We start from the raw sequence: 57,671 nt of genomic DNA on the forward strand, positions 1-57,671 counted from the left end.
CGCCGCATGCATCGCCGTCGCTTCCTCGATCTGCTCCAGCGCCGTCTGGTAAGTATTAAAACTCTGACTGCTCTCGATCCCCTTCGAACGCTCCGCCACATCCCGGATCACATTACAAGGCAGTAACGAATTACTTGTGCGCTTAGCTATAAAAGGTCATGTTGAATGGCTTTATGAAGAATATCATAATCTGGGTAATAATCAGCCTTAAGTTCATAGCGTTAAATTCTAGAGAATGTAGTTGAAATGTATCAGTCATATATAGTTCTACGCTAGCCACTTATATTGCTAGAAAGAATATCTTTGAGGCGTGTAGATATTTTCTAGCTCGTTTAAACAAAGTACAAAAATCTAAACTCAACCATATCACTAATTATGGCCGCAACTAAAAAAGATATTGCTTCAATTGAAAAAGCATTTGAAACTCTAAGAAACGAAATGGAAATTTACCCGTCTGACCTAGACGAGGGAGATGAAACAGTCACTATTATATTTCCTAGAGACGAAATTGAGATTGATTTAGAAGATCTGCTCAAATATGTTCCGGAAATCAATAACCTTGAAACAACCCCGCAAAAGGTTTATTCTCCAACCATTACACAAATACCAGTTACGGCTCACGATTATTCATTGGAAATTGTTGTCGCTGAGCATCGCTTGGAATTAAAAAAGGAAGGTTTATACCGTATTCGGCTTATCGACAATCCACTGCTCATTGGAATAGCATCTGTAAAACTTGATTTCTATGATAAATATTGGCCTCCCTGTTCTCAGTATCATGCGGTTGAAATTGTATATGCTGACTCGCAGAAAAGGTTATCGGAAAAGGAAGAAATGAGTTTAGTTAAATCGTATTTGTATGAATTCTCAAATATATGCGGAATTGCCATTGAATTTCATCAAATAACCGAACCACTTTTTGATTATGATTACGAAGAAACACCGGCAAAAGATCACGTAGTAAACAACCTTCCAGAATATACGGAGGGTATGGATTTATTTAGGAAAGCATTAGGTTCTGCAGATGACGAAATAAAATTCTTGTACTATTATAAAATCATAGAATTTTATTCACCCATAGCTGCTAAACGGGTTGCTTACGAAAATGTAACGCGCAAACTTGACGGTATTCGAATGCGCGATGTATCGAACAATGATATAAAAAGTATTTTCTCTATTGCCGATAAATTTCGTGCAGCGCAAACTGATAAAGAACTTGCGCAAAACTTGCTCACCGAAGCGATTGATATTGTTGATGCGTTCGCGGATTTTCCAGAATTTCTTAAGAAAAAAACCACAAAACAGCACGGATTCAAGCGAGAAGATTTCACGTATGATATAAAGCTTGATATTCAGCAAGCAGTAACAAATACATTAGGTACAGTTTTGTACAGTACAAGAAATTCAATCGTTCATGCAAAGTCAAATTATGTGAGCGATCAGAATGAATGTCCTCAAACTGAACTTGCTAATTTTAACAATTTCTTAAAAACGATAACTTACAACATTATCGCATGGTACAATAGGCTACCTAAGCATCTTAAAGTTGAGGATTAGAATTTGAGAAGGTTTTTTACAAGAATTTATTATCTGGTTTTACTTTGGTGTGATTGGCGTGCTGCCTATGCCAATCACATCGATACCGCCACGTCTTTATCCCCATCCTCTTCTTCATCAATGGCATCCTCTCCAACGTCCGGCAGCTCATTCGCGATCAGATTCCGTATATCCGCTTTGATCTTCAGATAATTCTCCTTAATATCCTCCACTGACACCTCCCTTATCTGCGGTAGATCCCGGTAAGCCGCCGTTTCTTTAGCGATCGCCGCATGATCATTCTGCAGCTCCGCATGAAAGATCTTCTGCGGAATGCGTTGATCCGGATTATCCGCCACAAAACCCACGAACTCACCGGATGATAACGATGCGATCCGCGAGGCCGGAATCGCATACTCCAGTTGCGTCGACTTCGTGATCGATGTATCACTGGCATTAATACTCTTACTTTCTCGCTCCTGCATAATTTTACCAAAAGTCTCCGATAACTTCTTCGCCGCGTCACCCGTCTGCTGCCCGCAGATCAGGTTACCACCAATACTCGTGATCACGGCCGCCTTCTCCGCCCCGTAATTATCCTTTAATTGCTCTACTGACTGGATCCCCAGTACCACCGACATCAGATTGCTCCGGCCTGTACTGATCGCCGGGATCGTATCCACGGCCAGCGTCGGGTACTCATCAAAAATAAACACCGACTTCAGCTTATTCTTCTGGTTACAGACCTTCAGCGCTCGGGTTGCAAACAACGAAGCTACCGGGCCGAAGGACTGTATTTTCAGCGGATTATTACCCAGGCAAACGATTTTAGGTGCCTGTGGATCATTAATATCCAAGGTAAAATCATTTCCGCTTAACACGTAGTACAATTGCGGTGAGGACAAACGCGCCATCGCGATCTTCGTACTGCCGATCTGTCCTTCCAACTGTGGCGCCGCTTTGCGCAGTAAGGCCGACACAAAAGGATTGATCAGCATTTTGATCTCCTCCTCTTCCTGCAATACCGCGAACAAACTATCATAATCCACCTGCATCAACTCCAGCGCATGCGGCAGCGTACAATACTTACCATCTTTATACTTGCGCAGGTACCAGATAATCGCCGTCAAAAAATTGATCGCACTTTCCACAAAGAAATCCCCCTGCTTCTTTGCCCAGTCCCGGTTCAGCCCCAGCATGATCGTCCGCGAGGCTTCCGTCGCATCGGTAATATCCGTCATACCTGCCGGTTCCAAAGGGTTACAGCGATAGCTTTTGCTTGCATCCTCAAAATTGATCACATAAAATTTTGGTTTAAGCTTATAGTTGTCCCGGTATTGCAGCAACTTGTTATAGGCGATCTTCGTCAGGTCATCAAACTTAAAATCATAGATAAACAGGCTAGAACCCTTCCGGATCGCCTGATCGATCATCGGCCGGATCACGAAATAGGTTTTGCCCGCACCTGCCGAACCGATCAGCAGGATACTGCGGTGCGGATTGACAAAATTCACCCAGGAATCACGCGTCGCTCCCTTCAAACGGTATTTCGCTTTCAGATTAAAAGAATATTCATTTTCCAGTAAGCGCTCCTCCTGCGGAAAGGTTTCCTGCTCGGTATTGAAAATATCGGCATGCAGCGCGTTTTTGATCAGACGGCTGAGATAGGTCCCCCCGGTCAGGATCAGCAGATAACCAGTAGCGGTCAGACTCATGTAAATGACAGCGATCAGCTCCCTGTCTGCTTGCAGGTAAAAGGCCAGTACGGCGATAAAATAGACCAGCAGACCGGTCAGCACATAGGCAACGATCGTCTTCTTCTGGATCTTCTCATCCTTTCTGCCTTTTACGCCGACTAGAGAAATGACCAGGGATAACAAAGCAGCCAATTTTGGCCGGATCATATCCACGAAAAGCCCCGTTTTAGCGATATTGCGAATGATCCGATCAGTGATATCCGCCGTCCAGTGCCAATGCTTAAAAGCCTGGTAGCAGCTTAAATAAAAATGAATGGCCAGTATAAAAACACTGATCAGGCGTGTCAGATCGACGATCTTGCGCAGGCCCTGTATATCTTCTCCCGTTTGCATGAGTTCCTATAAGTTTATCGATTGTTCCTGTTCCCCCTTTTTCTTTCGTCGTTTACGGGATACCGTTGGCGCGATATCGGGCTCCTGCTGATCCAGTAAGGCATGAACGATCTGACCGGGTACCGGCACTTTCAGGAAATGTTGCGTACCTGCCTTCAGCGTAAACCCTTCCCTTTGATTCCATTCGCGACCTGATTCGATCTTCCGGTCTTTCCCGGCCAGCCTTTCCAATACCGCCTTCGCACTGTATTCCTTACCCAGATCAGAGCCGTTAAATACACTCCGGTTCAGGTGATCCACATAGGTCAGCCCATAGATCAGCCCGTCCTTATTCTCCCGGAATACCAGGTGTATGTTTTGCTTTTTCAGCTCGCTGATCAATGTTTGTTTAGTGATCTGAGTATAGCGCCTGAACACCCGGTCGATCTGAGCGCTGAGCCTGGCTTTAAGCGGCTTCCGGTAGCCTTTATTTCGTTCAAACTTCTTTTCCAGCCTTTTGAGCGTGGGCATATCATAGAGTTTGCTGGCCTTGATCGGCACGCCAACCGGCTTCCCCTGCTCATCGATCATGCAATACAATAAGCCGCCGTTCCGGTAAGTATTGGATTCCTCGTGCCCCCGGTCGGCCGTGACACCAAACTGATTCAATACCGCATTGAGCTCGGGCAGGCTCGTTACATTATATTTCTGCAAAGCCAGCGTAACGATCTGCGTGATCGCTCTTTTGGTTTCTTCTTTGCCATAGCTCGTCCTGGTTACGGCACCGGGCTGAAGTGCTGCCAGCTCCTGCTGTTCCTGCTGGTCATTCCCCCTGCCCCGTGCGCGTATCAAACCATACCGGAGTTCGATCTGTTCGCGGGCAGGCTCAGATCTTTCGCGTCCCAGGTTATGCAAACTAATTCGCTTACCATCTGACTGAATATTCGTAGCGACGATGTGCACATGCGGATGGGCCGCATCCAGGTGCCGGTAGACCAGGAAAGGCTGCTCAGCAAAGCCGATCTGCGTCACATAGTCCAAAACGATACTGTTCAATACGGCGGGCAGGATCTTTTCGTTGGTCTCAAAGTTGAGCGAGATATGAACGCAGTTCGTCACCACACGCTCATTCAGCGCGGCCTGCTGCTTCAATACCTGTAGTTTCTGCTCATAAGTAAGACTTTCCTGTGCAACCGGATAGTTCTCTGCCATCAGGAACTGAGCTTTACCCTGAACTACTTTCTGCTCGTTATAGTTCAGTGCCCCTTTAATACTTTTTCCACTGTTGATCCTTGCAACCATTTTACCCCCAACTCATTCATGCGATCTCTGATCTCCTCCATTTTTCCATCCAGCTCTTCCCTGATCAGCTGCAAAGCCTCACGCACCGCCATCAGGCCCGGCGTCGCGGTAAAACTATTCAGCTTCTTTGTCAGCTGATTCAAGTTATTACCGACCGCGTTCAGTTCCTTCCGCAACCTGACAAGCTCTAGCAGGCCCTCATCCAGACTGGCGTTCCGGTTGAAATACGTCAACGGCGCTTCCAGCAGCCGTTTACGAGCAAAAGTGCTGAGCTCCCGGCTGCTGGTTCGCTGCTGATCTGCATTGATCTGCTTCATTTCGTCCGGGGTCAACCGGATATGCAGCCATTCAGTACGCCTCACCTTATCTGGCGGTTTAACTGGATTTTCCATCTGTACATCAGTGTTTTACAAAAGCCGACTTCGGAGGCTTTTGTCCATCCCTCAGCGACTCAGGAGCGCAGGGTGAAATTCGTTTGTATCACAAACGTACATTTCACTCCGCCAAAAAAACAGGCGGCACAATCCTGCCCGATCATTACAAACGATCAGTAACCAGCCAGCCTGCAATAAGGATTAAATTAATATTGCTTCCTTTAAGATCACGCCGCGCTGACCGCGAGGTTCTACGGTCACCCGCAATTGGGAACCGAAGGGAACAAAGCGCAGATCCAGCTTACCGGCCATATAATCTTCCGCTTCGTTCCGGTAAACCGGCAGCACTATTTTCAGACCGTTTTCCGTGATCGTGCAATAACAATTGATACCGGCCTGCTTTTTTGACCAGATCATAAAATCAAGGGTAACCGGGTAAATACCGAAAGGAATCTCATCGCGCATATAGGTGTACTCCCTGGGTTCATGGGCTGCGGCGATCGCATCGTAAAAACTGAGAACGTTGACTTGCATAGCATATAGATTAGGTCAGCAAAGCACCGGATATCCTCTTTTGCAAATAGGCAACTTGCCTAAAGTTTTTCACTAAGACATCGAATTTTAGGCAAGTAGCCTAACGGTCATTTTCTAAACGCCCATTATTGTAGCATGAGCGATCCGGATCAAAATGCAGTAAAAAAACCACTAACCTTTGACAACCTGCCTGAGGCCATCAGCCAGCTGCTCGAACGGGTCGCCCGCATTGAGGATCTGTTAAACCGCGAAAGACAACCCGTCCAGCCCGAAAATGAGATCTTAAACATCACTGACGCCGCAGCTTTTCTGCGGCTAACCAAATCCACCATTTACAGCAAAGTATGCCGCGGGGAATTACCCGCTTACAAGACCGGCCGACGTTTGTATTTTGACAAAGCCGAACTCACGGAATGGATCAAAAGCGCTCGTAAAAATACAAACGAGGACACACGCAGAGCGGCTAGAAACTATCTGAACAAAAACAGCCTGATGCCGGTCAATACCAGGCGGGCCTATCGTCGCTAGTTCTTTAACCGGAGTGTGATCCGCTTGGTGGCTGCTTTCTTGGATTTATCCACCACTTTCGCATAGCGCTGGGTTGTTTTAACATGACGGTGCCCGAGCATTTTGGACACCGTGTAGATATCCGTACCCGCTTCCAATTGTAACGTAGCATAGGTGTGCCGGAAACTGTGAAAAGTGATGTTCTTGTCGATGCCCGCTTTCACCAACCATTTGGCCAGATACCAGCGCACCTGTGAATAGGTTAGCCCGTCAAACACTTTTTCCTGTGGGTTTTGCCTTTTTCCCAGTAATTCATAAGCCTGATCGGATATCGGCAGCACCTCGGCATTATTGGTCTTCTCCTGTTTAAACTGCAGATAATAGTTATCGGCTGTGCCTCTTGCCTGGCTCCAAAGCAGCGCACTGACGTCCGAAAAACGCAGGCCCGTCAACCCGGAAAATAAGGCGGCTCTTTTGAACAAATCCGATGGCGCTTCGGTCTCCGCCAGTTTCTGGAACTCTTCAATGGTCAGGAATTCCCGGTTGGTTTCTTCTTCTTTGATCGGTAGCACCAGTTCGTAAAGATCTGTCTTGATCAATTTACGCCGATAGGCTTTTTTCAGCACGCTACGAAACTTGGCAAAATAGGCCATCGCCGTATTGTGGATGATCTTTTTGCCACGCTGGTTGATAGAGGGTCCGCTCAATAAATATTCCTTGTAGTCTTCACAGAACCATTCGGTCAGATCCGAATACCTCAGGTTATGCGAGGCAAAACTAATGAGGTAACGTAAAGACATATACCAGTTATCGAAATTGGAGCCGTTTTTCTTGATCGCCGACTCGCGGTAGAATTCTATAAAACTTCCATTCTTCTGCTCATCGGTCAGGAAACCGTATTCTTCATTCTGCACATCGATCTGACGGGTTGCCCGGATATGCTCTACCAGTTTTTTGGTTTCGCGATTATGGAGACGATCAGCATCCGTTTTCGGATTATCAAAAATATAGAGTTTAAGATATTCCCTTCGCTGTGCTTTTCCGGTACGCGGGTTGATCAGCGGCGGATAATGATCCAGGTAATAAGATGACCGGCCACCGGTAATTTGCTTGATTCTTAAAGTTACTTTTGGCATAATTTACGATTTTAAGATTTACGGGATTAAGGATTTAACAACTGGTCTATAATAACCTTGGGGACATACACGTACCAGCCGTCCTGTACCTTTCTAATGCTATTACGCTTGATAAGATGATATAAAGCACCTTCTGAGATATTAAATTTGCTTTGGATCTCTGCCATGTGATAATGGTCTTCGATCTTGAATGGCTTTTCTGTATCAATCGAAATAGGTCGGTTTTCAGGCAATGCAAAAAGCTTATCGATCTCTGACCGCGGGATGAGTGTCTTTTTGATCTTGATATTCACAGCCTTAATTTGACCGGCCGCAATAAGATTGTAGATGGTCTGCTTGCAGCTGTGTAATAAAAGCGCCGCATCTTTCACAGTCAAAAACTCCCGCGCACTGACTGCTTTCAACGGGCCTTCTTTTACGATCTTAACCTGCTGGTCACTTTGTTGTATTTTCTGATTACGAAGCCCCGCTTTGTAGGCTTTTCGGGAGCAGTCGAGGCCGCAGTATTTGGTGACGGTCGTTTTAGCCAGAAATTCTTTTCCGCAATGCTGGCAGATTCTTTTGACTTGAATATTTGAACTCATTTTTAATTGATTTCACCTTTGCTGGAGAGATTACCGGTTCTTTCACCACAGATGTTTTAGCAGACAAAAAGTTGACTAAATGCGGTCTTTTTTCAAATACACGTTTTCCCGCACGTAAGGTGATTTTGTATAATAGTGTTAAAAAGTGTTTAATTTTGTCCAGTTATTTCTCCTCGACTTTGACGCGAGGAACAAATACATGCTTGGGGAGCAACTTGAGGAACAAGGAACATCAAAATCGATGCAATTCCAGAGAAACCGGCACAAACAAAAAACCGCATACTAACTGTAGTTAAGCGGTTTATTTTGATTAAAAAGGATTTGAGTTTGTTTAATTTTGACGGCCTACTTGCCGATACAGAACTTATTAAAAATGTTTTCCAGTAAATCATCTGTTGTAACAGCTCCGGTTATTTCACCGAGGTAATGTAACGCTTGTTTGATGTCCATTGACAGGAAGTCAGAGGTCGTATCATCAATGCCGTTAAGCACACGCATTAACGCTTCTTCGGTTTTCTGCAAGGCTTCAAGATGGCGTATGTTTGTGACAAGAGTCTCGTTTCCGCTTAATTGATCTTTTACAGCAGCGTGATATATCATCATTTTAAGCTTGTCTATATGCTGCTTTTCTTTGGCCGAGATAATTATAGCCTTTTCGGTATGCGGCAGTGCCAAAAGTTGTGCTTCATTTAACAAATCTGCTTTATTGGCAATAACAAGCATAGTAATACCCGGTGTTTGCAGGCGCTGTAAGTCGGCATTCAGTTCTTCAATAGTTATTTCTGCAGCATCAAAGACGTATAACAGCAAGGCCGACTGGCTGATCTTTTCCATTGTACGCTGCACGCCTATCTGTTCAATGGTATCAGTAGCCTCGCGTATACCGGCAGTGTCTATCAGCCTGAAGTTTATACCTTGTATATTTAGTACTTCTTCTATAGTATCGCGTGTTGTTCCTGGGATATGGCTTACTATTGCCCGTTCTTCGTTAAGTAAAGCATTAAGCAAAGTAGATTTTCCGGCATTAGGCCGGCCGGCTATAACCGTATTAACACCGTTTTTAATAGCATTGCCCAATTCAAACGATTGTATAAGGCTGCTGATTATACGCGTAATAGTATGAATAAGCTGCTTTAGCTGGTCACGATTGGCAAATTCAACGTCTTCTTCGGCAAAATCAAGCTCCAATTCTATCAGTGAGGCAAACTGTACAAGTTGTTCGCGCAGTTGCGACAGCTGATTACTGAAGCCGCCACGTAATTGTTGCAATGCTACCTGCTGTGATGCTTTTGAATTTGAGGCTATCAGATCGGCAACAGCCTCGGCTTGCGACAGGTCTAACTGGCCATTTAAGAATGCTCTTAATGTAAACTCGCCGGCTTTAGCGGCACGCCCTCCCCTTTTTATGAGCAATTTGATAATCGACTCGATGATGTAATTAGACCCGTGGCAGGAAATCTCCACAACATTCTCGCGGGTATAAGATTTCGGACCTATGAACAACGAGACGACCACCTCATCCAGTATCAGCTCGCCATCCATAATGCTACCGTAATGCAGCGTATGAGTTGGTTGTTTTGTAAGATCTTTTCCTTTGAAAACGCTGTTCGCAATAATTATTGCGTCAGGGCCCGAGAGGCGAATAACGCCAATTGCTCCAGCGCCTGATGGTGTGGCCAATGCCACTATAGTATCTTCTGTTTGTATCATTGAGTCTGAATCAGAATTTCCAAAATTTGTTTAGTCAAACAGAATTCTGTACTTATTGCAAAAGTCGCATTTTACGATGAACCATCAACCATGAACTAAAAGTTTTACCTTCGTACAACTATGGTCACTTTTTTTGAAGCTTCGCTTAATAAAATTTCTGTTCATCATGTGGGCAATCAGTCGCAGGGGGAAATGTATGCCTTGTCTGAAGCACCTTTGCAACTTAAAGACGATGTTATTCCTTCTCTTTTGATGCAATATTTCCTGAAACCCTTTGAAAAAGCTAACGAGGTTTATCACCTGATGCATAGCAGCGACGATTTAGCCTTAAACGAGATTCACCATTTTGTTACTGACGTTTTTGAGGACAATAGCAAGTTTCATGAAGTATCGGAACAGATCGCTAAGCATCTTTACAGTGTAAGCACCCACCCTAACATTAAAGGCGGTGAGCTTTATACAGTTTATTTTAACCAGGTACAGATAGAGGGTGAACTGCTTGATGCCATAGGCATATTCAAATCAGAAAATAAGGAAACCTATCTAAAGGTTTATCCAAACGAAGGCGGCTTTGCGGTAGATTACGAGCAAGAGGCTATCAATATTAACAAACTGGACAAAGGTGTATTGATATTTAATGTCGAAAAGGAAAATGGCTACAAAGTAGTTGTTGTTGATAAAGCTACCGGCGGGCAGGATGCTGCCGTATACTGGAAGGATGATTTTCTGCAGCTCAAGATCAGGAACGACAGCTTTAACCAAACCAGTAACGCGCTGGGCGTTTATAAAAACTTTATTACTAATAAGCTGGACGAAGAATTTGAAATGACCAAGGCGGATAAGATCGACCTGCTTAACCGCTCGATGAAGTACTTCAAAGAGAAAGAAACCTTTGATATGGATGAGTTTGCCGAAGAAGTGATCAGTAACCCGGAAGCTATCACTTCATTTAAAAACTTTAAAGAGCAGTATGAGGATGAGTTTGATACAAAAATTGCCGATACTTTTGAAATATCAGACAACGCCGTTAAAAAGCAGGCCCGGGTGTACAAGAGTGTTTTAAAGCTTGATAAAAATTTTCACATTTATATACATGGTAATAAAGACCTGATAGAAAAAGGTTTTGATGATGGTAAAGCAATGAATTTTTATAAGGTATATTTTAAAGAAGAAGCTTAGATACTCATAGTTATGTCAAAATCATTTGGTAAAACAATTCGACTGTTTTTAATCGAAGGCACTGTTAATGGCTTAATATCTGCAGAATTATCAAACTGGACGGGAAAAGCTTTTAAGATTCCAAGAATTAAAGTTAAAGAGTATGCCTTAAGAGACGAATTTAAGAATCCTGGAGTTTATATTCTTTTTGGCAAAAATGAAAAAAATGAGAATGCAGCTTACATTGGTGAGGGTGAACCAGTAATTGATAGAATCAAAGAACATCTTGTAAAAAAAGATTTCTGGAACGAGGTTATAATTTTTGTGAGTAAGGATAAATACTTAAATAAAGCGAGCATTAAATACCTTGAAAACAAAATGCATAGTTTAGGCAACACTGCCAACCGGTTTTACATTTTCAACAATAATATACCTACCCTATCAGGAGTATCAGAGGCAGAACAAGCTGAATTGGAAGAATTTTTAGCTAATATCAAACTTCTAACATCAACTTTGGGTCACAACATATTCGAAAATATACAAGACACACTCGAAACAACTAAAAGCACTGAAACCAGCTTCCTGTGTAAAAATAACGCTGGAGCGTTAGCCTATGGCAGTCCATCTACTGAAGGATTCACCGTTTTTGAAAACAGTGTTTTTATTAAGGATGGCCAACCTTCATTATCAGAAAGTATAAGAAACGAAAAAGCTAAAATGTTAATAGATGGTATTTTGATAGACAATGGAGATACGCTGATCTTGACAAAGCCCTACACTTTCAACTCCTCTTCACGAGCGGCTTCTATGATTTTAGGTAGATCAGCAACAGGACCAGGCGAATGGTCTACGTTAGAAGGAATCACTTTAAAAAAATTTGAGTCACAGCTTTAGCATTCTTCGTTATACGCCAACTTCATAAATGTAAACACCTCATCATTGATATCTTCCAAATTCAGCATCCTGAAATGATGATTGAACTGTTGCTGCCCCGGCACCTGCGGTATTTTTTGAAAACATAAATTATCGTAGTACGACTGTTTAAACGGAAAGATTGCATGAATAAAGCTTTTGCCTAACTGAGTAATATATGCAATACGCTTATGGCCGTTATCAATAGCTATCATGGTTTTAAGCGGTACAACTTCTATGTGACCAATGGTTTCAAAACTGTTTATAAAATGGTTAAACAAGGCAAGTGTGTGCTCGCTTTTACAATTGGTGAATGCAGACAGTTGGTATTCTTCTGATGACATGTTTTACTAAGATACACAGCCATACCGAATTTATTTCGATATCTCTCTTACAAATTTACAAACTGTTGCTTTGGGAGACTAAACAAGTTCAGTTGACAATTGCTTAGATGAGCTCCATTATAACTCAGGCAGTATTCCTTCTATCCCCCAGCGTTCTTCAATACCAAGGCCAAACAGTGCAAAATCATATTTAATCGGATCAAGCGGGCTAAGCTCACGCAGGTTTTGGGTAAGTTCAAGGGCAGTTTGCCAGTCGGTTTGCTTGCGGGTAATGAGTTTAAGCTTACGGGCTACACGATCTACATGCAGATCGCAGGGGCAAATCAGGTCGGCTGGTTTTAGCTTGTTCCAAATGCCAAAATCAACGCCGTTATCATCCTTGCGTACCATCCAGCGTAAAAACATATTTAAACGTTTACAGGTAGATTTTTGCGATGGCGATGATACATGTTTCTTAGTACGGTGCGGATAATCGGGCAGAGAAAAAAAATAGCAACGGAAATGGTTAAGGGCGTCTTCAACCACCACTGAACCCTGATCGTCTTGCTTCTCTGGATCCAGATTCCACTTAAGGTGGTTAGCGGGTATAAATGCATCCTCCAGGCTGTCAAACTTATGATAATGCTGCCTAAAAAAAGATATAAAGTACAGCGTATCTATATCGTTAAACGTGCGATGCTTAAATGTAAGCAGCTTTCTAAGATCAGGCTCCTGGTGATTGATGATGAAATCATAAGGCGCTCCGTCCATCAATGCAATCAGTTCTTTACATTTTTTAATGATGGTAACCCGTTGCCCCCAGGCTAAAGTAGCCGCCCAAAAACCCATGATCTCAATATCCTGCTTTTTACTGAACAAGTGCGGTATGCTGATCGGGTCGTTCGCAATAAACTCAGGCCGGTTATATTGCGCTACTTTTTCGTCCAAAAAGGATTTGAGGTTGAAATTCATTTTAGTATCAAGTATCAGATAGTTAGCACCAAGCAATTAAATGCTATCTTAATACTTGATACTAACTACTCAATACTACTACGCCAGTGCTTGTTTTAAATCGTCCAATAAATCTTCAATATCCTCCACTCCTACGCTCAAACGCAGCAAGTTATCCACCACACCGGCTTTTTCACGGGCTTCTTTCGGTATAGAGCCATGCGTCATGCTTACCGGGTGATTGATTAGCGATTCCACACCGCCAAGCGACTCTGCCAATGAAAAAACTTTAAAGGACGAGGCTATCCGATAGGTTTCCTGCAGGTCAGCGTCTTTTAAAACAATTGATATCATACCACCAAAATCACGCATTTGTTTTTTTGCTACTTCGTGATTAGGCGAATCAGGGAAGCCGGGCCAGTAAATTTTTTCAACTCTCGGATGATCCTTTAAAAATTCCGCTACCTGGCGGCCATTTTCGCAATGCGCTTTCATGCGCAGATGCAGGGTTTTTATTCCACGCAGCACCAAAAAGCTGTCCATTGGCCCGGGCGTTGCACCACAGGCATTGTAAATAAACCACAGCTGTTTATACAATTCCTCATCGTTCAGCATCAGAGCGCCCATCACTACATCGCTGTGTCCGCCAATGTATTTGGTTACAGAGTGCATTACAATGTCGGCGCCAAAATCTATAGGGTTCTGAAGGTACGGAGATGCAAAAGTATTATCAACAACAAACAACAAATTGCTGCCTTTTGCAATTTTCCCTACTGCCTCAATATCTACTACCTGCATCGTTGGGTTAGTTGGAGTTTCTATCCAAACCAGGCGGGTATTGTCATTGATATATTCTTTGATGATTTCCGGGTTGCTCAAATCAAGAAAATGAAACTTGATGCCATAGTTAGCGTATATCTTGGTAAAGATACGGTACGAGCCGCCATACAGGTCATTACCTGTAATCACCTCATCACCAGGTTTAAGCAGTTTCATTACAGCGTCAGTAGCACCCATACCGCTCGAGAAAGCCAAACCGTACTTAGCATTTTCCAGGGCTGCCAAACAATCCTCAAGCGCTTTACGTGTAGGGTTAGTTCCACGTGAATACTCATACCCCTTGTTATCGCCCGGCGATTTTTGCCAGTAAGTAGATGTTTGATATATCGGCGTCATAATGGCGCCTGTAGTTGGGTCGGGCTCCTGCCCTGCGTGTATTGCTTTAGTTGCGAATTTCATATTTGCGCTTTAGCACAGTCCATAGTCGATAGTCAATGGACCATTGAAAAAATAATCACCTCCATAGCTATGGACTATCGACCATCAACTATGAACTACACTATCAATATGCCCTTGCAAATAATACCCTCTGATTAGATGGTTTACCTGTTAGGATACATTTGCCTTTTTCCTGTTTGTTATTTAAAGGTATACAACGTATTGTCGCCTTGGTTTCGTCTTTTATTTTTTGCTCTGTTTCGGCAGTGCCATCCCAGTGGGCCGACAGGAAACCCGGCTTTTCATCCAACAAGCGTTTAAACTCTTCGTAATCGTTTACTTCGGTTGTATTTGCTTCACGAAATTCGGCTGCTTTGTTATAAATATTTGCCTGGATCTCTTCTAACAAAGCTTCAATTCTACTGGCTAAACCTTCCTGTGCAACCGTTTCTTTTGATTTAGTATCACGTCGGGCCAGTTCAACTGTGCCGTTTTGCATATCGCGGCTGCCAATGGCAACACGCAAAGGCACGCCTTTCAGCTCATATTCAGCAAATTTAGCTCCCGGCCTGTGCGTATCGCGGTTATCAAACTTAATGGATATACCTTTAGCTTGCAGCTCTTTCTTCAGGGTGTTTACAAAACCAGTGATATTGGCTAATTCTTCGTCATGTTTATAAATCGGAACAACTACAACCTGTATAGGGGCCAGTTTTGGGGGTAATACCAAACCAGCATCATCAGAATGCGACATGATCAGCGCGCCTATCAAGCGGGTGGACACCCCCCATGAAGTTGCCCAGACATAATCCTGCACGTTTTCTTTGGTGGTGAATTTCACATCAAAAGCCTTGGCAAAGTTTTGCCCTAAAAAGTGCGATGTACCTGCCTGTAAGGCTTTACCATCCTGCATCAAAGCTTCTATGCAATAAGTATCCAGCGCGCCGGCAAAACGCTCGTTAGGCGTTTTTCTGCCGCGTACTACTGGTAAGGCCATAAAATTTTCAGCAAAATCTGCGTAAACTTCCAGCATCTGTTCGGTTTCTGCTATGGCTTCTTCAGCAGTAGCATGCGCGGTATGCCCTTCCTGCCACAGGAATTCGCTGGTGCGCAAAAAAAGGCGTGTTCGCATTTCCCAGCGCATCACGTTAGCCCATTGGTTAACCAGGATAGGCAGATCACGGTAGCTTTGTATCCAGCCGCGGTAAGTGTTCCATATAATAGTTTCTGAGGTAGGGCGTATAATTAGCTCTTCCTCTAATTTTGCCTCATCGTCTACAATAATATTACCGTCCCCATCGTTTTTTAGGCGGTAATGTGTAACAACAGCACATTCCTTAGCGAAGCCCTCTACGTGGCTGGCTTCTTTTGAGAAGAAAGATTTCGGTATCAGTAAAGGAAAATAGGCATTCACATGGCCTGTATCCTTAAACATTTTATCGAGCGTTGCCTGTATTTTTTCCCATATAGAATAGCCATATGGCTTAATAATCATACATCCTCTCACGGGCGAATACTCGGCCATGTCAGATTTTATTATTAAGTCATTAAACCATTGCGAATAATCTTCGTCTTTACTGATGACACCTTTGCTCATAATTGATATTTGGAATAGTATTTGCCCTAATTTTTAACATTTAGCAGGTGCCAAATTTATAAATTTATACGTTTATTTGAACTCACTTTATACTATACAAAAAAATGAAAAGGAACCTTGTTCTCGGAATAATATTTTTCGGCGCCGCAGCGCTGAGTTCCTGCTCCGTTAATAAAACCGCATCTACCTCCCGTAATAGTGATGATATGTACTACACAAAAGCCACTGCGACAGAGGCTCCTGAGTATGTTGCATACAATCAGGAAGCAAATACAGATGATCAGTATGATGACGAAGACGATTACTTCTATTACGACGATTATGCATCCCGTATAAACCGTTTCAGCTATTACTCTCCTTTCAGCTATTATGATACCGGCTATTGGGGCTATGGTTATCCATACTATGGCAGTGGCTGGAATTTAGGCGTAGGACTTGGTTATGGCGGTTATGGCGGCCTTGGATGGAATGTTGGTTTAAGTTATGGCTGGGGCTCGCCTTGGGGTTATGGCTGGGGTTCACCCTGGGCTTATTCGCCTTGGGGTTATGGTTACTACTCTCCGTACTCTTACTGGGGTACCGGCTGGGGTGGCGGTTACTGGGGCATATATTCAGCCTACAACCGTGGCACTGCAAGGCCATACAGGGGCAACGGCACTAATGGCAGTACTTATGGTAACCGTGCACGGTCTGCTTATGGCAATGCCGGCAACAGCGGCATAGGCTATATTCCTAACCGCGGACGTAATGTGAATGGCAACACATCAACAGGCCGCCCTTCATACGGCGACCCGCGTGCAACAAGGGGAGTGCGTAGCGAAAGGCCGGTTTACCGCCCGGATGTACAGCGCAGTTCACCACAACCAAGCAGCTATGGCGGTGGCGGTGGCGGCGGTGGTTCTGTAGGCGGCGGTGGCGGCGGCAGACCAGTAAGGCATTAATCCTAAAATCTATCTACAACAAATGAAAATTAAATATATACTAAGTGTAATTGCTATAGTAGCATTTACTAAAAATAGCTTTGCTCAGTACTCGCAGGATGCGATACGTTTTTCTACCGGAAGTTTTGGTTCCACCTCGCGCATTAAGGCTGTTGGTAATGCAGGTACTGCACTTGGCGGAGATCTGAGCAATATTACCGGTAACCCAGCTGGTTTAGGCTTTTTTACCCGTTCTGAAGTAAGTATTACTCCTGAATTTGATGGCGCCAAAACAAAGGCGACCTACTTTGGCCAGGCTACCACCGACACCAAAAACTCCGGTAACCTTAACCATGCCGCCCTGGTAATATACAACCAGCTTGCTAAAGCACGCGGGGCCGATAAAACTAAAGGCTGGCTAAGCGTTAACTACGGTGTTGCCTTTGCACGTACTAACAACTTCTATAGTAATATAAATTATAAGGGTGTAAATAACTCCAACTCTGTTAATGATTACTTTGCCGACCAGGCTAACCAATTTGGCTTACAACAAGGCTCGCTTGGCGATATGGCCTATCAGCAGCATCTTATAGACCAGTATGATGCGGGCACCACCCCACCATCAACTGTTTTTGCAAGCAACGCGTTTCCCGGTGTGAATCAGGAGTCTGTTATTGAGCGTTCGGGCGGGCTATCATCTGTCGACTTTTCCTTGGGCGCCAACTACAGCAACAAATTTTACCTGGGTTTAGCATTAAGCTTCACCGACTTACGTTATAACTCTTACAGCACATTTTATGAAGATGGCAGCCTTTCAACTGCTGATGGTGCTGATCCGGTTGATTTCAGTTCGGCATATTCTCAAAATCAAATTACCCGTGGTACAGGTTTTGGAGCCCGTTTAGGTGCTATCTATAAACCGGTTGAAGCATTACGTTTGGGTGTAACCGTTAGCTCACCAACATTTTATAATATTGACGATACCTATAATGAAGGGATTTCTTCAAGAATAAACAGTGGTAGTACCGCCCGTGACAATTCAGGCGATTACAACCTCAATTATAACATGCGTACCCCATGGAAACTTGCAGGTGGTGCAGCTGTATTTATTAAAAACATAGGCTTTATTACCGGCGATGTTGAGTACATTGATTACAGCACAGCACATCTAAGCAGTAACCAGGATTATAATGCCGATTATATCGACAATCCGGATATTAAATCATTATATCGTTCAACCGTTAACGCACACATAGGTGCGGAAATAAAGGCTACAAATTTTTTCTCGTTGAGAGGTGGTTATGGCATAATGGGTAACCCAATGAAGGATAACGATAATGACATAAAAACCGTTAGCGGTGGTGTAGGCTTACGCTTTGGCAGTTATTATGTTGACGCTACCTATACCCATTCAACCAATAATTTAAATGTATTCCCTTACGACTTAGGAACTGCAAGCCCTTCTGCTGCATTAAGAAACAGCAATAATAATGCTTATCTTACTTTAGGATACAGATTCTAATTTGCAGTTGAAGTTAGCAAAACTAAAAGGGGATGAGTTAACTCATCCCCTTTTAGTTTTAAAGTACTATTTTAATTAACTACGCTCTATTGACTACTCACTAACCTTAGTCCTCATTTACAAATGAGCGCAGCATCCAGGTATTCTTTTCTTTAAACTGCATAAAGCGGTTAACCATATCATTGGTACCATCATCACCGGCCTCTGCGGTAATATCTAAGATCTCACGCTCCATCTCAATCAGGGCAGCCATATCCTCAATCAAAGCTTTAACCATATCGGTATCTTTCATTCCGATGGTATTCACTTCCTTTAGTTTTGATGTTGATATATAATCCTGAAAAGTACTATAAGGGGGTTTACCAAGTGTAAGTATACGTTCGGCAAGTTCATCAATGGTTGTGAGTGCTTCGGTATATAATTCTTCAAATTTAACGTGAAGCGTAAAAAAGCTTTTGCCCTTTACATTCCAGTGGCATCCACGTAATTTTTGGTAATGTATGTGATAATTGGCCAGCAGATCATTAAGATGATCAACTACCGGTTTCACTTTAACCTCTTCTAAACTTATTTTTTCAGCTTCCATTTTGTGTGTTTTTAGGTGATAACAGCCCCTCGTGGGCATTGTTTATCAAAGGTAGCAGGTTTTAATTTAAATAAACATATTTGTACACATAATGACAATGTTCCAACCGTATATTTCACAGTTATTTGAAGGCACCATTTGGCGCCTGCTTATTGACGACAGCAAAGACATACTGGCAATAGAAATACGTAATGAAAAGGACAAGCAGGTAAGCTTTGCTTCAATCGATCTATCCCAGGGCGAAGTGTATTTTACAGCCTTTGCCCTACCCGAACGCTGGCTTGCAGGCATTGAGGCGGTACATGATGGGATACTATTGCTGCATTACTATAAACATGAATCGGGACCGGAGCATAAGGCTATTGTTGCCGTTGATGCAAAGACAGGAACGGAGCTATGGAGCAACTATAGCATCGCCTTCGATCATCTGACTGTAAACGGGCCTGCCGTATATTACACGGCTATACAACCTAAAAAGCTATATATTTTAGATGCAACCACAGGCAAAATTATCCGTCTTTTTAATGACACTATTGATAAACCTTTGGATGTGCAGATAGTCATACCTGATATATACAAGCCTGCCGAAATGCTACCGGGCATTTTACCCGAAGAACCATTTGGAAATATGGTACATTACCTGGACCATAATATATATAGAATTGTATCTTTGCACACTCTTAAAAACGGACTACTGCAGCAGCAACTTTACATTTTAAAAGAAACTATCGTTGTATACCATGATTTATTGAACAGCGACATACAAAAATTGCAGCCCGAGGCGTTTGTTATACATAATAACACACTGGTTTACATACAAAACAAGACCATCCTTAAGGCCTTGAAAATATAAATAACTGTATTTAAATACATTATGAGATTAAAGAAACTGTTACTATCAGCTATGTTGTTCACCTTCTCTACCCCTTTGTTTGCAATTGCAATGCCGGCAGACTCTGTGGGGATAGAGAACAACAATGGCAAAAAAGTAATTTTGCACAAACTGGACCCAAAAGATAACTACTATTCATTAGGCCGTAAATACGGTGTTAGCCCCAAGGTAATACAGCAATTTAATAACAATGCCAGTATGCGTATTGGCAATATTATTAAGGTACCCACTGAGCGTTCTTTTGTAGAAACGGTTAAACCTGTGCCAACACCAGCGCAAAAAGCACCGCAAACACAGGTAAACGCTCCTGCATCCACTACAGTTACCACTACACCTCAGCAACAGGCTGCTAACAAACCTAAAGGCGCCGATACAACTCCGGCACAAACAACTCCAGCTTCCGCAACAACCCAGGAATACAAAGTATCCGCTCATGAAACTTTATATGCCATAGCCAAACGTTTCAATACAACTGTGGATGCCATTACGAGCTTAAATAAATTAACATCTACCAATTTAGTGCCGGGCCAGGTGTTACAAGTACCAAACGGTGTTACTGCGCCTCCACCACCCGCTCCCGCACCTCTTGCAAACAGAGAGGCGGATACTGTTAAACGCGATTCAACTTATGTGGCACCTGATAGCCTGAACCGCAATTTAACAAGCCCGCGTTACGGTTTATTCGAGAAAAATGAGAAAGGAGTTGCCACCTGGATTGATGATGCAAGCCTTGACCCCAATAAAAAGCTGATCTTACATCGTACTGCCCCTATAGGCACTGTTATGCGAATAACTAACCCTATGAATGGTAAAACAACCTTTGCTAAAGTTGTAGGCAGGTTTACAGATACAGAATCGACCAGAGATGCTATTATAGTTATGACTAAAAACGTTGCCGATGCGTTAGGAGCCCTTGACAAACGTTTTCATGTTAACATCAGCTACGGCACCCCTAATGAATAAACCATACGTTATTGGTATTGCCGGCGGAAGCGGCTCTGGCAAGACCTTCTTTTTAAAATGTTTCTTAGAGCATTTTACTGCAGATGAAGTTAGCCTGGTGTCTCAGGATGATTATTATCATCCAGTTGGCCACACCATGACCAAAGAGGAGAATAAGCTATACAACTTTGATCTGCCCTCAACCATTGATCATGAGCATTTTGAAAGTGACATATTTAAACTACTGAATAACGAATCGTTTCAAAAATTAGAATATACTTTTAATAACACGGATGCCAAGCCAAAACTACTTGAAATAAAGCCTGCTCCGATTATCATTGTTGAAGGCCTTTTTATCCTTCACTTTGAAAAGATCGCAGAAGTTTTGGATATGACCATTTTTATTGATGCCGACGAAGAAATAGCCTTACAGCGCCGCCTCAAACGTGATTTGTATGAGCGTGGCTATTCGCATGAAGATGTACACTATAAATGGGTTAATCATGTTGTGCCGGCTTATAAAGAGTATCTGCTGCCTCACAGAGATAACTGCGACATGATTGTGCTGAACAACACACAAAATGCAGCTGACATTATTAAAATAACCGATGAAATTTCGCAGGAGTTGCGTGAGACTGTATTAGGAGATGTTTCTTAATCGCAATTGAGCAATAGCTCGTAATATTTGCGCATCAGTACAGTATCGTAGTTGACAAGAGAGTTATAAGCTTCAGTCACCAGCTCATTAAGTATGGACGAGCCCAGTTGCCCAGCCCCGTTGGGGATAGAGTCATAATAAGCAATAAGTTCTTTAACCCTTATAATTTCATATAATAACTTTTGGATCAAATCGGTTTGTGTCCCGTTCTGTATCCCCTTTGTATCATTGAGAAAATCTAAAGGGCCATTTGGAGTAGACATCATTTTCAATTAGGGACCGGCTTTTATTTCTAAGACATAGTTTCTCTAATTGTCCGAACAACTAATACTTAAGTTTTGTTTCGGCTTTTTTTATCTTTTTTAATTTAAAAAGCAAAACCCTCATTCAGAGGGCTTTGCAATATAAAACATCTTAAATTAATTATTCTCAGTTGGCTTTTTAGCTTCTGGTTTAGGCAGCAGTGCTTTGCGCGATAATTTAAGTTTTCCTTGCTTATCAATATCCAGCAATTTCACACGTACTTCGTCACCTACCTGAAAAATACCATCCATACTTTCAAAACGTTTATGGTCTATTTCAGAGATATGTAACAAACCGTCTTTACCCGGCATAATCTCAACAAATGCACCAAAAGGCATAATAGATTTAACCTTACCTTCATATATCTCACCTACTTCAGGTTTTGAAGCTATAGCACGTATGCGGCCAAGGGCAGCATCAATAGAAGCTTTGTTATCAGCGAATATTTGTACTATACCGACGTTATTAACCTCTTCTATAGAGATAGTTGCACCTGTTTCGCGCTGCATTTCCTGAATGATCTTACCACCCGGGCCAATAACTGCGCCAATAAACTCTTTATCTATTTTAATGGTAACAATGCGCGGAGCATGAGGTTTATAATCGGCACGTGGCTCTTTAATGGTTTTAGCCATTTCGCCAAGTATGTGTAAACGGCCATCTTTAGCCTGGTTTAAGGCTTCAGCCAATACTTCGTACGATAGTCCGTTTATTTTAAGGTCCATCTGTACGGCAACAATACCTTTTGCAGTACCGGTCACTTTAAAATCCATATCACCTAAGTGATCTTCATCACCCAATATATCTGATAAAATGGCATGTTTTGTCCCCATTTCGTTGGTGATCAAACCCATGGCGATACCAGATACCGGGGCAGTAATTTTAACGCCCGCATCCATCAAAGCTAAAGTACCCGCACAAACTGTGGCCATAGACGAAGAACCGTTTGACTCCAGGATATCAGATACCACACGGATAGTATACGGATTTTCATCTGCGCTTGGTAATACGCGTTTTAACGAACGCATAGCCAGGTTACCATGGCCTATCTCGCGGCGGCCTGCACCACGGTTAGGGCGTACCTCACCGGTTGAAAAACCCGGGAAGTTATAATGCAGTAAGAATTTTTGGTAACCATTAATAAAGGCACCATCAATCATTTGCTCGTCATCCTTGGCACCCAATGTAACAGTGGTTAAAGATTGGGTTTCGCCACGGGTGAAGATTGCCGAACCGTGCGCAGATGGCAGGTAACCTACTTCGCTCCAGATAGGGCGGATTTGAGTGGTAGAGCGTCCATCAAGGCGTTTACCCTCATCTAACACGAGGTTACGGATAGCATCATACTCAACATCGTGATAGTATTTTTTGGCTAACGATTTTGTGATATCATCTATCTCGCCCAAGGTTTCTATGTAAGCATCACGTACTGCTTTAAATTTAGCGGCACGTTCTTCTTTTGCAGAAGCAGATGAGGCGATATCGTAAACTTGCTGATAAGTAGCCGCATAAATAGCTTTACTAAGCTCTTCGTTGCTGTGCTCGTGATTATAAACACGCTTTTCGGTTTTGCCGGTTTCTATAGTAAGCTCTTTTTGGGCAAGGCACTGAATTTTGATAGCTGTATGAGCAAATTTGATAGCTTCAACCAGTTCTTCTTCCTGGATCTCGGCACTTTCGCCCTCAACCATGTTGATGTCGTGCTCATTACCGGCTACGATAAATTCAAGCGTTGCGTTCTCTAACTCGCTAAGACGCGGGTTAATCACCAGCTCGCCGTTTATTTTAGCTACACGCACTTCAGATATTGGCCCGTTGAACGGAATATCAGATACAGCAAGGGCAGCAGAAGCTGCTAAGCCGGCAAGCGCATCAGGCATGATATCTTTATCGGCACTGATCAGGCTGATCATAACTTGTGTATCAGCATGATAATCTTCAGGGAACATAGGGCGTAACGCACGGTCAACCAAACGCGAGATCAAAACCTCATAGTCTGAAAGGCGTGCCTCACGGCGTAAAAATCCACCCGGAATGCGCCCGGTGGCAGCGTATTTTTCCTGATAATCTACTGAAAGGGGCAAAAAATCAACTCCCTCTTTCGCTTCTGGCGATGACACTACGGTAGCCAGCAACATGGTATCACCCATTTTTACTACTACAGAGCCATCTGCTTGTTTGGCCAGTTTACCGGTCTCAATCTCAATGGTGCGGCCATCACCTAAATCGATAACCTTTTTAATTACGTTTAAACTCATCTTGTTTTTGTTGTGGTATGCTTTTCATCTTCGGGAACATACCGGTTTTTTTATGTGTGTATGTAAATTTGTTTCAAAAGTAAAAAAGCCATCCAAACAAGGCGGACGGCTTTTTATTTTTTTCCAAGAAAAGTTATTTAATGATATCCCTTAGCTGTAACGCTTTGATGATAGCACGATATCTTTCAATGTCTTTGTTGTAAAGGTATGCCAATAAAGCACGACGTTTCCCTACCAGTTTCTGCAGTGATAACTGAGTTGAAAAATCTTTTTTGTTGTTTTTCAAGTGACCAGTTAAATGTGCGATGCGGGTAGTAAACAATGCTACCTGTCCTTCGGCCGAACCTGTGTCGGTTGCGCCTTTACCATGTTTTGCAAAAATCTCTGCCTTTGCTTCTTTACTTAAATACATTACCTGAATAATATTAAAGCGTGTATAATTAATTAATTGTGGTGCAAAGGTAATTCTTTTATTGCTTAGTTGCAAGTTTAGTAAAGGCTGCTTCAAATACTAAATGCTAAATGCTAAACTCTAAATCCTAAAAAATACTAAACTCTAAAATGCTAAACTCTAAATCCTAAAAATAGTAAACTCTAAATAATAAAACTCTGAATCTTAAAAATGCTAAACTCTAAATTCTAAAAAGCTAAGCTTTAAATTCAACTTAATGTAAGTATCAACTTTTAAAGTTAAGGTATTCACTATTCCACTTTCTCCTCACTATTTCCCTTCCATCCAGCTTTTATAAATAGCGGCTTGTAACGCATCTGGATTAGGGAGGCGGGTAATTTTAAAGCTTTTTTCGCGCTTTTGGGCAAGAGTAAGGATTACATCCTGCTTTACGCCGTCTTTTTCAATACCTAACACCACACTGTCACCCGGCTTCCTGGTTTGAGTTATCTCGCCAAAGGTTTCCCTTGTAGCAGGTTTACCCCCGATAGTAAGTAGTTTACTCCTCCTGCGTATACCTTTGTTAAAAGCAGGTGATTGATAATCAACGGCTGCAATAGTTAGTGTATCGTTTATTAGCCTTGTAGTAATACCAAGCCAAGCGCCGGGTAAAGTTTGGGTAACTGTGTCTACCGCCAAGCCGCCGTAAGCAAAATATTTTGGATAATCGGGCGGTTTAACGGTAGCTGCATACTCAAAAAGCTCCGGCATTTTTGTTCCGGCTATCTTTTCGCATTCATTACGAAATTCCTGCTCCGTAAAACCGCGTTTTTGCTGCTTGTAGTATTTATAATAAAGCAAACGCATTACATCATCAATCGTTTTTTTATTTTTAGTAGCATGCCTGATGTTAAAATCAAGCATCAAACCCAAGATAGGGCCTTTATCGTAATAAGATATGGTTTTGTTGAAATCATCGTTCACGCGCCCGTTAGGCCCGTCGCCCCAGGTATTATAGCTTGCCTGTGTAGCCGATTGATACAAATGCCCAGGCTGATTTTCATAGTTACGCAAATTTCCCTGAAAATCAGCCAGCATATCATCCTCCGTCATTAAGCCTGCATGGCGCACAATCAGGTATTCATAATAAACAGTAAACCCTTCGCTTACCCATAGCATGTTCGTGTGGTTCTCTTTTGAGTAATCAAACGGGCCAAGCTCTATCGGCCTTATGCGCTTAACATTATAATGGTGAAAATACTCGTGTGCTATAAAGTTATACAGCTTTTTACGGGCTTCCGGCGAGTTAAAACCTTCGCCGCCACTAAAGCTAAGCGAAGTAGAGTTAAGGTGCTCGATACCGCCACCACCCTGGCCTATCGACAAAAAAGTATAGTGCGTATAAGGCACCTCACCTATTATGTCACTCCCTGTTTTTACTATCTTATGCAGATCGTTCATAAAGGCCTGCCTGTCAAACTCAGGCAAATGATAACCAATAAAATTGTGGGGCTTGTTGTCTACCGTAAACGGCGGAAGGCTCTCTAACTCCCCCATCAAAAATGGGCTATCGTATAGCACATCAAAATCGTCTGCTTTAAACGTATGGTATTTGCCGGCAATGGTATCAAGGCCGGTAGCAACCAGGTTGCTCCATTTACTGTAAGGCTTCATTTGTATGGTTACCGGGTTGCGTAGTTCCTTATCCAGATACATAAATAATCCGCCAGGTGTAATATAACCCTTGGTTTCATCTAAGTAAATGTTACCTACAAAATTTACTACGGCTTTAACATCGTAGCTTATTTTAACCGGGCCTTTAGTTGTATTATAAACCCGCCATGTGTTTTTATCAGGCTTATCAAACTTAAGGGCTGTACCCTCAGCATTGGTTACTGTAAAATTTTGCACGGCACCTGCGTAATCAATTATCTGGTAATAACCGGGCGTCCAAACGCACATTTTATAATCCAACACTTCGCCTGGGCTGGTACTGCTTAATTCTACGTGATAAAGGTGATCAGCTGCCTTTTCCATGCTGACAGCGTATTGCATGTTGACAGGCTTTTGTTGTGCGAAAAGTAAACCATTAAATAACAGGCACCCAATAAGAACAATTTTGTAGCGTATATCCATTTAAATCAAGGGTTTTACGAATATATATAAAAACACTATACTTTTTTTCGTAGCAGCGTAACAGATTTGATGTAGCGGTTGTTAATGATACATTTGCAAAATCCAATTAAAACCCTTTATGTATGACCGTTTATAGCACCTTTGAAACCGAACACCGTGTACGCCCGGATGATATTGACATGTTTCAGCATGTGCATAACAGCAAATACTTTGACTATGTGCTGGCCGCACGTTATGAGCAAATGGACCGCTTTTACGGCATGAGCATGGAAAAGTTTATGCAACGCGGTTTTGGCTGGGTAGTACGTACCGCGCATGTTGATTATAAGCGAGCCCTTACTATGGGTGAGTATTTTACTGTACGCACCGGCATCGAAAAAATTAATGACAAAGGTTGCCGTGTTGCCTTTACCTTAACCAGCAAGGCCACCGGAAAAGTTTGCTGCGACGGCTATTTTGATTATGTAATGATTGATATGCAAACCGGGCGCGGTGTAAAAATACCGGAAGATGTTATTGAGCATTATGGGATATAGTGAAGTTTAGAGCCATGGAAAACCATTATCACACATTTAATCCAGATAATCATTTACAACCTGAGTTTGATAAAATTACGTTTAACAAGCTCAAGGGTTGGGAATTAGGCTGGGAATTATTGTCGGCAATTGACATATTAGAACCTGGGCAAGACGAAACAGAACTTACCAAGCGATTTTCGCCAGGTCAAAAATGCCTTTACTTCTTTTGGTATTTAGATGCTCAGGTAACAAACGGAGGTTTTATACAATTTTATGCTAATGGATACCATAAGTATTTAGCGGCTATATTAAGTGGCATTGACTTAATAAATGACCAAAAACTTGCAAGCTTATTAAAAAAGGCCGATGCAGAATATTTGCAAAATCAAAGATTATTCAGCAATTGTGACATTAGTGAAATTTACAAGAAACTACCTGCTTATTACAGGCTGGATCAGCTGTATAATGAGCTACATGACAACACAATGGATTTGATTGAGCAATATGCAAAGCAAAATCCCGAACAATTTGTGCGTTTAATATAAACTATTTTTAAAAATCAACAGAATATCTTGTAGAAATACGCAGGTATGGGTAGCGCTTATTTACAGGGTCATGCACATCATACTTGCCCCTCAAAAAGAAATAACCAGGCTCTGCAGCCAATGACAAACTTTTGTTAAATGCATAGCGTACCTCGCTGGTTACAGTATGTAAAAAATAATGCGACTTATTACCATTGACCGTATAAAGCCATCCGCCGCGATAATTAATGCTTGCAAAAAATTTATTTATGACGTCCAGACTTGCTCCCCCGTTGATGCTGAACCCGGAGGTATAATCGTAATTGCGCCCGTTAGACATGTAAGTATTGGGCACAGCAGCCAATAATACCGGGCCCGCCCCTACGTTTGTATTTACCGTTATTTTTTTGCTGATATCAAACGCAGAGAATAAATTGGCCTTTACACTTTGCGCGCCGTAGAAGAAGGCCTCATTACTGATGTAATCATAATTGGCGGATAATATTACCAAATGTTGCAGCGACTTACTTGATTTGATTTCCCAGCCTGCGAGTGAACCATATACGCTTAGTAAGTTAACAAGCGAACTATCATCCTGCCCTACTTCAACATTAATAAAAATATTACTAAAGGGCGTACGATAATCTTTATAGCGGTTACCATACATTAGTTTGGCCCTGCCAAACCAGCCGGTTTTACCATCACCGTTGCCATTACCTGTTATACTACTAAATCGACGCGCACCCAAATCAAATTCTGCCGATACCTGCGAAGAATCCCTGTCGCGCGGATTGCCGTATACCTTGCCCCAACGGCCATCAAGTAAACGGTTAAGGCCATTCATCGGGTTGGCTAAAAATGCAGCTATTTCCTCCATCTGCCGGCCAAAGCCCCTATGCCGGTTATTTACAATTTTATTAGACAGACGATAACTCATCTCCCCTAACACTATCCCTCCAAAGCTGGTATTTATAAAGTCGTTAGGTGATGGCCTTTCGTTTTCTCCAAAAGTTTCCCAAAAGTAGCTGCCCGCAACAGCAGCCGGTACAGATTGCCAGAAATTATACCCATTGCTGCGGAAAGAACTAAAATAGAGACTGCCCTGGTAGGGATGGCCGAATTGATTAGTACGAAATATATCTTTATCCCACGACCAACTACCAGGGTTTAAATTACGTGCGATGGTTGATCCTGTTACCCTTGCATAAGGCGCGTCTGCAATGAACCTGTTGTAACTAAAAGGGATAACCTGAGCCAGCCCCCACTCGGCCGCTGCCCGGCCAAAGCGCTTTGTTTTAGGCGGTACCGGTCCAAAAAAAGGTGTGCGTTGCCTTATAACCGGCGGCACTGTATCTACAATTAACTTTTTTGCATCTTGTGCGGTTTGTGCAAAGGCATCTGCTGTAAAATAAATAATGCCACCTAATAACAGAACAATTGATCGGCTTAGTATTGATTTCAATATATGTAAAGTTAGGTTAAATCACCAAAAACAAAACGTATCCTTATTGTTAAGGCTTCAAATCACTATAATCACATTTGCTTAAAATAGTTTTACTAAAATTGTCATTTTTCAGCCTTTGCCATCTTTAAACTGCTGATCAGCGTTTTGCCTTTCAATAGCTGTATAAATTGATCAAAACTCAGTATAAGCATATCCAGACTGCCCTTTAGGTAGTGCAACAGCATTAGTCAATATTTAATTAAATAATTTTATTTCTAATAAAATCTAATCGGTATTTAAGGTTAACCAAAGTTTTTTATTTTTGAGAGGGCAAGTTATAACTGCGCATTTAAATCACTCATATACCACTTGGAGCCAACTGAAGACACTTTTCGCGATATTGTTAATTTATCGCCTTTCCCGGTTTATTTATGTTCAGGCGAGGATATGATTATTACCGTGGCCAATGATGCTACCTTAAAAGCATGGGGCCGAGACAGATCAGTAATTGGTAAAACCTTTTCTGAAGCTTTACCCGAACTGCACGACCAGCCTTTTTTAGGTTACCTGCAGGGTGTTTATCATACGGGCATTCCTTACCACAGCGATATTGCAAGGGTAGATATTATGATAAATGGAGGGTTAGAAACCTTTTACTATAAATTCACCTACCTGCCTATGCGAAATGGGGCGGGCAAAATTTACGGGGTAGCAGCTTTTAATACCGAGGTTACCGACCTTGAACGCGCCAAACAGGAACTCGAAGAAAGCCGTATGGCCTTATATAACCTGGTTCGCCAAGCCCCTGTAGGTATATGTATTATACGTTCCGCCGATCTGATAGTGGACGTTGTGAATGAATCATACCTTGAGCTTGTTGGGAAAAATCGCAAAGAAGTAGAAGGCCGTAATATATGGGATGCTGTGCCCGAAGCCAAAGAATGGTATGCGCCAATAATGGATAGCGTTATTACCACCGGTATCCCTTATGTGGCAAAAGAGGCGGAGCTGATATTGGTACGCAACGGCTTACCGGAAGTTGTTTTTGTTGATTTTGTATATGAGCCTGTACGACATTTTGACGGCCTGATCAATGCGGTTATGGTTATAGCCATAGATGTTACCGACAAAGTGGTTGTACGCCGTAATATAGAAGATATTGAAGAGCGTAACAGGCTTGCCATAGAGGCAGCCGAAATTGGAACGTTTGATTATAATATACTTACCCAGCAAACTGTAACATCAGACCGATTCAATCATATTTTTGGGTTTGATGTACCTGTGCCCCACCGGATGCTGCTGGATGCTATACATACAGATGACAAAAACATACGGGATAACGCACACGAAGAAGCCTTTAAAAGCGGTAAGCTATATTATGAGGCGCGCATAATTCATCCCGACGATTCTTTACACTGGATACGTGTGCAGGCAAAAGTGTATTTCGATCAGGAAAACAAGCCTGTACGTATGCTGGGGACTGTACTGGATATTACTGAGTTTAAACGACTGCAGCAACAAAAGGACGATTTTATCAGCGTTGCCAGTCATGAGTTAAAAACGCCAATGACATCCCTTAAAGCCTCTATCCAGATATTGGATAAGTTGATCAAAACAAATGGCAATCCGCAAACAGTATCCGTGTTTGTAGAAAAATCAAACTCCAGTTTAAATAAGATGCAGCATCTTGTAGAAAGCCTGCTTAATGTTTCCCGGATCAGCAGCGGCCATCTCGATCTGGTAAAATCGTCGTTTAATGTTGCTGATATGATAAACGAAAGCTGTGATTATGTGCGTTTAGCAGGCGATCATGAGATCATTATAAATGGAGATAAGAATGTTACAGTTAATGCCGATAAGCAAAAAATTGAGCAGGTTGTAGTTAACTTTGTGAATAATGCTGTTAAATACGCGCAGCATTCAAAACAAATCATAATAGATATTGCCAAGCGCAGCAAAACACTCAAAATATCAGTACAGGATTTTGGTGAAGGTATACCTTATGATAAGATCCCACATTTGTTTGAACGTTATTACCGAGTAGATTCTACCGGTTTACAATACTCGGGCCTGGGTTTGGGCTTATATATCAGTGCCGAGATTGTAGAACGACACAGCGGAAAAATAGGTGTAAACAGCGAGGCCGGCCGTGGAAGCACATTTTGGTTTACCTTACCCCTGGATTAAATAAAACACCTTTTTATGTTTTCGTAATGACAAACGATTTGCAGCATGTGACTAATTTTGAGCTGTAATTTGCAATATGTTAAGAAACACTTTGTCACTCCTGTTAATATTGTTAAGCCTCCATAGCACATTTGCACAAAACCAATGGGCATTAAAATCCAACACTGATGGCATTAAGATTTATACGGCTACTGTGGCCGATTCTAAATTTAAAGCGCTAAAGGTTGAGTGTGATTATGATGCCAGCCTATCGCAAATTGTGGCTGTTTTGCTTGATGTAAATACCTGTACCGAATGGGTTTATCATACCAAATCTGTCAAATTGCTTAAACAACCATCTCCTGCAGAAGTTTACTATTACTCTGAAGTGAGCCTGCCCTGGCCAGCATCTAACCGTGACTTTATAGCACATCTTACGGCACATCAGGATGCGGAAACCAAGATTGTAACTGTTGATGGCCCGGCAGTAAATGGCCTTATGCCACCCAAAAATGGTATTGTACGTGTTACCGAATCAACCGGCAAGTGGATCATCACCCCTGTTACCAAAAATCAGGTTAAAGTGGTTTATACATTGCATGTAAACCCGGCAGGCAGCCTGCCTGCATGGTTGGTAAACATGTTTGCATCAGAGGGCCCTACACAAAGTTTTAAGGGCTTAAGAGCGCAGCTTAAAAAGCCAAAGTATGCGAATGCAACCCTGCCGTTTATAGTCAATTACTGATTTGTAGTATATTCAAGCTTTCCCGCTATCATTTTTTCTTTTTCTGTCATTACCCGGGTTTATTCAGAAATTATTTGTTATTGGCTGATAAACTGCTTTATCTGTCGTTTTGAGGAAATATGCGTATAGTTTTCACATACCTGCCGGCATAGTAACTATTAAATGGAGTTATAACTACACCTTTTCCTTTGCCTGATGTAGAATGTATAAAAGATACAGTATCACCAGGCTTGGATACAACTATACCCATGTGGCCTACTTCCCTGTCGGTACTATCGGTACCGGTAAATAATATCAGGTCGCCGGGTTTTGCATTACTGATCTTCACTTCATGATCAACATGCACAAAATCAAATGAGCGGCGCGGTACTTTTATACCAAAGTGGTTAAAAACATAAGTGATAAAGCCGGAACAATCAAACCCCTCGGCAGGGTCGGTAGATGCGTACTTATAAGGAGTGCCTTTAAGTGTATTTGCAAACGTCACAAGTTGTTCAGGGCAAAGATTACCTATGGGCACTTTGGTAAAATACCCTGCGCTATCGGGTATGGCTGATGGTAAGGTATCGCGCTTTCCGCCGATTACGGTATCGCCTGTTTGGGTAATCACATAATCGGGCCTGCGCGGTTCGCCGCAACTGGCACATAACCCTAATACAAATAATAACAGGTATTTATATCGCATAAATATAGATACAATACCAAAGCGATTTTAGTTTGACCGTGTGCCTTAAACAAAAAAAGGCGGGCAACTTTTCAATTACCCGCCTTAGTATAAAACAATAAACACTTATAAAGTAGCCATATCAATCACAAAGCGGTAGCGCACATCTCCTTTAAGCATCCGCTCATAAGCATTTGTGATATCTTTGATATCTATAAGTTCGATGTCAGACACGATATTATGCTCTGCGCAGAAATCAAGCATCTCCTGAGTTTCAGGTATACCCCCGATGCCTGATCCGGCAAGGCTTTTACGGCCATCCAGCAAACTAAAGGCAGCTACCTGAGCTGGCTCGGGCGGAACGCCAACACAGATCATGGTACCGTTAGTTTTTAACAGCGACAGGTACATATTAAAATCATGCGGTGCTGAAACGGTATCTAAAATAAAATCGAAGGTACCTTTAGCGGCTTTAACTTGCTCGGGGTCTTTAGTTACTACAAAATGGTGTGCGCCCAGTTTCCTGGCGTCTTCTTCCTTATTTGGCGATGTGCTTAATACCGTTACATCGGCACCAAAGGCAACACCAAATTTTACTGCCATGTGCCCAAGGCCGCCAAGGCCTAATACTGCAAGTTTATGCCCTGTACCAACTTTCCAGTGCTTTAACGGCGAATAAGTAGTGATACCAGCACACAGCAAAGGTGCTGTAGCGGCAAGATCCAATTTATCAGAAATATGCAGTACAAACTCCTCGCGCACTACAATAGTGTTTGAGTAGCCTCCGTAAGTAGGCCTCGAGCCATCACGCTCCATGCTGTTATAGGTTTGGGTATTGCCTTCAAGGCAATATTGCTCAAGACCCTGTTTACAGTTTTCGCAAACCTGGCAAGAGTCAACCATGCAACCTGTAGCAGCCAGATCGCCTACTTTAAATTTTTTAACGTGGTCGCCCACTTTTACCACACGGCCTACAATTTCATGGCCGGGTACCATCGGGAAAATGCCTTCAAACCAATCATTTTTGATCTGGTGAAGATCTGAGTGGCACACGCCACAGTATAAAATATCAAATTGCACATCATGAGGACCAACCTCCCGACGGTCGAAGTCCCACGGTGCCAGATCAGTCTGAGCGTCTTGCGCTGCATATCCTTTAGCCTGAATCATAAAGTTAGTTTTTTAAAGGTAAGTTTTCGTAATGCTATATTAATACAAACGGACTGCAAAAATGTAATCTTCATGCAATAATGAGTAATTGGTTATTATTATGTGTATTTTTAAAAGTAAGAAGTGCCAATTAATATCACTTAAGGCATTGAAAACTGGCTTAAGCTTTGTAGGGTTTTGTTTATGAAAATATCATTTGACGTAACCCAAGAGCAACTACAGCAATTATTAAATGTTACAAAAGATCAGCCCAACCTATCTGAAATTCATACCCACATTTTGGATGCTATAGCCAATGCAGACGACGAGCAACGCGATGAGGTTTCAAAAGAGGGAGACAATGCAATTATTGACCGGTTTGAATAGATGAGCTTTTAAGTAGATTGCTTTAATACATTGAAAGCTCAATGACAATCTCTTCTACCGGGCAAGCTTGTAAGGCACTGCGGCATAAACTTTTTAATTGTCAGTTATTTAAAAGTGCTTAAACCGTTTACTATAAGCATATAAATGCAAAAACAGCCTCCGTTAAAGAGGCTGTTTTGCGGCATTAAAGTGATAAGGTTTAGAATATACAATTCTTAGTTTAAAGTACCGGTAAAGGTAAAGTCGGGATGTTCCACACTTTTAAACTGGCCTAAAATCTGGCCGTTTGCCGAATTGATGTAGTAATCAAGCGTAAAATGATCAACATCAAGGCGTTGTTGTGTAAGCGGGGCCATATTATCTTTAATGAGTGATGCATTGCCAGACAAATTAGCGGCAGTAAATTTGTACACTCCATCTGTTGTCTTACTATAACTGTAAGGGAAATCAGCCAAAAATTTGTTTTGCCCCTGGTAGATATCAAGTGTTATAGTCATTTTGCTGCTAAAGGTATCGAAGACACATTGCATCCTATCCATACGCAAGCCGTAACGCCCAGCTAACATGGCAGCGGCCGCTTGTGCGCGCCTTGTTACAAAATCGCTACCCCAGCCAGCATAATTTGTTGCATCAGGCACAATGATATTGTTGTAACTTACACCAATAAGCAGGTGCAGGGGTAATATGGGTGTTGGTGATGATTGTATAACAACCTTTTTACCGTCCACCTCGGCATAAAACTCCTTTTTGGTGCTATCCCAAGTCAGGTTATAAATCTTTTTACCCTCATATTCAACCGGTTGCTGTAAGGTAATACCTGTAAGTGTAAAGGCAAATGCCGATGAACTTTGAGATATTACGCCATCTTTTAACCAGTTAAGTGTAAACACTTTGGTACCAATATTAATAGAAGTCTGTATTTTGGTATCATCACCCAGTTGTACAAACAAGTTAGTATTGGCATCAGTATAATCCAAAACATCATGAATAAGGACGTTAAGAACCTTGTTATTATAAGCTTCCTCCTGTTGTGCGGTAGCTTTTATCAATATCAGTTTACTATCAAGCAAATTGCCATGTAAAGTAATTGTATCACCTTTTATTTCCTCGAAGCTAAATTCAAAGTCAGAATATAAACCCCAACCGGCTACACCACCATTAACTTCAGGAGTAGGATCTGCAAGTATGTGCATATAGTTGTAGGTATCAAACAATAACGATGGCGCCAGTACAGATTTTAAACGGTAACTGCTCTCAAATCCATTCTGTGTTGATTCATCACTGATATCTGCCAGCATGGTAACCCGGTTTTTATCATTAAATTTTAAAAAAAACGAGAAACCGCCACCGCCCTGGGGATACAGATAGCCTATCCAACCATTTTTGCTCCCGGTAAGCGCAGTTTCATACTCCTTTAGTTTAGCCTCGGTGCGCTCCTCAGGACGCTCTCCCGGCGCAGGGTCCACCTGTCCCTTTCTGCAACTGGTAAACAAAGCCAGCGAAAGGGATATATATATTAAAAGTTTTTTCATGTTATTATTGTTAATTTAATGTACCGATCATGTATGAGCTGGCATCGTCAACCTTGTAAAATGCTCCAAATGCTCCTTTCGCCCCTTTTGAGCCTGGCACCAAGTTGGGCGCCCAGTCAAACCGGAACTGGTTGTTCTTAATGTAATTATCAACCGCCGTCATGGCATTTTTAATAAAAGCCATATTAGCATAAGTAACGTCTGTTGGTTGTACAGATAATGGTTCAAGTTTAACAAGGCCGGTTGTATTAGGATCAAAATCCATAAAGTAATCAGTATCCCCGTAATAAGTAGTAGAACCATCACCGCTGGTAAAATAATACCGCAGCGTCATGATATGATTTGCCTTAAAGGTCATGTCATATTTGGTAAGTACGAAACCCATATTTCCAAGCGCTGTTTTTGCGGTATTCCAGTTTGCTAAAAACTCGGCTGATTGTGGTGTCTCAGTCAGCGGGCTTGAAGCAAATGTGGTGTAGGTGTTACCCGGCCCTATAGAATTAGCCAAAATTACAGGGGCAGTGTTTTCAACGGCATCTGTAACGGCTTGCTGTAAAGCATAAAAATCAATACCCCAGGCGGTTTTAAAATACTCAACCACCAACTGCTCCTTTTTGCGGAGCTTGGTACGCGGATCTAAAGGCAAAGCGTTTACTATATTATTGTACTCATAACTGCCCATCATCAGCATATTTGCAACCATTTCTGCAAAATCTTCAATAGGGTTACTGCGCGAGTACTGAGTGATAAAGCCCAGCGCGCGGGCATCGTCAAGCGATGGTATGTTCCAGTTTGCAGTGTAATCAGCTTTAGTTACCAAACTAAATGCCGGATCGAAAGCCACCTTTTGGTTAAGGATGTGGGTAAACTCATGCTGTATTACCTGTATCATCTGCTTAACGTTCTGTGTATTGCTTTTATCAAAATTATTGATAACGTACAATACAATTTTACGGCCTCCCTCAGCGGTACCCAAAGTAATTGTCCCATCACCATTGAATTCAGGGCTACCCACCAGCACAAATTGTTTAGGCGCGTTTATTTTCATGAAGTCTTTCCCGCCTACACTTTCATAAGTGCTTATCCATACATCTTTTACGGTTTGCATGGCAGGGATTACCTGGCTTTCTAAAGGCGGTGTCATGTCTTTTGAAAGATTAAGTTCAAAGGCATCCCACCTGTATTTTACTTCAATGTTGTAGGGTACTACAAAGTTTTCGTCAATCCACCGGTCAAGGTCAGTCTTGGCAGACTGATTCCTGTCAATGGCATCAAGATTGGCATGTAAGGTGCCCTCTTTTTTGCAAGAGCTTGCAGCCGTTATTAGCATGATCAGCAAGCTTACTATGTATATCTTTTTCATTTTCTTTAATTATGAATGCTTATTATCTTGGGTTTAAAGGAACGCCTGATAGTTCTACTTCCTGTGGTAACTGGAATAAACGGCGTGGATCCTCCGGCTCAAGCGTTACATAGGTATCGGTATTGTTAACCGCCTTTATATTATGCACTACCGGTAATTTAAGCCTGATGATGTCCAACCAGCGCAAGCCTTCCTGTATAAATTCCGACTTTTTAAAATCAAGCGCTGTCTGAATAATACCTGCTTTCAGATCATCTGTATTATAAAACAGTTTTATTTTTTCAGGAGTGATGCTTTGGGTAGTGGCGTTATAATTACGTATGCGTGTGCTGGCAAAAGTATTAAGGTCTGCAATGGCTTCGGTATTTTTACCAAGATTTGCATATGCTTCAGCACGGTTTAGCAGTAACTCATCACCTGTAAACTGTGGCATAATAGTGTACGGAATACCAATATTTGCATTAGGGCTTGAGCGGATAAAAAGCTCTTTAAACTTAAGATAAGTATAGTTAGGGACACCGTATGAATACATTTTACGCCCGCTGAAGTTAGTGCCGGTAACGTTGGTTTCTCCCTGCTCATTATTTAAATTAAGGCCCATACCATATCTGTAGGATGAATTATTACGTGCCCAAACAGATGGGGCTTCTGTTAAAAGTAAATTTGAATTTTCGGAAGCCTGGGTAAACAAAATCTGCATTTCGTTTGCAGAGGCATCATAGTATTTGGTAGACCATGGGCGGATGTTAGCAGCAAAGCTATTACCTGGAAATGCAGCTGTAGCGTATTGTACCACCTTATCATACTCGCGCTTGAAAAGATAAAACCTTGCAGCAAAAGCATAAGCGGCAGCCTGATTAAAATGATATTTAGGTACACGATAAGCGCTGTTTTTAATCAGAGGCAAACCTTCGGTAAGATCTTTTTCTATAAGAGCGTAGGTTGATGCCACAGTACCACGGTCATATTGTTTAAATACAACTTTTTCCGGCGTCAGGACATATGGTATACCCGGCGAATCGTTAGCTGTGGCAGGATCATATACCTTTGAGTACAGCACAACAAGCATAAAATGTGCATAAGCCCTTGCTAAAAGCGCCTCGCCTTTATAAGGCAGATATTCTGTTGGATCTGGTGCTTTTGCAATGGCATCAAGCGCAGCGTTTGCAGCAGCAATTGCGGCATAACTTGCATTCCAGTAATAAGTAGGCGTACCGGTATCGCGGCCCTGAACATCCTGCCACAGATATGCATCCTGGTTTGGAGGATCAAGCGTGCCTACATTAACGCCTTTGTCTTCTGCGTTATCAGAAGCGGCCTCGGTAAAGGTTGCATAATCTGCTTGCGGATAGGCCGTTGCCAATATCTCACTGACTTTTTCTACTGTATTCAGCTGCGTACGCTGATCGGGCACCTGCTCCAGAAACTTCTTACACGATGAGGCAGAAGTAAGCATAAGTGCAGATAAAAATATAATAGTGTATTTACTTTTCATGATATGATATATCTTAAAATCCTACTTTAAGTGATAGTGTGAACTGACGCGGAATCGGCAAAGCCACCCCCCCTGCACCAAAAAACTCCGGATCCTGGCCATTCAGATCTTTATCGGCATATATCAGCCAAACGTTATTCGCAATCAGGGAAAGCGATCCATTCTTAAAGCCAACTTTTTTGATCAGGTCAGGAGAAAAGAAATACCCGAATGATACTTGCTTTAAGCGTACAAATCCACCGTCAGCTACACGTGCTGTTGAGTAGTTATAGTTATTGTATGGATAGCCGTCGAGCTGGCCAACTTCGCGTGCGCTAAGTATTGATGGTATGTTTGTTCTTGTCTCGTCGCCAGGCATTACCCAACGGTTAAGAAACACTGATGACATAGCATCCAAGTCGTTATAGCTTGATTTAAATATAGGGTTAAGCCTAACTTTATTACCTGCACTAAAGGTTACTAAGGCAGATAAAGTAAAGTTTTTATACTTAACGGAGTTATAGTAACCACCTGTAAAAGTAGGATCAACAGGGCCTTCATATTTAAGGTGTTGCGTTTGGTCGCTTTGCAGATAAACGTTTGTGCTGCGGTCGCCATTCTCATTAATAAAATAAGGAACACCATTGTTATGATCGAGCCCTACATAATCAATTGAGAATAAACCACGCTGAGGATATCCTTCAAGAGCGCCCCCATCCGGGTTTACCAGATTAAATATGTTTGGCTTGTTTTTAAGGTTGGTGATTTTGCTTGTGTTATGCGCAAAAGTCAACTGCGTGTTCCAGCTCCAGTCCTTTTGTTTCAGGATGGCTGCACCAAGCGTTACCTCTATACCTCTTGAGCGCATATCGGCATAGTTGGCCACCTTTGTTTCTTCGCCACCAATACCCGAGGTACGGATAAGGCCTATAAGGTCAAAACCACGGCGATCATATACATCAACTGTCAGCGTAAGGCGATCATGCAGAAAGCCAAGGTCTGCACCAATATTAAGCTCTTTTTGCTTTTCAAAGGTCAGCTCAGAGTTTTCCAGGCCGGCAATATATAATACGGTTTCTTTTTCAGTAGCATACGGGCGGTTAGTGTTACGTGCCTGTAAAAACAAACTTGAGTTTGTTGCAGGGCCCATACTGGCTGTTAAACCATAAGTAGCGCGCAGGGTAGCCCTGTTAAGAATGTTGGTTACCTTAGAGCCTTGCATGAATGGTTCGGTATCGATATTCCAGGCACCAGACACATTCCAGGTTGGTAACCAACGAGCAGTGCGTGATTCGCCAAGCAGATTAGATCCGTCGTAACGGCCTGTAGCATTCAGGCTGTATTTGCCTTTGTATGAGTAAGCTGCACGCATCTGATAGTTCAGGTAGCGCTCATAGCTGTAGTTCATACTGTAATAGTTAAAGTTAGACTCAACGTTTTGTTTAACGATATTGGGATCAACAAAAGGAACACCGCCCTGATCGTATTGGTAACCATAACCATCAAAAGTTTTATGCTGCCTGTTAATGTACCTTAACTCCTGCGCGGCATAAATATTCAGCAAGTGATCCTGCTTAATGGTCTTGTTCCATTCCAGTGCATTACGGAAGTAATAGTTAGTGATGTTATCATCAACGGTATTATAAAAACCACCATACGGCAATACGCTTACCGGCAGTGCGTTTGGATCATCCGGGTTACGGTATAAAAAGCGGTTGCTGTTGATAATAGTAGCATTTTGCTCGGCAATACCTGCACGGTAAGCCTGCGCCTGGTTAGAGTTTTCAGTTACTTTGTGCTCCTGGTTGGTTTTGGCAAAGCGGTAAGCTCCGTCGAATGAATATTGCAGTTCTTTAATGATCTTGTATTTCAAACCACCCTGTCCTTTAAAGTCAATCTGGGTCAAGCCAAGGGTATTATTCTGAAGTTCATGAATAATATTGAACGGGGCGTAATCTCTGGTAAAGTATTCCAATTTACCGTTCTCGTCATAAGGGGTAATTACCCTGCTTGTATTGATCGCGTAGCTAAAAGGATTAATGTCAAAGTCGCGGTCGTACTGGCCAAACACCGGGTTACTTAAACGGCCCAGGGTACCAGGTGCCACCTGATCACGCACAGAACCCTGTGTAAGTAACTCAAACGAAAGCTTATCATTTACCTTAAATGTACCGCGCAGATTACCTGTAAAACGTTTAACGTTATCGCCAATGGTCCAGCCGTTATCCTTTAAAAAACTGGTTGATGCATAAAATTGAGATTTCTCGGAACCTGATGATACGCTCAGTGAGTGTTCCATCATCAGTGAGTTTCTGAAAAGAACATCAAACCAATTGGTATTGGCATCAGCGTAACGCTGCAGATAAGCTTTTTGATCAGGAATAGTGTTGTTCAATGCATAGGTTTGGGTTACAGGATCAAACTTGTACATCTGGTTAAACATCTTGGTAAATACTCCACCACTTGCATTATTTGCGGTTGATGAGTGGTTTAACCAGCCTTTATTCTGCATTTCCAGGTATACGTTCATCTGGTCGGCAGAGTTCAGAATGTCATAATTACTGTAAGATGGTTTAAGATATGAGCTGAAGTTACCGGTATATGATATAACTGGCGCGCCTGATGTATTTTTACCTTTCTTGGTAGTTACTACAACCACACCGTTCATGGCGCGCGCGCCATACTGAGCAGTTGCGGCAGCATCCTTCAAAATAACGAAGCTTTCAATATCATCCGGGTTAAGGCCGGCTACAGATGAACCTACAAGCGTATTAGGATCGCCGGTTGAAAGTTGTTCATTAGAAATATTAACCACATCTTCAAGCACCACGCCGTCTACCACCCATAGCGGTTTGTTATCGCCATTAATTGAGGTAGCGCCACGCACCCTTATCTTTGGGGCAGCACCAAATGTACCTGATACGTTTTGCACCGATACCCCCGCTACGCGACCTTCAAGCATACGGCTTACATCTGTAATACCATCACGCTTTACTTCGCTGCCCTTTAAGGTAACTGCAGAACCTGTAAATAACTTACGGTCCAGGTTTTGGTAACCGGTTGCAACAACGCTGACCTCATTAAGGGCGGTGCTTTCTTCTTCAAGCTGAACATTGATAACCGGGCTTGCGCCTGTTACCTTAATCTCCTGAGATTTAAAGCCCATCATGGTAAAAACCAGTATGTCGCCTTCTTTAGCCCGAATAGAGAAGTCACCGTTAGCATTGGTGGCTACCCCTGTTTTAGTGCCCTTTATTGTAACGTTTACACCAGGCATAGGCTCAATACTATTTTTCTCTTTGGTTGTTACCTTACCCTTTACAATAATGTCTTCAACAGCATGCTTTATAACAGGTGCTTTTTTTAGAATAATGTTGTTGCCCAATACGGTGTAGTTAATACCGGCCTGAGGCAAATCTTTCAAAGCATCGTTAATGTTTGCAGGGCTATTATTTACAGCTACCGTAATGCTTTTGTTGACTTCTGCCCCATCATAAACAAAGTTTACGTGGTAGGTAGTTTCCAGCTTTTTAAGGTAGGGCCCAAGTTTTTCGGATTTGGCGCTCAGATTTTGTGCAATCAGATCGGCCCTTGCATTTACTGCAAGTAACATACCCGATAAAAAAATCTTGCAGAACCCTGCGGTTCGTCGTTTGTAGAGATTTTTAATCATAGTTTCAGTTTAATTGTACGAGATTTTAGTTATATAGATTTGTTTATTTGTTTCTGATAATAAGCCGGTTACTATGGCGGGTTATATTTATTGGATAGGTTTGCTCAAGGACGGTTATAACCTCATCAAGATTATTATTAATAAAATTGGCGTTAAATTTACCCAGCTTAGACAGATTAGTATCTGAAGTTATTTTAACACGGTAGTGGCTTTCAAGCTTACTGAATACGTTGGCAAGCGGCTCATCGATAAAATGCAATTCGCCGGTAAGCCACGAGTCGCTGTTTGAATTCTGGTTGCTGTAAGTGGTAAGCTGATTGCTTTTGATATCATAATTTGCTGCAACCCCGGCAACTAATACGGCCTTCGACTCCTCGTTGGCTAAAAACATAACACGGCCAGTTTTAACGTCCACGTTTATTGCGGCAGTTGTTTTACGGATGTTAAATGAGGTACCAAGTACCTGCACCGCTGTTTGATCCATTGAAACCGTAAATGGCCGTATAGAATCGTGCGCTATTTTAAAAAAAGCATTTCCATGCTTAAAGGCAATTGTACGTTTGTTTCCATTAAATTGTTCGGGATAGGAAACGGATGAGGCTGTATCCAGAAATATTTTAGATCCATCAGCAAGTAGAACAGAATCCTTTTTACCTGTGGTTATTTTGGTTATATACTTTGCACTATTTACCGGGTATTGACGGTATATGAAAAACACCAGCATAAACATGGCCGCAATGCCGGCAATCCACTTTATAATGCGTACACCTGTAGTTAGTGAGGAAGCTTCATGCTTATATTTATTATGATCTTCTAATTTACTACTCAAACGCTCAACTGCTGCATTTACATCAATATGCTTTAAAACGCGCGCCTCGGCTGACGCAAGCCACAGTGTTTGAATTTCCTGAAAATATTTTTCATTCTCAGCGCTTTGCGTTCTCCATTTAGTAACATTTTCCTGAAGCCGGGTATCATCAGGTGTATTTAGATGTTGAATTATAAGTAGTAACTGGTGTTCGGTAGATGACATTAATGTTCTATTTATCCTATAGACAATTAATGAGCATCCTTACCCCTAAATATTTTTATAAATTTTTAACAAAAAGTTTATATGATTAAACAAAGAATAATGTTTATAGCATTTTATTTTATTAAAACTAAAAATACACCTCCCTAAAACATTTTAAGCAATGCCGAGTATCAGTAAAATTGTTTTGTACTTATTAATGTCGATACCCAGGCCGCTTTCTGGTGTTAATATCTTTTTTCGGAGCACTTTTAAAGCATTTGCAATATGATTTTCTACCGTACGCTCACTTATGTTTAACTGTTCAGCTATTTCGCGGTATTTTAAACCATCAAAGCGGTTCATTTTAAAAACCTTTTTGCACTGCTCCGGCAACAGTTCAATCTGTTTATATATTAAAACCTTCAACTCGTTTTCGTGTAATTTCGAGTACACATCCTGCTCAGAAACCGTTTTACTTATACTGTCATGATGGCGTTGCAGATTTTTTTCGCGCTTGATGTAGTTAAGTGAGTTATTTATAACTATCCGCCCAAAATAAGATTTGATTGCACTTTGATCTTCGAGTATAAACGGTGCCTCCCAGAATTTAAGAAATACATCCTGTACAATATCCTCAGCTACTATAACATCTTTTACATACTGCAAAGCAAGCAATGTAAAAGTTTCAAAATGCTGCGCATATAACCTAGTAAAGTCTTTTTTATTAACAACGCCGGTATCAAGCCTCATCTGCAGTATAGGTAGCAATATCAACTCACAATATATGGCTTGTTAACTTTAAAAAAAATTTTTTTTCGCACTACTTTGATCCAAACCGTTACGTTATTGCTTAGGTTTTATAGCGAATGTAATACGAGATAGAATTTGAACATTTTATTTATGGCTCATAAACTAATTAGCTTTAGCCGACTTTAAAGTCTTATATCGCTCCAATCATCTGTTTTAAATGGTGAGGCCGGTAAGCCGGCACCATTATATAAATTACCATCCGGATTATTTTGCCAATTATACCGCACGGCTACAGGATTTGATACCTCCGTACTGCTTACCACAACCTTGTTATTAACTATTGATGCCTGTGCCGCATGAAATTGCTTATCTGCCCCGGCAATCCAAAAACTTTTTAGCCCTTTGGTACCTTTACTTACCAGCCCACTTTCAGCATGCGAAAAAGCGAGAATTACCTGGTTATTTTTTATCTGCTGTGATAAGTATATGGGGCCACTGTAAACCATATTATCTTTATAATTTTTTGCTAATGCAATAACGGCTAACCTCCGGCCAACTTCTTGTTTATTCTTCGGGTGAATATTCGTGGGTTCGCCAATATCAATAGTTACTGCCATGCCGGTATAAGGTAGCTTTAAGGCGTTTAGCTGCGCGTACCTAAGCTCGGGCCAATCAGCAGCGGGTGGCTGGTCTGTTGCATTGTAATTAGCTATCTGGACAAAGTAAAAAGGAAGTTTGGGCTGATTAAATTTGGCCCGCCAGTCGTTAATTAGTAATGGGAATAAGTTTTTATATTGTTCGGCCCTATCTGCATTGCTCTCACCCTGATACCATATAACACCTTTGATACTAAATGAAAGTATCGGATTGATCATGGCATTATAAATTAATGTTGGCCGGTTTGGCGAGTTGGCCAAAACAGGCGGCTGTTCCAGTTTATCCAACGGAAGGGCTTTCTGATATATCCACTCTCCGTTAAGGTCAATTGTTTTTGAGGAATCAGTGGCTACCTGTATATCTAACGGCCCTTTATTTATGCCACCTAAGCCGCCATTGTCAAATACCCGTACGGCTATTATATTTTTACCGGCTTTAACCAATTTACCTGGCACAGTGTAATGCCGTGGGTAAACAAATAATTCGGTATGACCTATCTCCTGGCCGTTGAAATATGAAACATCATAATCATCTATACCTGTTAAATTTAGTTTCAGGTCCCTCCCAGCCCAATCAGTTGGAATATCAACAACCTTACGGAACCACATAGTGCCATCATAGTTATTATTACCTGCTTGTTCCCAATATATTGGCAATCGCATTTTAGGCCATCGGCTATCATTAAAATCCAATTGTGCCCATTCTGCTGAATTGTCTTTATATCCTGGATCATTTGCATTAATACTATCAATCCAACTGCGTACGTTTTTGTGATATTGATCTTCAATATCTTTCTGAGTAAGTCCTCCTTCTATCGACTTTACGAAATCCCTAAACTCAGGCATTGTTTTGAGAGCACTCCCGCTGGTCCACGCCTCGGCCACGGTGCCTCCCCAAGTATCATTGATAAGGCCGATCGGAATATGTTTAACATCATATATTTTCCTGGCAAAAAAGTAAGCCACGGCCGAAAACTCTTTCACATTTTCTGAATTACATTCCCGCCAGCCCCATTTAACAGGTACTTCCTGCTGCGGAATAAAATCAACCTTATTATCGATTTTGATCATCCGGATGGCGCTATACCTGGCCGCATCTTTAACTTCCTGCTCATTATTAAGAACACCGCCATAACCATTACTTACAGTCATCTCCATGTTTGACTGGCCGGAACATAGCCAAACTTCACCTATCAGGATATTACTAAGCGTCAGTAGCTCGCCATCATTAAAAGATATTTCATAAGGGCCACCATAAGCAGGTGTATTAATCCCGGTTTTCCATTTACCATTAGCAGCTACCTTTATCTGATATTTATGTTTATCCCAAGACGGGGTAATGAAAAGAAGGCTGCCTGGTTTTGCAGTTCCCCAAATGTTAGCTTTTGTTTTTTGCTGAAGCACCATATTGTTGGTAAAACAAGCTGCCGGAATTACTGAGGCTTGGCTGATATGATTAAACAATAAAATTAATAACAGTAGGTAACATCGCTTTGTAAACAGATAGAATATTTTCATATGCTTGGAACGGTATATTTTAATGAAAATAAGTTATTAAAACGGTTTAGCAAAATATTGGATAGCAATTTTTTATCACATTAACTTTGCTGGAATTATTTTGAATTACAGTTTAGCTATAGGCAGCCGGTATTTTACATCTTTTGTATTCACAATGAACACTTGTGAACATCCATGGACACTTGACCATAAAAATGATACAAAATCATGAAATAGAAATTACTTTATTTAAGCAGCAACTAAACTCTTACCTCATAATTTACATTAATACGCACATTTATAATGTATGCTTAGTTGTGCCTGTTCGCATAAGCTCATAAGACTCTCGCAAGTAAACGAATAATCCCGGCCAGATATCTTCTACCGATGCTATCCGGATGTGATTTTCAATTTTTTTTCCGGCAGTTACACTTTTACCACTGGTTTTTGAGGGTGTGCAACAGCAGAATGAAATTTAACGTTCAGCCACTTTTCGTCGGCCTGATGATAAGAAACCCTACCCTGCGGGTAAAGACAATACAGTTTGGCGTAACGCCTATTAAAACCTTCTCCCACTCTGCCACTTCAGCCAGTATTTTGTCAAATGCAAGCAGCAGTTCGGGCGATCTTCCCTCGAAAACACTGTCAAGGCTAACCCGCGCACAATAATGCCGATAGTCTTTCCATGGAAGTTCGCGATCACATTTGGGGCAGGTCCAGCTCACGCTTTATCTTAAATTTATAAAAATCACTGTGCCGCCAAGGGCCACCCTGATATTCCCATAGATCAAGGCCTGTAGCTTGAACGGCAAATGGTTGAAATCTTTGGCTCAATTCATCCAGCAACGCTTTCGAAGCCTCGACTGTCACCTTATTTTGAACAGTAATATGCGGTTTGAAACCTTGTCGGTCCTGGGCGGTCAGCACTTCCTGAAAACGAATACTTAAGTTCCGGTGCAGCGCCAACAGTTCGGCAGATATAAGTTCGTAAGCAACACCAGCACCTAAATGCCTCAAGCCGGTCACCTCCATTTCAAAAGGTTGCTGACAAACTTCATTCAAGCATTGCCGCGTTGTTGCTTCATTAGGCAACTGGTGAAATAAGGTCAAATGCGCTTTCAGGTAATTGCGCTCTGGTGGAAAATAACGCCGGCGCAGTTCATCGAAAAAAATTTGACTCTGTGCATCAAGCCGCAAAGTCAATATTAATGGTTTTTGTTTCGTCTGCATCTTTCTGAACAATATTTAACTTCCGTCCAAACCTTTTCCCACTTTTTTCGCCAGATAAACGGTTTTCCGCAGGCGGCGCACACCTTTTGCGGTAGGTTTTGTTTTTTAACCCCGTGCATGTTTCCAATCCTTTTTCATGGCCGCGTAAACCCAGTTTGCCTCTGCTTGTTTCCATTTGGTATAAAACACCTTAGCTGCTTCTGCTTTTTCCGGGTCGCCCGTCCCACGCTCCAGCAAAGCATAATCCCTCTGCGCATTATATTTTTTGCCGCCTTTGTAATTCGCATATCGCCGTGCCCTGGTATAGCCCATCTGCAAATACTTGCGCGCCATATCCGCACCCACAAATTCGCCGGATTTTAGATAGCCTTCAAACAGCTCAAAAATTTTAGTACTGCTTTCTTCTGCTATGGCTTTCGTTTTAAAACGCCAGTACTTACCTATCTCGCTCTTATAAGGTTCACATATCAATACCCCCTGCTCGCCTTTGCCTACCAGGTACAATTCCGGCCGCTGCCGATAGTCTATATCCGGCTTCCATGCATAGGTACTTACATCAAATTTCAGATAACTTGGCTGCTGCATTATTTACTCAACAAGCAATTACTGTGAATGTTGCAAGACCGTTTGCACAACGGCCAAAACCTTAGGTAAGTTGTTAAAAACAGTACAGTTTGTAGTACCTCACAATATACTTAACCATTAATTTAAAAAAGCCGTAATATTTATAAGAAAACTGCGTCTTATAAAAACCCTTATTAACAGATCTTATTAAAAAGTAATTAGAGTAAAATTCTTGATACAACTCTATGCTTATGCAACAATCAAGATACTTAAGCTATTTGAATACTAATTGTTGATAATTTTGTTGTCCCAATTTTTTTTAACTTTTAAGCTACTTCCAAAGCATAAGTTGAATAGTGTAATGTGATCAAAAAGGTTGAGCCATACAAAATTGTAACCTGCTTTTAAACTGGCCGGTTCATTAAAGTGCCTAAATAACCCTATATAATGGAAATTAAATACGTTACGTTGTATACACGTAACATGAATAATGAAGTAAAATTTTGTACAGATAAGCTTGGCTTTAAATTTTTAAAACGTACAAAGGTGCTTGATGAAAAAGAATGTGTAATACTAATAAATGCAAGCAACACCTTAGGGTTGATGCTTATTGAAAACGATCGAATAGATGATTTAAGTGTTACTGTGACGTTAAACACGAATGATTTTTTGAAAGATCATTTTGAATTAAAAAACCATGGCGTATCCTTTTTAGGTGAACCAGAATATACGCCAGCAGGCATTGCTGCCGCTTTTAAAGACCCGTCTGGTAACCATTGGATGTTAATTGAAGAACGTGATTACAGTAACATTTAACAGGAAATGGACTACTTGAAAACCCTCAGGAATAACAACAAAATATTCTTAAAAACAATTTATTTTAGTACTGATAAGCATATTGCTGATGATTTTACCATGAGATGCGTACTCACAGGTAATGAAAACTGCAATATAGGTTACCGCAACATTCTCTTGGATCCGGATTCGGTGCTGATTTTAAATAAAGGCACTTCTTATGCAAGTACTGTTAATTCAGAAGTGCCGGTAAAATCATTCAGCATTAGTTTTGACGAAAAGTTTATTACTGATTTTAATAACAGCATACGCTTAAATTCGAAGCAATTATTAGATGTAAAAGAAAATGCGACGCTGCTGAGTGAATTAAGAGAAACGCTTTATCCGTTTAAGGGCGATCTCAGATTGACAGTTTTGCATCTAAAGGATTACCTGGATAATAATGTAGTAAATGAAATGTTGATCAATGAGTATTTGCATCATTGTTTAATTACCTATAATAGCCTTTATAATAATGAAGTTTTAAAAAAAGCTGAGCAATTACATGTATTGAATCAGGCAACCCGGATAGAAGTTATCCGTCGGTTGAATATTGCAAAAGAAATTTTGTATAGTAATTATTATAGGAATATAAGTCTGGAAGAACTTGCCGAAAACGCCTGTTTATCCGTTAATCATTTACTCAGAACTTTTAAGCAGGCTTTTAACCAAACGCCTCATCAATATTTAACCGACATCAGATTAAGTAAAGCCCGATATATGTTAAAAAGGACCGATTGTCCGGTAAATGAAATTGCGAATACTATTGGCTTTGAAAGCACCAGCTCTTTTATCAGGCTTTTTAAGAAAAAGATGAGTACTACTCCGGTTGCTTACAGACAGACGGCTTAATCCTATTCAGAACTATTAAGTACATAACAGCATTGTTACTGTTTTTTAATGTCACTTTTTTTTATTGGTGATTTTAGCATATCCTGCCAAATTGGTAGCTATTATAATTGCCCACTTAATGGCTAAGAATGCAATCGCATAATTAGCCTTTCATTTTATCATAAATCATAATTAGATGAAAAAACTTCTACTTGTATGTTTGTGTTTGCTATTTTATTCTGCACAAATATTTGCGCAAACACATACCGTGACAGGCACGGTTACCGCACGGGAGGACGGCTCAACAATCCCAGGTGCATCCGTTACAATTAAAGGTACAACAACAGGTACCCAAACAGGTGTGGACGGTAAATACACTATCAATGCACCTGAAGGTGCTACTTTACAATTCACCTTTCTTGGGTACGATCCTCAAACTGTTGTTGTTAATAAAAACATAATAAATGTTGTGTTAACTTTAAACAGTAAACAGCTTGGCGAGGTTGTGGTAACCGGCCTTGGTATCAGCAAGGCTAAAAAAACCATTGGTTATGCACAAACTACCGTTAAGAACGAGGAGATCAACAGATCAGCATCCATCAATCCGGTAGGTGGTTTGCAAGGTAAAGTTGCAGGTGTAAACATTTCAAATGTTTCCGGTACTTCCGGGGGATCTACTAAAGTTATTTTACGCGGTTATACCTCTTTGGGTTCGTCTAACCAGCCTCTATACGTTATAGATGGCGTACCATTAACCAATGCACGAAGCGGATCAAGCGATAATTTTGACTTTGGAAATGGCGCAAATGATATCGACCCGAACCTTATAGATAACATTAGCTTCCTGAAAGGATCTGCAGCAAGTGCCATTTATGGTTCACGTGGTTCTAACGGCGTGGTTATTATTACTACCAAAAAAGGAAAGTCAGGCAAGCCTACGGTTGATTTTTCTTCAGGTACCACACTTACTGATGTAGCTTTTGTTTACAAGCCGCAGGAAACTTTTGGACAAGGCTGGGATGCGCACTTTATATTAAGTGAAAATGGTAATTGGGGCCCAAAATATGATGGTCAGCTTCGTCCCTGGGGCGCAATTGTTGACAATACTCAGTTATTGAAACCTTTTTCTTTTATAAAAAACAACGTAAGGGACACTTATGACAAAGGTATTGAGCTTAATAACAATATAACCGTAAGTGGCGGTAGCGATGCATCTACCTATCTGATGTCATATAATAACATTTATAGCGATGGCATCTTGCCTGGTAATGTTGATGGTTTCAGAAGAAATAATTTCTCTTTAAGAGGTACAACTACTTATAAAAACTTTTCTGCCGATGCATCTTTAAACTATGTTGCTAAAAACGGAAACTTTGTTAGTACCGGTCAAGGCCCTACAGGTGTAGGTACTACATTTTATGAAAACATTTTACAGATACCCGGTGATATACCTATAAAAGATCTTAGAGATTATAAGAACAAATATTTTAACGTTGATAACTACTACACTCCATTTGCAGAAAATCCGTATTACAATTTGTATGAAAACGGAAGTAAATTCAAAAGCGACCGTGTATATGGTAATATCAACTTAAATTACAAGATAACACCTTGGTTTACCGTACAATTGCAACAGAGTGCCGATGTAGCCAATTCTGGTGCCCGTATATGGTACAATTCAAATACTCCAAAACCAGGGAGTTGGGTAGGTGGCGCTAACCCCGAAGGTCAGTCAAGGAAACCTGACGTTGGTAGCGTGGAAGAAGATAACTTTCAGACCTATGAATACGATACTAAATTACAGGGCCTGTTTGTTAAGAAATTTAATTCTGACTTTGATATCAACGGCGTGATCGGTGCCAACTACAATGACAGGGGCGCACGTACACTTAGCACTGCAATTGAAGGATTAGCAATCCCCGGATTTTTCCAGCTATCTAACAGTGTTAATAAACCGTCCAGCGCAGAGGCAGAAAGCCACCGTCGTTTACTTGGCTTTTATGCGCAGGGTACTTTGGGGTACAGAGACTATCTGTATTTAACATTAACCGGCCGTAATGATATTACCTCGACACTGGCTACAGGTAACAATAGCTATTTTTATCCGGCTGCAAACGTTTCTTATATATTGTCACAGGCACTTGACCTGCGAAACAGCGCAGTAAGCTACGTTAAATTAAGAGGTAGTTACGGTGAAACAGGTAGTGACACCGACCCATATAATATCAGTAATATACTGACCGCTACAAACGTTGGACTTGGATTTGGTAACTTGGCATTTCCATTCCGAGGAGTTCCCGGCTTTTCTATAAGCAATACGTTATTAACCAATAATTTAAAACCCGAGCGTGTAAAAGAATTTGAATTAGGTGCCGAAATCAGGTTTTTGAACGACCGCCTTGGGTTAGATGCCACGGTTTATCAGCGTACCCGTCAGGATCAGATACTGGCTGTTCCTATAGCACCGGGTACAGGTTATACATCAGAGTTGGTTAACTTTGGTTCAGTACGTAACCGCGGTATTGAGATAGCCGTTAACGCTACGCCAGTTAAAACACCCAATGTAAGCTGGGACATTTCTTACACGTTTACGAAGAATCAAAGTATAGTAACCTCTCTTCCAGATGGGTTGGATAAGCTAATTCTTAATCAGGATGGTTACGGAGGATATATGGTAGCTATTAAAGGTCAGCCATTAGGTATATTGCAAGCCCCTGTTCCACAATACGATCCACAAGGACATATTGTGGTAGATTCTCAAGGTTATCCAATCACTGCAGCGGAAAACGGTAGCTACGGCAACTTTCAGCATGATTTTGTAATGGGCTTGAATAACACCATTAAAGTAAAAAACTTTGTGCTTGGCTTTACCTTAGAATGGGATAAAGGCGGTAAATTCTACTCCGGTACTGCAGACCTGTTCAACTTTGTTGGAGCAGATCCAAAAACTACTTATAACGATCGTAATCCGTTTGTTGTGCCTAATTCTGTACAAGCGGTTACTGACGCAGCCGGAAATACTACTTACGTAGAGAATACAACTCCAATAACTGAGGCTAACGTGGATGATTACTATTATACAACCTCAAACAAAGCACAAGCATGGTCAAGAGATATCCTGGACAGAAGTTTTATTAAACTTAGAGAGGTTACCTTGAACTATGTTTTGCCTAAAACGTTGGCTAATAAGATTGGTGCACAACGCGCAACTATCGGGCTTTACGGCCGTAACCTTATAACCTGGCTGCCTGCCGGTAACAAGGTGGTAGATCCTGAAGTATCAAATTATGGAACCGACCTTGCAAGTGAGTATGGTGAATTCAGAACTGCGCCACCATTAAGATACTACGGCGCTTCAGTAAAGGTTACATTCTAAACTATCGAATCATGAAGATCAACAATATAAAATTAAAAACATTAGTCACTGTTACTGCTGCTACGCTTTCATTTGGCTGCAGTAAGATAAATGATATAAATGTTAATCCTAATAACCCTGCAATTGACAAAGCTACCGCACAGGTGCTTTTCCCTTCGGCTGTCTTATCAACAGCAGGTAATGTTGGGGGCGAGCTTGATATAATAGGAGGCATTTGGTCACAGTACTGGACACAGTCGCCCGCTGCCAACCAGTTTAAAACAATAGACTCTTACAACCTGCAAAGGCAGGATTTTAACGGCACATACAACGGCCTGTTTTCAGGTGCGTTGGCAGATTATCAATTAGCAATAACTAAAGCCAAAGAAGCCGGCCAGTTTCCATTTTACTTAATGGCAACTGTAATGAAAGCCTACACTTATGAGATCCTGGTAGATTTATATGATAAGGTGCCTTATACTGAGGCATTCCAGGGTGCAGCTAATCTGCAACCAAAATTTGATGATGGTTATACGATCTATAAAGGTTTATTAGCTGAAATTGATGCAGCTTTAGCTACTAATTATAACGTAGCGTTAGTAGATGCAGACGCAAAGGCCGACTTTCTGTTTAGCGGAGATATGGACAACTGGCGCAAATTTGCAAATACCCTTAAATTAAAAATGTATTTACGCATGATAAACGCTCATCCTGCTGAAGCAGAAGCCGGCGTTCGTGCCCTTTACGCAGCCCAGGCAGACTTTTTAGATACTGATGCACGGGTAAATGTTTTTACAGATGCTACCGATCAGCGTAACCCAGTTTACGCTTATACTGTATTCAATCTGGGCGGACTCGACTTAAGAGCAAGTAAAACTTTTACAACCTGGTTAACAGAAAACAATGATCCACGTATAGTTGAGTATTTTGGTACCGAAACACCAACAGCAATTGATCAGGGATATTATAACGCACCACAATCTGCTCAACCAGGTTATTATACTGCTACCGCACCTAACTTTGGCCCAACTGACCCTGTTTATTTCCTTACAACAGCTGAATCTTACTTCCTTCAGGCAGAAGCAGCAGCAAGGTATAATGTAGGAAGCGCTTCATCGCTATTTGAGGCAGGTGTACAGGCAGCTTTTGACCAGTATGAATTAACGCCACCTACCGGCGAAGCATATCAATATCCTAACGGTACGCTGGAAGATAATATTCGTGCTATTATTTATCAAAAATGGGCGTCATATCCAAATTCACATACTATTGAAGGGTTCTTTGATCAGGAGCGCACCGGTTATCCGGAAATAAGCAAAGTCTATTCACTTGACATTAAATATGTTCCCGGAACATGGGTTTATTCAAAAAATGGCGTAACTGGTGGTAAGTTTCCTAAACGTCTTGTTTACCCGGATTCTGAAAGAACACGTAATTCAAACACGCCTCCAGAAGTACCAATCACTACACCAGTGTGGTGGGGCAAACAGTAATTATTATTAACACTTAAGATTTATGAAAAGATATTTAACTTATATTGTCATTATTTTTGCAGCAGTAATATTTGGATCCTGCGGTAAAGATTCTTTTGACTACAAGGAAGGGTACGTAGGCTCATCCAAGATTACTGTATATCCAATAATAACCGTCACAGGTGATGATTATATAGTTGTACCCAAAGGAACAGCTTATACCGACCCGGGAGCTACAGCTAAAGTTGGCAACGACAATGTGGACGTGGCTACAAAGTCGCCGGTTAATGTTAATGCCGCGGGTGTTTACACTATAACTTACAGTGCAACCAATAGCGATGGTTATTCGGCCACGGCAACAAGGCGCGTAGTGGTTTACTCAACAGATGCATCTGCCAAGAACAATGATTTTTCGGGCAACTATGCGCGTACTACCAATGGTTCTGTAGCAGAGTGGACTAAAATTGCTCCAGGCGTGTACTCCGTATTTAATCCGGGTGGAGCACCAGGCACTGACCTTACTGTCATTGTCTTCAACCAAACAGGTAACGAAGTTTATATCCCACAACAAAATGCGAGCGATGGCAGCCTTACCAGTTCATCAGATGAATCAAGCACACCTGGCCCTAATGGAACACTTACAAAATATAGTATGGTAATTGTAAATGCAGGTTACGGAGCCGCTGTCAGAACATTTAATAAACAATAATTGAATTGAAATGAAAAAAAGAAATATAATTGTAGGCATGCTGTTAGCTACAATGGGGGCAGCTTCCTTTAGTTCTTGCCAAAAAGATGAAAAAATTGGTGGAACTGCTGTTCAAAATCTATCCGGAGAGTACTGGATAAAAATAGATAACGGTGCCGATCCAACCGGTACTTTCGATGATTCGTACTACACGATATCTCTTTATAATACATCATCAAACAGAGCTGATAGTGTCTGGATAGACGATGGTTATGAATCTGCAACTGGTGTACCATTCTGGCAGATTAAAGGCAAAATTGCAGCCGATGCCAATAACCGCACATTTTCAGGAACTGATATTGCGAACCAGGAATATGATAGTAAATTCACCATTAAAAATGGGAAAATATTATCTAAAGCAGCTACGGCACCGGGTACTAAATTGAAAACAGACTCGATTTATTTTGAGATACAATTCAATGATGATCCGGTTCCCGGCACTATTCATAAAGTGGCAGGTTACGCGCGTACCCGCTTTGATGCAGACGATCACTATTGATTTTAAAAGCATTTGATTCTATAAAAATCCGGTTTGACTTAAGTTAACCGGATTTTTTATTGAAGTCACTTTGGTGACTATGGCATATCCTTACTTTATTATTTGCATTAGTTTCGCTTGATTTTAAATCGTTTGTCGATGATAAGATCAGTTAAGTTAGTTAGTTAATTAAAAGGTCATTTACGCAAGGTGAATGACCTTTTACCATTTAACAGCTTAATACAATGTTTAGCAAACTATTGAAATTTAAAAGGAAAACGAAACCTTAATGAAGGGTTGATCGTTGGAATCGATGCTTGTTTTAAAGGATTTTAAGGGCTAATGAAAGTAAGCCATCTTTATTGGTATAAATAAAAGAGCGTGCTAAGCGTAGTTTAAAATTATAAAGCATTAAATGTAATTTATAAATGCTTTTCTTTTCGCATCATACTCAAAAAGGCCGGCGTGATGCCTAAGTAGGTAGCAATATGTTTTTGTGCAATGCGGCTTTCCAACTTTGGATAAAGTTTCCGGAACTCAAGATAACGTTCCTCGGCAGTTTTAGATAAATTGGATGTGATGCGTTTTTGATACAGATCAAAGCCGTTTTGCGTGAGGATACGAAAAAACCGTTCAAATTTTGGTATGTCTACAAATAGCTTTTCCAGCCTGGATAAAGACATGTAGTATACTTCACTGTCCTCCAGTGCTTGTATGGTGTTAACTGCGGGTTTTTCTTTAAAGAAACTAACGATATCACAGGCCCACCAGTTTTCCGGATAAAAGCAGATGTTGTGCTCTATGCCTTCCTTGTCTGTATAAAACATGCGCAGGCAGCCCCGGTTTACAAAATAAATATGCCGGTCAATCTCTCCGGATTGCAATAGAAATGTGCGTTTAGCTACTAATTTATGCTGCAACAAAGCAAGCACTTTCTCCTGTTCAATAGAAGAAAGTGCTATATGCATGGCAAAGTTAGACAGGATTAATTTGTGCATAAGAGCAAGATAAAGCATTTATAGCTCAAATGGCGTGGTCATATATAAATTCAGCTCAGCAGTTGCTGCGAGGCGATGTGAATTGGCTATATCCTGATAGACATCACTTTCTGCAATAGTCTTAAATGCTTTTGCGCTGGGATACTCTACCAGTAATATCACCTCCCATGCTTCATTTTCCGGGGCAATTATGTTGGCTTCCACGTTACATGCCAATCTTAGTTTTACACCATTAATTCCTAATTCCTCAGTGACCTTACGAAAGGCAGGAAGATACGTTTTAAAGTAGTGTTCACGGTCTTTAAATTTAAGCATGTTTAACATTAGTACAGGTCCCTGTACTTCTTCAAATTCAGGTAATTTCATAACGTTTTAAATTTTAAAAAAAGCCAACAATGCGTGTAATGCGGTAATCGCTGTCAAACTCAAAGTAGTCCATACCTATCACCGGGTAACCTTCCGGCCGGATAGCTAACCAACGGAAACAACCGCTGTTATGATGCGTATCCGGTTCGCCAAGTACCTTAAATGTTCGTGAGCCCATCTGCTTATACGAGCTGATGATCAGATTAGTAATGGCGGCTTGTCCGGTAATAGTATCGGTCAGTCGGTCTGTGTAGGTAGCTTCCGGCGCCCAGCAACGGCCGATGCGCTCTTCGATGACTTCAGGCTCTGTTTCGTTCCAGGCACTTGTGTAAGTAAGAATGGTTTCTTCTATATTCTTTATGTTTTCCATAAAGCAAAGATCAAAGCCAGGGGACGTAAAAAAATTCAACTGGTTGAAGATTTTAAAATAGGGATTAAGCCAGACAGGCACAGGCTAAATAAAAAGGGCTGCTCGAAGTGGAGCAACCCTTTGAAGTTTTAAGACAATACCAGCGGAGAGAGAGGGATTCGAACCCCCGGACCTTTAACAGTCAACGGTTTTCAAGACCGCCGCAATCGACCACTCTGCCATCTCTCCGGGGACAAAAGTACAAATCCGGGGCGAATTGGCAAATTCGATGTTAACTTTTTTTTAATAAATTATAAGCAATTGATATTCAAAATATTATTTATCACCAATGTTGGATTTTCTGGTGCGAAAG

The 57,671-nt window shown here is 41.5% G+C and carries 55 protein-coding genes and 1 tRNA gene (2 of these 56 running past the window's edge); 20 read left to right on the forward strand and 36 right to left on the reverse strand.

The genetic code is table 11. The features are described 5' to 3' along the window. Positions 1-99, reverse strand: partial view of a DinB/UmuC family translesion DNA polymerase gene (locus ACFQZX_RS00510; protein ID WP_377110785.1) — the beginning only. Its footprint begins 450 nt before the window's first position; only the first 99 of its 549 coding nucleotides appear in the window; it begins with the start codon at positions 97-99; the stop codon falls past the left edge of the window. Between the two features lie 276 nt (positions 100-375). Here ACFQZX_RS00510 and ACFQZX_RS00515 point away from each other — a divergent pair, with 276 nt between their 5' ends. Further along, entirely contained in the window at positions 376-1,557 is a 1,182-nt protein-coding gene (locus tag ACFQZX_RS00515) for a hypothetical protein (RefSeq protein ID WP_377110786.1), read from the forward strand. Between the two features lie 74 nt (positions 1,558-1,631). Here ACFQZX_RS00515 and mobC read toward each other — a convergent pair whose 3' ends face one another. The 4 genes from mobC to ACFQZX_RS00535 form a co-directional block, all read right to left on the reverse strand. Next, the gene (gene mobC / locus ACFQZX_RS00520; protein WP_377110787.1) at positions 1,632-3,626 is read right to left on the reverse strand and encodes a conjugal transfer protein MobC; all 1,995 of its coding nucleotides are present in this window, start codon (positions 3,624-3,626) and stop codon (positions 1,632-1,634) included. 6 nt (positions 3,627-3,632) lie between these two features. Continuing rightward, a complete protein-coding gene (locus ACFQZX_RS00525; RefSeq protein WP_377110788.1) occupies positions 3,633-4,907 on the reverse strand; it encodes a relaxase/mobilization nuclease domain-containing protein in 1,275 nt (424 codons plus the stop codon). Further along, positions 4,862-5,299, reverse strand: coding sequence for a plasmid mobilization protein (locus tag ACFQZX_RS00530; RefSeq protein ID WP_377110789.1), 438 nt, complete (start codon positions 5,297-5,299; stop codon positions 4,862-4,864). The genes ACFQZX_RS00525 and ACFQZX_RS00530 overlap by 46 nt, the downstream gene beginning before the upstream one ends. A 183-nt stretch (positions 5,300-5,482) precedes the next feature. Further along, a complete protein-coding gene (locus tag ACFQZX_RS00535; RefSeq protein ID WP_377110790.1) occupies positions 5,483-5,815 on the reverse strand; it encodes a hypothetical protein in 333 nt (110 codons plus the stop codon). 135 nt (positions 5,816-5,950) lie between these two features. Between ACFQZX_RS00535 and ACFQZX_RS00540 the strand changes: the two genes are divergently transcribed. Then, positions 5,951-6,343, forward strand: coding sequence for a helix-turn-helix domain-containing protein (locus ACFQZX_RS00540; RefSeq protein ID WP_377110791.1), 393 nt, complete (start codon positions 5,951-5,953; stop codon positions 6,341-6,343). Here ACFQZX_RS00540 and ACFQZX_RS00545 read toward each other — a convergent pair. The 3 genes from ACFQZX_RS00545 to mnmE form a co-directional block, all read right to left on the reverse strand. Next, the gene (locus ACFQZX_RS00545) at positions 6,340-7,458 is read right to left on the reverse strand and encodes a tyrosine-type recombinase/integrase (RefSeq protein ID WP_377110792.1); all 1,119 of its coding nucleotides are present in this window, start codon (positions 7,456-7,458) and stop codon (positions 6,340-6,342) included. The genes ACFQZX_RS00540 and ACFQZX_RS00545 overlap by 4 nt on opposite strands. A gap of 26 nt (positions 7,459-7,484) precedes the next feature. After that, the gene (locus ACFQZX_RS00550; protein WP_377110793.1) at positions 7,485-8,042 is read right to left on the reverse strand and encodes a helix-turn-helix domain-containing protein; all 558 of its coding nucleotides are present in this window, start codon (positions 8,040-8,042) and stop codon (positions 7,485-7,487) included. Positions 8,043-8,387: 345 nt separating this feature from the next. Continuing rightward, positions 8,388-9,752, reverse strand: a complete 1,365-nt coding sequence (mnmE, locus tag ACFQZX_RS00555) for a tRNA uridine-5-carboxymethylaminomethyl(34) synthesis GTPase MnmE (protein ID WP_377110794.1) — start codon at positions 9,750-9,752, stop codon at positions 8,388-8,390. Positions 9,753-9,872: 120 nt separating this feature from the next. Between mnmE and ACFQZX_RS00560 the strand changes: the two genes are divergently transcribed. Next, positions 9,873-10,931, forward strand: a complete 1,059-nt coding sequence (locus ACFQZX_RS00560; RefSeq protein WP_377110795.1) for a nucleoid-associated protein — start codon at positions 9,873-9,875, stop codon at positions 10,929-10,931. Positions 10,932-10,943: 12 nt separating this feature from the next. After that, positions 10,944-11,804, forward strand: a complete 861-nt coding sequence (locus tag ACFQZX_RS00565; RefSeq protein ID WP_377110796.1) for a GIY-YIG nuclease family protein — start codon at positions 10,944-10,946, stop codon at positions 11,802-11,804. Here ACFQZX_RS00565 and ACFQZX_RS00570 read toward each other — a convergent pair. From ACFQZX_RS00570 to proS, 4 genes are all read right to left on the reverse strand, one after another. Next, a complete protein-coding gene (locus tag ACFQZX_RS00570) occupies positions 11,801-12,166 on the reverse strand; it encodes a hypothetical protein (RefSeq protein WP_377110797.1) in 366 nt (121 codons plus the stop codon). The two genes, ACFQZX_RS00565 and ACFQZX_RS00570, sit on opposite strands and share 4 nt — an antisense overlap. A gap of 117 nt (positions 12,167-12,283) precedes the next feature. Next, positions 12,284-13,117: a TIGR02757 family protein gene (locus ACFQZX_RS00575; RefSeq protein ID WP_377110798.1), complete on the reverse strand. Its 834-nt coding sequence runs from the start codon at positions 13,115-13,117 to the stop codon at positions 12,284-12,286. A 78-nt stretch (positions 13,118-13,195) separates the two neighbouring features. Beyond that, entirely contained in the window at positions 13,196-14,335 is a 1,140-nt protein-coding gene (locus tag ACFQZX_RS00580; protein WP_377110799.1) for a cystathionine gamma-synthase, read from the reverse strand. A 103-nt stretch (positions 14,336-14,438) separates the two neighbouring features. After that, positions 14,439-15,911 (reverse strand): proline--tRNA ligase, encoded by a 1,473-nt coding sequence (proS, locus tag ACFQZX_RS00585; RefSeq protein ID WP_377110800.1) that lies wholly within the window; start codon positions 15,909-15,911, stop codon positions 14,439-14,441. Positions 15,912-16,015: 104 nt separating this feature from the next. Here proS and ACFQZX_RS00590 point away from each other — a divergent pair, with 104 nt between their 5' ends. Together ACFQZX_RS00590 and ACFQZX_RS00595 are read left to right on the forward strand one after the other, a co-directional pair. After that, positions 16,016-16,852, forward strand: a complete 837-nt coding sequence (locus ACFQZX_RS00590) for a hypothetical protein (protein WP_377110801.1) — start codon at positions 16,016-16,018, stop codon at positions 16,850-16,852. Between the two features lie 22 nt (positions 16,853-16,874). Beyond that, the gene (locus tag ACFQZX_RS00595) at positions 16,875-18,353 is read left to right on the forward strand and encodes an OmpP1/FadL family transporter (RefSeq protein ID WP_377110802.1); all 1,479 of its coding nucleotides are present in this window, start codon (positions 16,875-16,877) and stop codon (positions 18,351-18,353) included. A 106-nt stretch (positions 18,354-18,459) separates the two neighbouring features. Here ACFQZX_RS00595 and ACFQZX_RS00600 read toward each other — a convergent pair whose 3' ends face one another. Further along, positions 18,460-18,939, reverse strand: a complete 480-nt coding sequence (locus tag ACFQZX_RS00600; RefSeq protein WP_377110803.1) for a Dps family protein — start codon at positions 18,937-18,939, stop codon at positions 18,460-18,462. A 91-nt stretch (positions 18,940-19,030) separates the two neighbouring features. Here ACFQZX_RS00600 and ACFQZX_RS00605 point away from each other — a divergent pair, with 91 nt between their 5' ends. Genes ACFQZX_RS00605 through ACFQZX_RS00615 form a run of 3 tightly spaced genes read left to right on the forward strand, consistent with a single transcriptional unit; the run spans position 19,031 to position 21,431 of the window. After that, a complete protein-coding gene (locus tag ACFQZX_RS00605) occupies positions 19,031-19,792 on the forward strand; it encodes a DUF4905 domain-containing protein (protein ID WP_377110804.1) in 762 nt (253 codons plus the stop codon). A gap of 21 nt (positions 19,793-19,813) precedes the next feature. Continuing rightward, positions 19,814-20,794: a DPBB and LysM peptidoglycan-binding domain-containing protein gene (locus tag ACFQZX_RS00610; RefSeq protein WP_377110805.1), complete on the forward strand. Its 981-nt coding sequence runs from the start codon at positions 19,814-19,816 to the stop codon at positions 20,792-20,794. Then, positions 20,787-21,431 carry a uridine kinase family protein gene (locus tag ACFQZX_RS00615; RefSeq protein WP_377110806.1) on the forward strand — a complete coding sequence of 215 codons (645 nt, stop codon included), beginning with the start codon at positions 20,787-20,789 and terminating at the stop codon, positions 21,429-21,431. The genes ACFQZX_RS00610 and ACFQZX_RS00615 overlap by 8 nt, the downstream gene beginning before the upstream one ends. Here ACFQZX_RS00615 and ACFQZX_RS00620 read toward each other — a convergent pair. From ACFQZX_RS00620 to ACFQZX_RS00635, 4 genes are all read right to left on the reverse strand, one after another. Next, a complete protein-coding gene (locus ACFQZX_RS00620; protein WP_377110807.1) occupies positions 21,428-21,697 on the reverse strand; it encodes a hypothetical protein in 270 nt (89 codons plus the stop codon). The genes ACFQZX_RS00615 and ACFQZX_RS00620 overlap by 4 nt on opposite strands. Before the next feature lie 153 nt (positions 21,698-21,850). Then, entirely contained in the window at positions 21,851-23,992 is a 2,142-nt protein-coding gene (gene pnp, locus ACFQZX_RS00625; RefSeq protein ID WP_377110808.1) for a polyribonucleotide nucleotidyltransferase, read from the reverse strand. A 133-nt stretch (positions 23,993-24,125) separates the two neighbouring features. Then, positions 24,126-24,404: a 30S ribosomal protein S15 gene (gene rpsO / locus ACFQZX_RS00630; protein ID WP_095704830.1), complete on the reverse strand. Its 279-nt coding sequence runs from the start codon at positions 24,402-24,404 to the stop codon at positions 24,126-24,128. Between the two features lie 309 nt (positions 24,405-24,713). After that, positions 24,714-26,438 (reverse strand): M61 family metallopeptidase, encoded by a 1,725-nt coding sequence (locus ACFQZX_RS00635; protein ID WP_377110809.1) that lies wholly within the window; start codon positions 26,436-26,438, stop codon positions 24,714-24,716. A gap of 203 nt (positions 26,439-26,641) precedes the next feature. Between ACFQZX_RS00635 and ACFQZX_RS00640 the strand changes: the two genes are divergently transcribed. Continuing rightward, entirely contained in the window at positions 26,642-27,055 is a 414-nt protein-coding gene (locus ACFQZX_RS00640; protein ID WP_377110810.1) for an acyl-CoA thioesterase, read from the forward strand. Between the two features lie 14 nt (positions 27,056-27,069). After that, a complete protein-coding gene (locus tag ACFQZX_RS00645; RefSeq protein ID WP_377110811.1) occupies positions 27,070-27,582 on the forward strand; it encodes a DMP19 family protein in 513 nt (170 codons plus the stop codon). A gap of 7 nt (positions 27,583-27,589) precedes the next feature. Here ACFQZX_RS00645 and ACFQZX_RS00650 read toward each other — a convergent pair whose 3' ends face one another. After that, a complete protein-coding gene (locus ACFQZX_RS00650; protein ID WP_377110812.1) occupies positions 27,590-29,023 on the reverse strand; it encodes a DUF3943 domain-containing protein in 1,434 nt (477 codons plus the stop codon). 351 nt (positions 29,024-29,374) lie between these two features. On the opposite strand from ACFQZX_RS00650, the gene ACFQZX_RS00655 reads away from it, so the two are divergent. Continuing rightward, positions 29,375-31,192, forward strand: coding sequence for a PAS domain-containing sensor histidine kinase (locus ACFQZX_RS00655; protein ID WP_377110813.1), 1,818 nt, complete (start codon positions 29,375-29,377; stop codon positions 31,190-31,192). A gap of 76 nt (positions 31,193-31,268) precedes the next feature. Continuing rightward, the gene (locus tag ACFQZX_RS00660) at positions 31,269-31,916 is read left to right on the forward strand and encodes an START domain-containing protein (RefSeq protein WP_377110814.1); all 648 of its coding nucleotides are present in this window, start codon (positions 31,269-31,271) and stop codon (positions 31,914-31,916) included. A 97-nt stretch (positions 31,917-32,013) separates the two neighbouring features. Here the strand turns inward: ACFQZX_RS00660 and ACFQZX_RS00665 are convergent, their stop codons facing one another. Next, entirely contained in the window at positions 32,014-32,601 is a 588-nt protein-coding gene (locus tag ACFQZX_RS00665; protein ID WP_377110815.1) for a C40 family peptidase, read from the reverse strand. A gap of 105 nt (positions 32,602-32,706) precedes the next feature. Further along, complete coding sequence (locus ACFQZX_RS00670) at positions 32,707-33,750, reverse strand: NAD(P)-dependent alcohol dehydrogenase (protein ID WP_377110816.1); 1,044 nt, start codon at positions 33,748-33,750, stop codon at positions 32,707-32,709. Positions 33,751-33,933: 183 nt separating this feature from the next. On the opposite strand from ACFQZX_RS00670, the gene ACFQZX_RS00675 reads away from it, so the two are divergent. Further along, complete coding sequence (locus ACFQZX_RS00675) at positions 33,934-34,116, forward strand: hypothetical protein (protein WP_377110817.1); 183 nt, start codon at positions 33,934-33,936, stop codon at positions 34,114-34,116. Between the two features lie 215 nt (positions 34,117-34,331). On the opposite strand, the gene ACFQZX_RS00680 is transcribed toward ACFQZX_RS00675, so the two are convergent. From ACFQZX_RS00680 to ACFQZX_RS00730, 11 genes are all read right to left on the reverse strand, one after another. Further along, complete coding sequence (locus tag ACFQZX_RS00680; RefSeq protein ID WP_377110818.1) at positions 34,332-35,648, reverse strand: DUF4302 domain-containing protein; 1,317 nt, start codon at positions 35,646-35,648, stop codon at positions 34,332-34,334. A gap of 10 nt (positions 35,649-35,658) precedes the next feature. Beyond that, entirely contained in the window at positions 35,659-37,011 is a 1,353-nt protein-coding gene (locus ACFQZX_RS00685) for a zinc-binding metallopeptidase (RefSeq protein WP_377110819.1), read from the reverse strand. Between the two features lie 22 nt (positions 37,012-37,033). Continuing rightward, positions 37,034-38,506, reverse strand: coding sequence for a RagB/SusD family nutrient uptake outer membrane protein (locus tag ACFQZX_RS00690; RefSeq protein ID WP_377110820.1), 1,473 nt, complete (start codon positions 38,504-38,506; stop codon positions 37,034-37,036). A gap of 13 nt (positions 38,507-38,519) precedes the next feature. Continuing rightward, entirely contained in the window at positions 38,520-42,098 is a 3,579-nt protein-coding gene (locus ACFQZX_RS00695) for a SusC/RagA family TonB-linked outer membrane protein (protein ID WP_377110821.1), read from the reverse strand. A 103-nt stretch (positions 42,099-42,201) separates the two neighbouring features. Beyond that, a complete protein-coding gene (locus ACFQZX_RS00700; protein WP_377110822.1) occupies positions 42,202-43,191 on the reverse strand; it encodes a FecR family protein in 990 nt (329 codons plus the stop codon). 153 nt (positions 43,192-43,344) lie between these two features. Further along, a complete protein-coding gene (locus tag ACFQZX_RS00705; RefSeq protein WP_377110823.1) occupies positions 43,345-43,920 on the reverse strand; it encodes an RNA polymerase sigma-70 factor in 576 nt (191 codons plus the stop codon). Positions 43,921-44,102: 182 nt separating this feature from the next. Beyond that, the gene (locus tag ACFQZX_RS00710) at positions 44,103-45,983 is read right to left on the reverse strand and encodes a sialate O-acetylesterase (RefSeq protein ID WP_377110824.1); all 1,881 of its coding nucleotides are present in this window, start codon (positions 45,981-45,983) and stop codon (positions 44,103-44,105) included. A 572-nt stretch (positions 45,984-46,555) separates the two neighbouring features. After that, complete coding sequence (locus ACFQZX_RS00715) at positions 46,556-46,798, reverse strand: hypothetical protein (RefSeq protein ID WP_377110825.1); 243 nt, start codon at positions 46,796-46,798, stop codon at positions 46,556-46,558. Further along, the gene (locus ACFQZX_RS00720; RefSeq protein ID WP_377110826.1) at positions 46,773-47,303 is read right to left on the reverse strand and encodes a 2'-5' RNA ligase family protein; all 531 of its coding nucleotides are present in this window, start codon (positions 47,301-47,303) and stop codon (positions 46,773-46,775) included. The genes ACFQZX_RS00715 and ACFQZX_RS00720 overlap by 26 nt, the downstream gene beginning before the upstream one ends. Next, on the reverse strand, positions 47,279-47,422 hold the full coding sequence (locus ACFQZX_RS00725) for a DUF2256 domain-containing protein (protein WP_377110827.1): 144 nt from the start codon (positions 47,420-47,422) through the stop codon (positions 47,279-47,281). The genes ACFQZX_RS00720 and ACFQZX_RS00725 overlap by 25 nt, the downstream gene beginning before the upstream one ends. Continuing rightward, positions 47,409-47,888: a DUF4385 domain-containing protein gene (locus ACFQZX_RS00730; RefSeq protein ID WP_377110828.1), complete on the reverse strand. Its 480-nt coding sequence runs from the start codon at positions 47,886-47,888 to the stop codon at positions 47,409-47,411. The genes ACFQZX_RS00725 and ACFQZX_RS00730 overlap by 14 nt, the downstream gene beginning before the upstream one ends. Positions 47,889-48,314: 426 nt before the next feature. On the opposite strand from ACFQZX_RS00730, the gene ACFQZX_RS00735 reads away from it, so the two are divergent. From ACFQZX_RS00735 to ACFQZX_RS00760, 6 genes are all read left to right on the forward strand, one after another. After that, complete coding sequence (locus tag ACFQZX_RS00735; protein ID WP_377110829.1) at positions 48,315-48,683, forward strand: VOC family protein; 369 nt, start codon at positions 48,315-48,317, stop codon at positions 48,681-48,683. A gap of 6 nt (positions 48,684-48,689) precedes the next feature. After that, positions 48,690-49,553 carry a helix-turn-helix transcriptional regulator gene (locus ACFQZX_RS00740; RefSeq protein WP_377110830.1) on the forward strand — a complete coding sequence of 288 codons (864 nt, stop codon included), beginning with the start codon at positions 48,690-48,692 and terminating at the stop codon, positions 49,551-49,553. Positions 49,554-49,728: 175 nt separating this feature from the next. Continuing rightward, a complete protein-coding gene (locus ACFQZX_RS00745) occupies positions 49,729-52,908 on the forward strand; it encodes a SusC/RagA family TonB-linked outer membrane protein (RefSeq protein ID WP_377110831.1) in 3,180 nt (1,059 codons plus the stop codon). A gap of 11 nt (positions 52,909-52,919) precedes the next feature. Continuing rightward, on the forward strand, positions 52,920-54,380 hold the full coding sequence (locus tag ACFQZX_RS00750; protein WP_377110832.1) for a SusD/RagB family nutrient-binding outer membrane lipoprotein: 1,461 nt from the start codon (positions 52,920-52,922) through the stop codon (positions 54,378-54,380). Between the two features lie 22 nt (positions 54,381-54,402). Continuing rightward, positions 54,403-55,068, forward strand: coding sequence for a DUF5011 domain-containing protein (locus ACFQZX_RS00755; RefSeq protein WP_377110833.1), 666 nt, complete (start codon positions 54,403-54,405; stop codon positions 55,066-55,068). Positions 55,069-55,078: 10 nt separating this feature from the next. After that, positions 55,079-55,606: a lipid-binding protein gene (locus tag ACFQZX_RS00760; protein ID WP_377110834.1), complete on the forward strand. Its 528-nt coding sequence runs from the start codon at positions 55,079-55,081 to the stop codon at positions 55,604-55,606. A 401-nt stretch (positions 55,607-56,007) separates the two neighbouring features. On the opposite strand, the gene ACFQZX_RS00765 is transcribed toward ACFQZX_RS00760, so the two are convergent. The 5 genes from ACFQZX_RS00765 to ACFQZX_RS00785 all read right to left on the reverse strand — a co-directional run. Further along, positions 56,008-56,583 (reverse strand): Crp/Fnr family transcriptional regulator, encoded by a 576-nt coding sequence (locus ACFQZX_RS00765; protein ID WP_377110835.1) that lies wholly within the window; start codon positions 56,581-56,583, stop codon positions 56,008-56,010. Between the two features lie 18 nt (positions 56,584-56,601). Beyond that, entirely contained in the window at positions 56,602-56,949 is a 348-nt protein-coding gene (locus ACFQZX_RS00770) for a hypothetical protein (protein ID WP_377110836.1), read from the reverse strand. Positions 56,950-56,962: 13 nt separating this feature from the next. Beyond that, the gene (locus tag ACFQZX_RS00775; protein ID WP_377110837.1) at positions 56,963-57,319 is read right to left on the reverse strand and encodes an isomerase; all 357 of its coding nucleotides are present in this window, start codon (positions 57,317-57,319) and stop codon (positions 56,963-56,965) included. A gap of 143 nt (positions 57,320-57,462) precedes the next feature. Further along, a tRNA-Ser gene (locus tag ACFQZX_RS00780) sits at positions 57,463-57,547 on the reverse strand. Positions 57,548-57,634: 87 nt separating this feature from the next. Beyond that, positions 57,635-57,671: the 3' end of a YihY/virulence factor BrkB family protein gene (locus ACFQZX_RS00785; protein ID WP_377110838.1), read on the reverse strand. It continues 944 nt past the right edge of the window; the window shows 37 of its 981 coding nt (coding positions 945-981); the start codon falls outside the window, past its right edge; the stop codon is at positions 57,635-57,637.

Source organism: Mucilaginibacter litoreus (assembly GCF_042676805.1).
GTDB classification, from domain to species: Bacteria; Bacteroidota; Bacteroidia; order Sphingobacteriales; family Sphingobacteriaceae; genus Mucilaginibacter; species Mucilaginibacter litoreus.

Excerpts from the sequence above, each read along its gene's own strand:
- ACFQZX_RS00605 (WP_377110804.1), top strand. The coding sequence starts at position 19,031 with ATGACAATGTTCCAACCGTATATTTCACAGTTATTTGAAGGCACCATT.
- ACFQZX_RS00690 (WP_377110820.1), bottom strand. The coding sequence starts at position 38,506 with ATGAAAAGTAAATACACTATTATATTTTTATCTGCACTTATGCTTACT.
- ACFQZX_RS00710 (WP_377110824.1), bottom strand. The coding sequence starts at position 45,983 with ATGGTGCTTCAGCAAAAAACAAAAGCTAACATTTGGGGAACTGCAAAA.
- ACFQZX_RS00730 (WP_377110828.1), bottom strand. The coding sequence starts at position 47,888 with ATGCAGCAGCCAAGTTATCTGAAATTTGATGTAAGTACCTATGCATGG.
- ACFQZX_RS00595 (WP_377110802.1), top strand. The coding sequence starts at position 16,875 with ATGAAAATTAAATATATACTAAGTGTAATTGCTATAGTAGCATTTACT.
- ACFQZX_RS00735 (WP_377110829.1), top strand. The coding sequence starts at position 48,315 with ATGGAAATTAAATACGTTACGTTGTATACACGTAACATGAATAATGAA.
- ACFQZX_RS00620 (WP_377110807.1), bottom strand. The coding sequence starts at position 21,697 with ATGATGTCTACTCCAAATGGCCCTTTAGATTTTCTCAATGATACAAAG.
- mobC (WP_377110787.1), bottom strand. The coding sequence starts at position 3,626 with ATGCAAACGGGAGAAGATATACAGGGCCTGCGCAAGATCGTCGATCTG.
- ACFQZX_RS00770 (WP_377110836.1), bottom strand. The coding sequence starts at position 56,949 with ATGAAATTACCTGAATTTGAAGAAGTACAGGGACCTGTACTAATGTTA.
- ACFQZX_RS00695 (WP_377110821.1), bottom strand. The coding sequence starts at position 42,098 with ATGTTACTTGCAGTAAATGCAAGGGCCGATCTGATTGCACAAAATCTG.
- rpsO (WP_095704830.1), bottom strand. The coding sequence starts at position 24,404 with ATGTATTTAAGTAAAGAAGCAAAGGCAGAGATTTTTGCAAAACATGGT.
- ACFQZX_RS00755 (WP_377110833.1), top strand. The coding sequence starts at position 54,403 with ATGAAAAGATATTTAACTTATATTGTCATTATTTTTGCAGCAGTAATA.
- ACFQZX_RS00515 (WP_377110786.1), top strand. The coding sequence starts at position 376 with ATGGCCGCAACTAAAAAAGATATTGCTTCAATTGAAAAAGCATTTGAA.
- ACFQZX_RS00530 (WP_377110789.1), bottom strand. The coding sequence starts at position 5,299 with ATGGAAAATCCAGTTAAACCGCCAGATAAGGTGAGGCGTACTGAATGG.
- ACFQZX_RS00580 (WP_377110799.1), bottom strand. The coding sequence starts at position 14,335 with ATGAAATTCGCAACTAAAGCAATACACGCAGGGCAGGAGCCCGACCCA.
- ACFQZX_RS00670 (WP_377110816.1), bottom strand. The coding sequence starts at position 33,750 with ATGATTCAGGCTAAAGGATATGCAGCGCAAGACGCTCAGACTGATCTG.
- ACFQZX_RS00565 (WP_377110796.1), top strand. The coding sequence starts at position 10,944 with ATGTCAAAATCATTTGGTAAAACAATTCGACTGTTTTTAATCGAAGGC.
- ACFQZX_RS00570 (WP_377110797.1), bottom strand. The coding sequence starts at position 12,166 with ATGTCATCAGAAGAATACCAACTGTCTGCATTCACCAATTGTAAAAGC.
- ACFQZX_RS00750 (WP_377110832.1), top strand. The coding sequence starts at position 52,920 with ATGAAGATCAACAATATAAAATTAAAAACATTAGTCACTGTTACTGCT.
- ACFQZX_RS00600 (WP_377110803.1), bottom strand. The coding sequence starts at position 18,939 with ATGGAAGCTGAAAAAATAAGTTTAGAAGAGGTTAAAGTGAAACCGGTA.
- ACFQZX_RS00560 (WP_377110795.1), top strand. The coding sequence starts at position 9,873 with ATGGTCACTTTTTTTGAAGCTTCGCTTAATAAAATTTCTGTTCATCAT.
- ACFQZX_RS00680 (WP_377110818.1), bottom strand. The coding sequence starts at position 35,648 with ATGAAAAAACTTTTAATATATATATCCCTTTCGCTGGCTTTGTTTACC.
- ACFQZX_RS00545 (WP_377110792.1), bottom strand. The coding sequence starts at position 7,458 with ATGCCAAAAGTAACTTTAAGAATCAAGCAAATTACCGGTGGCCGGTCA.
- ACFQZX_RS00675 (WP_377110817.1), top strand. The coding sequence starts at position 33,934 with ATGAAAATATCATTTGACGTAACCCAAGAGCAACTACAGCAATTATTA.
- ACFQZX_RS00615 (WP_377110806.1), top strand. The coding sequence starts at position 20,787 with ATGAATAAACCATACGTTATTGGTATTGCCGGCGGAAGCGGCTCTGGC.
- ACFQZX_RS00720 (WP_377110826.1), bottom strand. The coding sequence starts at position 47,303 with ATGCAGACGAAACAAAAACCATTAATATTGACTTTGCGGCTTGATGCA.
- mnmE (WP_377110794.1), bottom strand. The coding sequence starts at position 9,752 with ATGATACAAACAGAAGATACTATAGTGGCATTGGCCACACCATCAGGC.
- ACFQZX_RS00635 (WP_377110809.1), bottom strand. The coding sequence starts at position 26,438 with ATGCAATACGCTGTCAGCATGGAAAAGGCAGCTGATCACCTTTATCAC.
- proS (WP_377110800.1), bottom strand. The coding sequence starts at position 15,911 with ATGAGCAAAGGTGTCATCAGTAAAGACGAAGATTATTCGCAATGGTTT.
- ACFQZX_RS00640 (WP_377110810.1), top strand. The coding sequence starts at position 26,642 with ATGACCGTTTATAGCACCTTTGAAACCGAACACCGTGTACGCCCGGAT.
- ACFQZX_RS00775 (WP_377110837.1), bottom strand. The coding sequence starts at position 57,319 with ATGGAAAACATAAAGAATATAGAAGAAACCATTCTTACTTACACAAGT.
- ACFQZX_RS00645 (WP_377110811.1), top strand. The coding sequence starts at position 27,070 with ATGGAAAACCATTATCACACATTTAATCCAGATAATCATTTACAACCT.
- ACFQZX_RS00575 (WP_377110798.1), bottom strand. The coding sequence starts at position 13,117 with ATGAATTTCAACCTCAAATCCTTTTTGGACGAAAAAGTAGCGCAATAT.
- ACFQZX_RS00745 (WP_377110831.1), top strand. The coding sequence starts at position 49,729 with ATGAAAAAACTTCTACTTGTATGTTTGTGTTTGCTATTTTATTCTGCA.
- ACFQZX_RS00760 (WP_377110834.1), top strand. The coding sequence starts at position 55,079 with ATGAAAAAAAGAAATATAATTGTAGGCATGCTGTTAGCTACAATGGGG.
- ACFQZX_RS00590 (WP_377110801.1), top strand. The coding sequence starts at position 16,016 with ATGAAAAGGAACCTTGTTCTCGGAATAATATTTTTCGGCGCCGCAGCG.
- ACFQZX_RS00540 (WP_377110791.1), top strand. The coding sequence starts at position 5,951 with ATGAGCGATCCGGATCAAAATGCAGTAAAAAAACCACTAACCTTTGAC.
- ACFQZX_RS00725 (WP_377110827.1), bottom strand. The coding sequence starts at position 47,422 with ATGCACGGGGTTAAAAAACAAAACCTACCGCAAAAGGTGTGCGCCGCC.
- ACFQZX_RS00685 (WP_377110819.1), bottom strand. The coding sequence starts at position 37,011 with ATGAAAAAGATATACATAGTAAGCTTGCTGATCATGCTAATAACGGCT.
- ACFQZX_RS00700 (WP_377110822.1), bottom strand. The coding sequence starts at position 43,191 with ATGTCATCTACCGAACACCAGTTACTACTTATAATTCAACATCTAAAT.
- ACFQZX_RS00535 (WP_377110790.1), bottom strand. The coding sequence starts at position 5,815 with ATGCAAGTCAACGTTCTCAGTTTTTACGATGCGATCGCCGCAGCCCAT.
- ACFQZX_RS00705 (WP_377110823.1), bottom strand. The coding sequence starts at position 43,920 with ATGAGGCTTGATACCGGCGTTGTTAATAAAAAAGACTTTACTAGGTTA.
- ACFQZX_RS00765 (WP_377110835.1), bottom strand. The coding sequence starts at position 56,583 with ATGCACAAATTAATCCTGTCTAACTTTGCCATGCATATAGCACTTTCT.
- ACFQZX_RS00610 (WP_377110805.1), top strand. The coding sequence starts at position 19,814 with ATGAGATTAAAGAAACTGTTACTATCAGCTATGTTGTTCACCTTCTCT.
- ACFQZX_RS00550 (WP_377110793.1), bottom strand. The coding sequence starts at position 8,042 with ATGAGTTCAAATATTCAAGTCAAAAGAATCTGCCAGCATTGCGGAAAA.
- ACFQZX_RS00660 (WP_377110814.1), top strand. The coding sequence starts at position 31,269 with ATGTTAAGAAACACTTTGTCACTCCTGTTAATATTGTTAAGCCTCCAT.
- ACFQZX_RS00740 (WP_377110830.1), top strand. The coding sequence starts at position 48,690 with ATGGACTACTTGAAAACCCTCAGGAATAACAACAAAATATTCTTAAAA.
- ACFQZX_RS00665 (WP_377110815.1), bottom strand. The coding sequence starts at position 32,601 with ATGCGATATAAATACCTGTTATTATTTGTATTAGGGTTATGTGCCAGT.
- pnp (WP_377110808.1), bottom strand. The coding sequence starts at position 23,992 with ATGAGTTTAAACGTAATTAAAAAGGTTATCGATTTAGGTGATGGCCGC.
- ACFQZX_RS00525 (WP_377110788.1), bottom strand. The coding sequence starts at position 4,907 with ATGGTTGCAAGGATCAACAGTGGAAAAAGTATTAAAGGGGCACTGAAC.